Annotated in this window: 51 protein-coding genes (2 of these 51 only partly in view); 16 read left to right on the forward strand and 35 right to left on the reverse strand. The window is 71.6% G+C overall.

Annotation, left to right across the window (positions count from 1 at the left end):
* Both JOD54_RS29235 and JOD54_RS29240 read right to left on the reverse strand, forming a co-directional pair.
* A protein-coding gene (locus tag JOD54_RS29235) for an alcohol dehydrogenase catalytic domain-containing protein (protein WP_204455176.1) crosses the window boundary here: on the reverse strand, positions 1-725 show its 5' portion. The gene continues 355 nt to the left of window position 1, outside the view; only the first 725 of its 1,080 coding nucleotides appear in the window; its start codon is at positions 723-725; its stop codon lies off the left edge, out of view.
* A gap of 46 nt (positions 726-771) precedes the next feature.
* A complete protein-coding gene (locus JOD54_RS29240) occupies positions 772-1,923 on the reverse strand; it encodes an acyl-CoA dehydrogenase family protein (RefSeq protein ID WP_204455177.1) in 1,152 nt (383 codons plus the stop codon).
* 84 nt (positions 1,924-2,007) lie between these two features.
* Here JOD54_RS29240 and JOD54_RS29245 point away from each other — a divergent pair, with 84 nt between their 5' ends.
* A complete protein-coding gene (locus JOD54_RS29245; protein ID WP_204455178.1) occupies positions 2,008-2,643 on the forward strand; it encodes a TetR/AcrR family transcriptional regulator in 636 nt (211 codons plus the stop codon).
* Here JOD54_RS29245 and JOD54_RS29250 read toward each other — a convergent pair.
* A complete protein-coding gene (locus JOD54_RS29250) occupies positions 2,591-3,493 on the reverse strand; it encodes a LysR family transcriptional regulator ArgP (RefSeq protein WP_204456784.1) in 903 nt (300 codons plus the stop codon). The genes JOD54_RS29245 and JOD54_RS29250 overlap by 53 nt on opposite strands.
* Positions 3,494-3,562: 69 nt before the next feature.
* Here JOD54_RS29250 and JOD54_RS29255 point away from each other — a divergent pair, with 69 nt between their 5' ends.
* A complete protein-coding gene (locus tag JOD54_RS29255; protein WP_204455179.1) occupies positions 3,563-4,165 on the forward strand; it encodes a LysE/ArgO family amino acid transporter in 603 nt (200 codons plus the stop codon).
* 18 nt (positions 4,166-4,183) lie between these two features.
* On the opposite strand, the gene JOD54_RS29260 is transcribed toward JOD54_RS29255, so the two are convergent.
* The 4 genes from JOD54_RS29260 to JOD54_RS29275 all read right to left on the reverse strand — a co-directional run bounded on the left by JOD54_RS29260 (position 4,184) and on the right by JOD54_RS29275 (position 9,243).
* Positions 4,184-4,789 carry a GTP-binding protein gene (locus JOD54_RS29260; protein WP_204455180.1) on the reverse strand — a complete coding sequence of 202 codons (606 nt, stop codon included), beginning with the start codon at positions 4,787-4,789 and terminating at the stop codon, positions 4,184-4,186.
* Complete coding sequence (locus JOD54_RS29265; protein ID WP_204455181.1) at positions 4,770-5,354, reverse strand: DUF742 domain-containing protein; 585 nt, start codon at positions 5,352-5,354, stop codon at positions 4,770-4,772. The genes JOD54_RS29260 and JOD54_RS29265 overlap by 20 nt, the downstream gene beginning before the upstream one ends.
* A gap of 7 nt (positions 5,355-5,361) precedes the next feature.
* Positions 5,362-5,802 carry a roadblock/LC7 domain-containing protein gene (locus JOD54_RS29270; RefSeq protein ID WP_204455182.1) on the reverse strand — a complete coding sequence of 147 codons (441 nt, stop codon included), beginning with the start codon at positions 5,800-5,802 and terminating at the stop codon, positions 5,362-5,364.
* Between the two features lie 63 nt (positions 5,803-5,865).
* A complete protein-coding gene (locus tag JOD54_RS29275) occupies positions 5,866-9,243 on the reverse strand; it encodes a nitrate- and nitrite sensing domain-containing protein (protein WP_204455183.1) in 3,378 nt (1,125 codons plus the stop codon).
* Positions 9,244-10,031: 788 nt separating this feature from the next.
* Here JOD54_RS29275 and JOD54_RS29280 point away from each other — a divergent pair.
* The gene (locus JOD54_RS29280; protein WP_204455184.1) at positions 10,032-10,469 is read left to right on the forward strand and encodes a DUF485 domain-containing protein; all 438 of its coding nucleotides are present in this window, start codon (positions 10,032-10,034) and stop codon (positions 10,467-10,469) included.
* A complete protein-coding gene (locus JOD54_RS29285) occupies positions 10,466-12,052 on the forward strand; it encodes a monocarboxylic acid transporter (RefSeq protein ID WP_204455185.1) in 1,587 nt (528 codons plus the stop codon). The genes JOD54_RS29280 and JOD54_RS29285 overlap by 4 nt, the downstream gene beginning before the upstream one ends.
* Positions 12,053-12,941: 889 nt before the next feature.
* Here the strand turns inward: JOD54_RS29285 and JOD54_RS29290 are convergent.
* Complete coding sequence (locus tag JOD54_RS29290) at positions 12,942-14,204, reverse strand: MFS transporter (protein ID WP_204455186.1); 1,263 nt, start codon at positions 14,202-14,204, stop codon at positions 12,942-12,944.
* Positions 14,205-14,307: 103 nt separating this feature from the next.
* Here JOD54_RS29290 and JOD54_RS29295 point away from each other — a divergent pair, with 103 nt between their 5' ends.
* Genes JOD54_RS29295 through JOD54_RS29305 form a run of 3 tightly spaced genes read left to right on the forward strand, consistent with a single transcriptional unit; the run spans position 14,308 to position 16,735 of the window.
* Positions 14,308-15,474 carry a type III PLP-dependent enzyme gene (locus tag JOD54_RS29295; RefSeq protein ID WP_307860378.1) on the forward strand — a complete coding sequence of 389 codons (1,167 nt, stop codon included), beginning with the start codon at positions 14,308-14,310 and terminating at the stop codon, positions 15,472-15,474.
* 23 nt (positions 15,475-15,497) lie between these two features.
* A complete protein-coding gene (speD, locus tag JOD54_RS29300) occupies positions 15,498-15,899 on the forward strand; it encodes an adenosylmethionine decarboxylase (RefSeq protein ID WP_204455188.1) in 402 nt (133 codons plus the stop codon).
* Positions 15,896-16,735, forward strand: a complete 840-nt coding sequence (locus tag JOD54_RS29305; RefSeq protein WP_204455189.1) for a spermidine synthase — start codon at positions 15,896-15,898, stop codon at positions 16,733-16,735. The genes speD and JOD54_RS29305 overlap by 4 nt, the downstream gene beginning before the upstream one ends.
* 37 nt (positions 16,736-16,772) lie before the next feature.
* Here the strand turns inward: JOD54_RS29305 and JOD54_RS29310 are convergent, their stop codons facing one another.
* From JOD54_RS29310 to JOD54_RS29340, 7 genes are all read right to left on the reverse strand, one after another.
* Entirely contained in the window at positions 16,773-17,126 is a 354-nt protein-coding gene (locus JOD54_RS29310) for a DUF3817 domain-containing protein (protein WP_204455190.1), read from the reverse strand.
* Positions 17,123-17,476, reverse strand: a complete 354-nt coding sequence (locus tag JOD54_RS29315; protein WP_204455191.1) for a hypothetical protein — start codon at positions 17,474-17,476, stop codon at positions 17,123-17,125. The genes JOD54_RS29310 and JOD54_RS29315 overlap by 4 nt, the downstream gene beginning before the upstream one ends.
* A 47-nt stretch (positions 17,477-17,523) precedes the next feature.
* Positions 17,524-18,423, reverse strand: a complete 900-nt coding sequence (locus tag JOD54_RS29320; protein WP_372440356.1) for a lytic transglycosylase domain-containing protein — start codon at positions 18,421-18,423, stop codon at positions 17,524-17,526.
* 70 nt (positions 18,424-18,493) lie between these two features.
* Positions 18,494-18,985, reverse strand: coding sequence for a helix-turn-helix transcriptional regulator (locus JOD54_RS29325; protein ID WP_204455193.1), 492 nt, complete (start codon positions 18,983-18,985; stop codon positions 18,494-18,496).
* A 232-nt stretch (positions 18,986-19,217) separates the two neighbouring features.
* Positions 19,218-19,451, reverse strand: coding sequence for a hypothetical protein (locus JOD54_RS29330; protein WP_204457035.1), 234 nt, complete (start codon positions 19,449-19,451; stop codon positions 19,218-19,220).
* A 1,194-nt stretch (positions 19,452-20,645) separates the two neighbouring features.
* Entirely contained in the window at positions 20,646-21,776 is a 1,131-nt protein-coding gene (locus JOD54_RS29335; protein WP_204455194.1) for a CaiB/BaiF CoA transferase family protein, read from the reverse strand.
* A gap of 23 nt (positions 21,777-21,799) precedes the next feature.
* On the reverse strand, positions 21,800-22,921 hold the full coding sequence (locus JOD54_RS29340) for an acyl-CoA dehydrogenase family protein (protein ID WP_204456786.1): 1,122 nt from the start codon (positions 22,919-22,921) through the stop codon (positions 21,800-21,802).
* 142 nt (positions 22,922-23,063) lie between these two features.
* Between JOD54_RS29340 and JOD54_RS29345 the strand changes: the two genes are divergently transcribed.
* From JOD54_RS29345 to JOD54_RS35365, 6 genes are all read left to right on the forward strand, one after another.
* Positions 23,064-23,678 (forward strand): TetR/AcrR family transcriptional regulator, encoded by a 615-nt coding sequence (locus JOD54_RS29345; RefSeq protein WP_307860379.1) that lies wholly within the window; start codon positions 23,064-23,066, stop codon positions 23,676-23,678.
* Positions 23,679-23,897: 219 nt separating this feature from the next.
* Positions 23,898-24,482: a hypothetical protein gene (locus JOD54_RS29350; RefSeq protein WP_204455196.1), complete on the forward strand. Its 585-nt coding sequence runs from the start codon at positions 23,898-23,900 to the stop codon at positions 24,480-24,482.
* A gap of 23 nt (positions 24,483-24,505) precedes the next feature.
* Positions 24,506-25,180: a hypothetical protein gene (locus JOD54_RS29355; RefSeq protein WP_204455197.1), complete on the forward strand. Its 675-nt coding sequence runs from the start codon at positions 24,506-24,508 to the stop codon at positions 25,178-25,180.
* A 51-nt stretch (positions 25,181-25,231) separates the two neighbouring features.
* Positions 25,232-26,275, forward strand: coding sequence for a GNAT family N-acetyltransferase (locus tag JOD54_RS29360; RefSeq protein WP_204455198.1), 1,044 nt, complete (start codon positions 25,232-25,234; stop codon positions 26,273-26,275).
* A 33-nt stretch (positions 26,276-26,308) separates the two neighbouring features.
* Positions 26,309-27,874, forward strand: a complete 1,566-nt coding sequence (locus JOD54_RS29365) for a succinic semialdehyde dehydrogenase (RefSeq protein WP_204455199.1) — start codon at positions 26,309-26,311, stop codon at positions 27,872-27,874.
* A 125-nt stretch (positions 27,875-27,999) separates the two neighbouring features.
* Positions 28,000-30,483 carry a S8 family serine peptidase gene (locus tag JOD54_RS35365; RefSeq protein ID WP_204455200.1) on the forward strand — a complete coding sequence of 828 codons (2,484 nt, stop codon included), beginning with the start codon at positions 28,000-28,002 and terminating at the stop codon, positions 30,481-30,483.
* Between the two features lie 298 nt (positions 30,484-30,781).
* Here JOD54_RS35365 and JOD54_RS29375 read toward each other — a convergent pair whose 3' ends face one another.
* The 4 genes from JOD54_RS29375 to JOD54_RS29390 all read right to left on the reverse strand — a co-directional run bounded on the left by JOD54_RS29375 (position 30,782) and on the right by JOD54_RS29390 (position 35,324).
* The gene (locus JOD54_RS29375) at positions 30,782-33,757 is read right to left on the reverse strand and encodes a helix-turn-helix transcriptional regulator (protein WP_204455201.1); all 2,976 of its coding nucleotides are present in this window, start codon (positions 33,755-33,757) and stop codon (positions 30,782-30,784) included.
* A gap of 30 nt (positions 33,758-33,787) precedes the next feature.
* Positions 33,788-33,940, reverse strand: coding sequence for a hypothetical protein (locus JOD54_RS29380; protein ID WP_204455202.1), 153 nt, complete (start codon positions 33,938-33,940; stop codon positions 33,788-33,790).
* Positions 33,941-34,241: 301 nt separating this feature from the next.
* Positions 34,242-34,445 (reverse strand): DUF397 domain-containing protein, encoded by a 204-nt coding sequence (locus JOD54_RS34785; protein WP_204455203.1) that lies wholly within the window; start codon positions 34,443-34,445, stop codon positions 34,242-34,244.
* Between the two features lie 21 nt (positions 34,446-34,466).
* Positions 34,467-35,324: a helix-turn-helix domain-containing protein gene (locus tag JOD54_RS29390; RefSeq protein WP_204455204.1), complete on the reverse strand. Its 858-nt coding sequence runs from the start codon at positions 35,322-35,324 to the stop codon at positions 34,467-34,469.
* 499 nt (positions 35,325-35,823) lie between these two features.
* Here JOD54_RS29390 and JOD54_RS29395 point away from each other — a divergent pair, with 499 nt between their 5' ends.
* On the forward strand, positions 35,824-36,165 hold the full coding sequence (locus JOD54_RS29395; RefSeq protein WP_204455205.1) for a hypothetical protein: 342 nt from the start codon (positions 35,824-35,826) through the stop codon (positions 36,163-36,165).
* Between the two features lie 103 nt (positions 36,166-36,268).
* Here JOD54_RS29395 and tesB read toward each other — a convergent pair whose 3' ends face one another.
* The 13 genes from tesB to JOD54_RS29460 all read right to left on the reverse strand — a co-directional run bounded on the left by tesB (position 36,269) and on the right by JOD54_RS29460 (position 54,563).
* Positions 36,269-37,159, reverse strand: coding sequence for an acyl-CoA thioesterase II (gene tesB, locus JOD54_RS29400; protein WP_204455206.1), 891 nt, complete (start codon positions 37,157-37,159; stop codon positions 36,269-36,271).
* A gap of 644 nt (positions 37,160-37,803) precedes the next feature.
* Entirely contained in the window at positions 37,804-39,228 is a 1,425-nt protein-coding gene (pyk, locus tag JOD54_RS29405) for a pyruvate kinase (RefSeq protein ID WP_204455207.1), read from the reverse strand.
* 96 nt (positions 39,229-39,324) lie between these two features.
* Positions 39,325-39,987, reverse strand: a complete 663-nt coding sequence (locus tag JOD54_RS29410; protein WP_204455208.1) for a DUF2461 domain-containing protein — start codon at positions 39,985-39,987, stop codon at positions 39,325-39,327.
* Positions 39,984-40,757 (reverse strand): aminotransferase class IV, encoded by a 774-nt coding sequence (locus JOD54_RS29415; RefSeq protein WP_204455209.1) that lies wholly within the window; start codon positions 40,755-40,757, stop codon positions 39,984-39,986. The genes JOD54_RS29410 and JOD54_RS29415 overlap by 4 nt, the downstream gene beginning before the upstream one ends.
* 132 nt (positions 40,758-40,889) lie before the next feature.
* A complete protein-coding gene (locus tag JOD54_RS29420; RefSeq protein ID WP_204455210.1) occupies positions 40,890-42,014 on the reverse strand; it encodes a S8 family peptidase in 1,125 nt (374 codons plus the stop codon).
* Between the two features lie 130 nt (positions 42,015-42,144).
* Positions 42,145-43,650: a glutamate synthase subunit beta gene (locus JOD54_RS29425; protein ID WP_204455211.1), complete on the reverse strand. Its 1,506-nt coding sequence runs from the start codon at positions 43,648-43,650 to the stop codon at positions 42,145-42,147.
* Positions 43,643-48,208, reverse strand: a complete 4,566-nt coding sequence (gltB, locus tag JOD54_RS29430; RefSeq protein WP_204455212.1) for a glutamate synthase large subunit — start codon at positions 48,206-48,208, stop codon at positions 43,643-43,645. The genes JOD54_RS29425 and gltB overlap by 8 nt, the downstream gene beginning before the upstream one ends.
* A gap of 147 nt (positions 48,209-48,355) precedes the next feature.
* The gene (lgt, locus tag JOD54_RS29435; protein WP_204455213.1) at positions 48,356-49,441 is read right to left on the reverse strand and encodes a prolipoprotein diacylglyceryl transferase; all 1,086 of its coding nucleotides are present in this window, start codon (positions 49,439-49,441) and stop codon (positions 48,356-48,358) included.
* Between the two features lie 83 nt (positions 49,442-49,524).
* Positions 49,525-50,316 (reverse strand): tryptophan synthase subunit alpha, encoded by a 792-nt coding sequence (gene trpA / locus JOD54_RS29440; RefSeq protein ID WP_204455214.1) that lies wholly within the window; start codon positions 50,314-50,316, stop codon positions 49,525-49,527.
* On the reverse strand, positions 50,317-51,552 hold the full coding sequence (trpB, locus tag JOD54_RS29445) for a tryptophan synthase subunit beta (protein WP_204455215.1): 1,236 nt from the start codon (positions 51,550-51,552) through the stop codon (positions 50,317-50,319).
* Positions 51,549-52,358, reverse strand: a complete 810-nt coding sequence (trpC, locus tag JOD54_RS29450) for an indole-3-glycerol phosphate synthase TrpC (protein ID WP_204455216.1) — start codon at positions 52,356-52,358, stop codon at positions 51,549-51,551. Before trpC ends, trpB begins: the two co-directional genes overlap by 4 nt.
* Positions 52,359-52,471: 113 nt before the next feature.
* Complete coding sequence (locus JOD54_RS29455) at positions 52,472-53,011, reverse strand: Trp biosynthesis-associated membrane protein (protein ID WP_204455217.1); 540 nt, start codon at positions 53,009-53,011, stop codon at positions 52,472-52,474.
* Positions 53,004-54,563, reverse strand: coding sequence for an anthranilate synthase component I (locus tag JOD54_RS29460; RefSeq protein ID WP_204455218.1), 1,560 nt, complete (start codon positions 54,561-54,563; stop codon positions 53,004-53,006). The genes JOD54_RS29455 and JOD54_RS29460 overlap by 8 nt, the downstream gene beginning before the upstream one ends.
* 94 nt (positions 54,564-54,657) lie before the next feature.
* Between JOD54_RS29460 and JOD54_RS29465 the strand changes: the two genes are divergently transcribed.
* A complete protein-coding gene (locus JOD54_RS29465; protein ID WP_307860381.1) occupies positions 54,658-55,263 on the forward strand; it encodes a TetR/AcrR family transcriptional regulator in 606 nt (201 codons plus the stop codon).
* Here the strand turns inward: JOD54_RS29465 and hisI are convergent.
* Genes hisI through hisF form a run of 3 tightly spaced genes read right to left on the reverse strand, consistent with a single transcriptional unit; the run spans position 55,244 to position 56,716 of the window.
* Complete coding sequence (gene hisI, locus JOD54_RS29470) at positions 55,244-55,603, reverse strand: phosphoribosyl-AMP cyclohydrolase (RefSeq protein ID WP_204455220.1); 360 nt, start codon at positions 55,601-55,603, stop codon at positions 55,244-55,246. The two genes, JOD54_RS29465 and hisI, sit on opposite strands and share 20 nt — an antisense overlap.
* Entirely contained in the window at positions 55,590-55,946 is a 357-nt protein-coding gene (locus tag JOD54_RS29475) for a hypothetical protein (RefSeq protein WP_204455221.1), read from the reverse strand. Before JOD54_RS29475 ends, hisI begins: the two co-directional genes overlap by 14 nt.
* Positions 55,943-56,716, reverse strand: a complete 774-nt coding sequence (hisF, locus tag JOD54_RS29480) for an imidazole glycerol phosphate synthase subunit HisF (protein WP_204455222.1) — start codon at positions 56,714-56,716, stop codon at positions 55,943-55,945. The genes JOD54_RS29475 and hisF overlap by 4 nt, the downstream gene beginning before the upstream one ends.
* Before the next feature lie 58 nt (positions 56,717-56,774).
* On the opposite strand from hisF, the gene JOD54_RS29485 reads away from it, so the two are divergent.
* On the forward strand, positions 56,775-57,274 hold the 5' portion of the coding sequence (locus tag JOD54_RS29485) for a TetR/AcrR family transcriptional regulator (protein WP_204455223.1). Its footprint extends 73 nt past the window's final position; only the first 500 of its 573 coding nucleotides appear in the window; it begins with the start codon at positions 56,775-56,777; its stop codon lies beyond the right edge, outside the window.

Raw genomic sequence — 57,274 nt, forward strand, 5'->3', positions numbered from 1 at the left:
GTCAACTTCCGGACCGTCTTGGCGGTGGTGTCGTCTGCGAGGACGAAGTCGGTAGCGCCGTGTGCGCGCGCCAGAACTTCCTTCTCCGGCTGCACATCAACGGCGACGATAGGCCCGGCACCCGCGATCCGCGCCGCCTGCAACACCGAAAGCCCTACGCCACCGAGCCCCACTACGACAACCGACTGCCCGGCCTTCACTTGCGCGGTGTTGAACACGGCGCCCGCACCGGTAAGGACCGCGCAACCCAGAACCGCCGCCTGCTCGAAGGGAACGTCGGTCGGGATCTTCACAACCGCGCGCTCGCCGACAATCGTCTCCTCGGCGAAAGCCCCCGTGCCGAGCCCCGGGTACAGAGGCGTCCCATCGGGCAACGCGGCATGCGGAACCCCCGCAGCGTCAGCCGCCCGCTCACACAAGTACGGCTCCCCCTCAAGGCAAAACCAACACTCCCGACACGGCGGCGCCCAGTTGAGGACCACGTGATCCCCCGGCCCCACCCGCGTCACACCCGCCCCGACCGAAACGACTACGCCAGCCCCCTCGTGGCCTAGCACCGCGGGGACAGGTTGCCTAAGAGTCCCGTTCGCCAGCGAGAGATCCGAGTGGCACACACCCGCCGCCACCACCCGCACCCGAACCTGCCCCGGCCCAGGCTCCGGCAGCTGGATGTCCCCAACCACCAACAGCTCGCCCTGCCCCCGCAGCACCGCGGCCCTGACCATGCGTCTCCCTCAGCCGAGCATTCGTCCCCGGGGGAGACTACGTCGATCAGACGAAGGCGTTGATGCCGGTCAGGGCGCGGCCGATGAGGAGCTTCTGGACCTGGCTCGTGCCCTCGTAGAGCGTCATGACGCGGGAGTCGCGGAGGGTTTTGGCGGCGGGGTACTCCTCCAGGTAGCCGTAGCCGCCGAAGACCTGGATGGCGAGGTTGGCGGCGTTGACGGCGTTCTCGCTGGCGAAGAGCTTGGCCATGGAGGCCGCCGTGCCGAAGGGTTGGCCGCGGTCGACGAGGTCGGCCACCCGCCAGACCAGCAGGCGGGCGGCGTCGGTGTTGACGGCCATGTCGGAGAGCATTTCCTGGACGAGTTGGTAGCTCGCGATGGGTTTGCCGAACTGCAGCCGTTCCTTGGCGTACTTCACGCTCGCCTGCAGGGCGCTGTTGGCCAGGCCGACGCACCCGGCCGCGACCGACATGCGGCCCTTGTCCAATGCGGACATCGCCACCTTGAACCCGGCGCCCTCGTCACCCAGCCGCGCGGACGACGGGACGCGGACGCCGTCGAGCACCAGTTCCCCGGTCGACTGGCCGCGCAGGCCCAGTTTGCCCTTGATCTCCCGGTGCTGGAACCCGGGTGTGGCCGTGGGGACCAGGAACGCGCTGATGCCCTTGGGGCCGGGGCCACCGGTGCGGGCGAACACGAGCGCGAGGTCGGCCCAGGTGCCGTTGGTGATGAACATCTTCGAGCCGGTGATGACGTAGTCGTCGCCGTCGCGCGCGGCGCGGGTGGCGAGGTTGGCCGCGTCGGAGCCGGTGTCGGGTTCGGTGAGGCCGAAGCAGGCCAGGGACTCCCCGGAGGCGATGCGCGGCAGCCAGTGCGACTTCTGCTCGTGCGTGCCGTACGCCGCGATCGACTTGCCGACCAGGCCGAGGGAGACCGAGACGATGCCGCGGATGGCCGAGTCGCCGCGGCCGAGTTCCTCCATCATCAGGCAGTACGACAGGTGGTCGCCGCCGGAACCGCCGTACTCCTCGGGCAGGGTCAGGCCGAGGAAGCCGACGTCGCCGAGCTTGCCGACGATCGCGCGGTCGACCTGCTCGCGCCGGTCCCACTCGGCGGCGTTGGGCACCACCTCGCGGTCGATGAACGCCCTGGCCAGGTCCCACAGGGCCTGCTGCTCATCGCTGAGGGCCAGATCCACGCCGGTCTCCCGTCCATAAACCAAACGGTGTTAGGTTCGCTCAGGATAGGATCGGCACCCCGTCCCAGGCAACCAGGTGGACCCATGCCCCGCCCGCGCACCCCGCTGCTGGACCGGCCGCGCATCCGCGCCGCCGCGCTGGCCGCGGTCGACCGCGACGGCCTCGCCGGGCTGTCCATGCGCAGGCTGGCCACCGACCTCGGCGTGCAGGCGCCGTCGCTGTACTCGCACTACCGCACCAAGGACGACCTGCTGCAGGACGTCGCCGAGGACATCATGTCCACTGTGGACACCTCAGGGTTCGCCGACGGCTGGGTCGCTGGCGTGCGCGGCTGGGCCCGGTCCTACCGCGCCGCGCTGGCCGCGCACCCGAACCTGGTCCCGGTGCTGGCCGCGGGCCCCGCGCGCAGGCCGACCGCGCTGCTGCGGGCCGACGCGGTGCACGGCGGATTGGTCGGCGCGGGCTGGCCGCCCCGGCACGCGACCATGATCGGCGCGTCCACCAAGTACCTGGTCCTCGGCGCGGCGATGAGCTCGTTCTCCCGCGGGTTCGAGGACGACGTGCAGGTCTACGTCGACCGGTACCCGCACCTGGACCAGGCGCACCGGCTGCGCGAGCACGCCGACGAGATCGACGCCGACAGCTTCGAACTGGCGCTGGACGCCTTCATCCACGGTCTGACCGCGCTGCACGCCCGGGTGGCACGAGACCGTCCTTAGCCGCCTCGAACACCGCCAGCGCGGTCGCCGACAGCGCAGGTGACTCCAGCGCCCACTGCTGCCAGAACAGCGGCACGTCGACCCACTGCTTGCCCAGCAGCACCAACTCCCCCGCCGCCAACCGGGCCCGTGCCTGGCTCGTCGGCGCCAACCCCCACCCCATGCCCGCCGCGATCGCCTCCAGGTACGCCTCCGAGGAGGGCACGTGGTGGCGCTGCGTACCGGCTGGCGCCTTGGTCACCGCGCGGGCGAAGCGGTCCTGCAGCTCGTCGCGCCGGTCGAACACCACCACCGGCGCCGCGCCGATCCGCTGCCGCCACTGCCCGTCCAGCCACTTCGCGACGAACCCGGGCGCGGCCACCGGCAGGTACCGCATCAGCCCGAGCGGCCGCACCGAGCACCCCGGCACCGGCTCCGGCGATGAGGTGACCGCCGCCATCACCAGGCCCTCCCGCAGCAGCGCCGCGGTGTGCGACTCGTCCTCCCGGTGCAGGTCGAAGCACACGTCCGGCACCCGGGTCAGCGCGGGCAGGAACCAGGTGGCCAGCGAGTCGGCGTTCACCGCGATCGGCAACCGGACCGACTCCCCCGGCTCGCCGAGCCCGGCCCGCAGGTCCAGGTCGAGCTGCGCGAGCTGGCGGGCGAAGCGCACCACCTGGGTACCGGACTCGGTGGGGCGCACCGGTTTCGTGCGCAGCAGCAGCACCCGGCCGGTGCGCTGCTCCAACGCCTTCACCCGTTGGCTCACCGCCGACGGCGTCACGTTGAGCGCGGCCGCGGCGGCGTCGAAGGTCCCGTGCTCGACGACGGCGAGCAGCGTGCGGACCTGGTCGAGCGGGAGGTCACCCATCACGATCGCTAAAGATACGTAAGAACCTTTAGCTGGTGTCAACCCCGACCCCGGTCATACGGTCCGCGCATGGGAATCGCGGTTCTCGCCGGTTTCGGCACTGGCCTGTCGTTGATCGTCGCCATCGGCGCGCAGAACGCCTTCGTCCTGCGCCAGGGCATCCTGCGGCAGTCGGTGCTCCCGGTCGTCGCCATCTGCGCCCTGTCCGACCTGGTGCTGATCGGCCTGGGCGTCGGCGGGATGGGCGCGCTGGTGGCCCAGTACCCGACGACGCTCACCGTGGTGGCCGTGGTCGGCGGGCTCTTCCTCCTCGCCTACGGCCTCCTGGCCGCCAAGCGCGCGGTGCACCCGTCGACCCTCTCGGCAGTCGGCGGCGGCACGGGGTCGACCCGCGCGGCGGTGCTGACCTGCCTCGGCCTCACCTGGCTCAACCCGCACGTCTACCTCGACACCGTGGTGCTGCTGGGCACCATCGCCGCCGCGCACGGCAGCGCGCGCTGGGAGTTCGCGGTCGGCGCCGCGGTGGCCAGCGTGTGCTGGTTCGCGGGCCTGGGTTTCGGGGCGCGGCTGCTCACCCCGGTGTTCGCGAAGGCGGCGTCGTGGCGGGTGCTGGACGCGGTGATCGCGGCCACGATGACCGCGCTCGGGGTGTCGCTGCTGGTGGGGGCGTGAGGTCCACGCCCCCACCGGCTAGCCGACGCCCGCGCCGTGCAGGGCCACCCACCGGCGCATCGCGTACTCGACCATGGTGATCAGCGTGCTCTTCACCGACTGCCGGTCCCGCGCGTCGCACGGGACGATCGGCACCTCCTGCCCGATCGCCAACGCGTCCCTGACCTGGTCGATGCTGTGCCCGAGCACCCCGTCGAAGCAGTTCAGGCCGATCACGTAGGGCAGGTTGCGCTCCTCGAAGAAGTCGATCGGGGAGAACGAGTCGGCCAGCCTGCGGGTGTCGGCGAGCACCACCGCGCCGATCGCGCCGCGCACCAGGTCGTCCCACATGAACCAGAACCGCTGCTGACCGGGGGTGCCGAACAGGTACAGCACCAGGTCCGAGTCCAGCGAGACGCGGCCGAAGTCCATGGCGACGGTGGTGGTGGCCTTGTTCGGCGTGGCGGCGGTGTCGTCGATGCCCGCGCTGGCGCTGGTCATCACCGCCTCGGTGGTCAGCGGCATGATCTCCGAGACCGAGCCGACGAAGGTCGTCTTGCCCGCGCCGAACCCGCCTGCCACCACGATCTTGACCGAGGTCAGCCCGCCGCCCGGTGCAGGGGCGTCATAGCCTGCGGAGTCCACTCAACACCCTTTCCATCAGCACCAGGTGCGCCTTGTTGGCGCCGCCGGTCGCGGTCTTGTGCACGGCGACCAGACCCAGTTGGGCCATGTCGCCCAGCAGGACCTTGGCGACCCCGAGCGGCACCCCGAGCAGGGTGGCCACCTCGGCGACCGACCGCGGGTCGTGGCAGAGCGCGCCGATCGCGCGGTGCTCGGACTCGGCGAAGGCCGAGGCGTCCCCGGCCCGTTCGCTGGTGGACACCATGGTCTCCACGCGCAGTTCGAAGTTGGACTTGGTGCGGCCCCTGGTCCAGGCGTAGGGCCGGACGATGGCGGCGTCCTCGTCGGCGGCGAACACCTCCACCGACCCCACCTGCTCGACCGCGGCGGGTGCCTGGTCGACCTGCTCGGCCGCTTCACCGGCCGGCCAGTCCGGTTCCGCGGACCGCTCCGGCGGCGCCGGTTCGTCCACTTCGGACTTGCGGCGCCTGCGCGCCCGGCCGCCGCCGAGGGTCAGGTTCGCCATCACGTCGGCGAAGGTCTGCTCGGGTTCCGGGGCGCCGCCCCGGTTGACGCTCGCGCTCATGCTGTGCTCATGCGGGCTGCCCCACCATCCTCCCGGCGGTCCCCTGCAGGGCCGCGCGCAGTTCCGGGGTCAGAATCTGGCCCACCCGGTCCACCAGCAGCGTCATCTCGTACGCCACTTGTCCGATGTCGCAGGTCGGGGCCGCGAGGATCGCTAAACACGACCCGTCGCTGATGGCCATCAGCAGCATGATGCCGCGCTCCATCTCGACCACGGTCTCCTTGACCGCGCCTGCCTCGAAGCAGCGCGCCGCGCCCTGGGTGAGGCTGACCAGTCCGGAGGCGACCGCCGCGAGCTGGTCGGCCCGGTCGGTTGGCAGGCGCGCGGAGGAGGTGAGCAGCAGCCCGTCTGCGGACACCACCACGGCGTGCGCCACGCCGGACACCCGCTCGGCGAAGTCGTTGACCAACCACCCGAACTGGTTTGGTTTGGACTGCGTGGACGTCATCGTGCTCCATTTCCCGTCGGTGACGGCGGCTGCATCGGTTCGGTTGACTGCGTGCGAGCTGGCTCAGGCATCCCCGCCTTCTTTCTCGGTGTCCCCGTCGTGGTCCGGGTTGTGCTCCGGGTGCTGCGGGTGCCGCTGCGCGATGCTGCTGCGGCCGCGGCCGATCCCGCGCTGCAGGCTGCCCAGCCGCGAGCGCAGCGCCTCCGCGTCGCGCTCGACCGGGACGGGGGCCGCCGCGGGCGAGTCGGCGCCGAGGCTGCCGGGCAACAGCCGTTCGCGCGGGGTGCGCTTGGGCAACCCGCCCTCGGGTTGGGGTTCGTTGCCCGCCTGGGTGAGCGCCTCCGCCGCTTCCCAGCCCGCGTCCTGCGCGAAGCGCCACCGGGCGCCGCGCAGGTCGAGTCCCTGCGGTGCCTCGGCTTCCGGTGAGGCGTGCGCGGGGGCGTGGTGTGCGCCCCTGGCGCGGTGGATGCCGCGCTGGTAGTTCGACAGCCGCTCGCGCATGTCCTCGGGGTCGCGGCTGTGGCCGGGTCCGCGCCGGGTGGCGCGGCGGCCGGGCTGGTCGACGCCGCCGGGCACCAGGTTCCGGCGCGGGGTGCGCCGGGGCAGGCCGGAGTTGGTGAAGTCCTCCGGCTCGGCGGCGGTGACCGCGCGAGCGGTGTGGAAGCCCCGGTCGGCGGCGAAGTCCCAGTCCGGCACCTGGGTGGCGTCGGCGGCGGTGGAGTTCGGGTCGTCGGTGACCGCGCGGAACCACGCGGAGACCATCTCGTCGAAGATCGGCGTGGTCTCGTGCAGCGCGGCGGCGGGTGGCGGCTCCGCCGCGGGCGGGCTCTGGTGCACCAGCGTGGTGTCCCACCAGGTGCTGTCGCCGGGCTCCGGGTCCGGTTCGACCGGCGCGGCCGGGTCGGTGCCGGGGGTGAACTGCTCGGGCAACGCCGTCGGGCTGAACAGCGCCTGGGTCTGCTCGACCTCGGGGACCTCCGGCGGGACCGCGCCCCTCGGCGAGCGGCGCGGCAGCGGGACCCCGTCGCCGTTGGGGGTCGGCGGGGGGATCGGCGGCGCCTCGGGCAGTTCGGCCCCGTCGCCGCCGGGCACCCGGGTGGGGTCCCACTTGGGCTTGCCGTTGGCGAGCCTGCGGGCCAGACCCGCGGTGAACCCGCTGGGCTGCCCGTTCGACCCGTTGGCCCCGTTCGACCCGTTCGACCCGTTGGACCCGTTGGACCCGTTCGACCCGTTGGACCCGTTCGCGCCGTTGGCGTGGCCGTTGCTGTGCCCGTTGGCACCGTTGGACCCGCCGGTGACCGGCGTGCGCCGCGCGGCGGGACCGCGGGGCGCCTCCTGGCCGATGTCACCCGCGACGAGGTCGGCGGGCACGGAGATCACCGCCCGGATCCCGGTGGGTGTCCCCGGCCGCAGCCGCACCTCGACGCTGAGCCGGGCGGCGAGCCTGCCGACCACGAACAGCCCCATCCGGCGGGAGGTGGAGGCGTCCACGGTGCGGCTGTCGGCGAGGCGGGTGTTGGCGTCGGCCAGTTCCTGCTCGCTCAGGCCGATACCGCGGTCGACGACCTCGATGCGCACGGCGCCGGTGTCGGTGACGTGGCTGGTGATCGTGACCTGGGTGGCGGGCGCGGAGAACGCGGTCGCGTTGTCGAGCAGTTCCGCGGTGAGCCGGACGAGGTCGCCGACCGCGTAGCCGACCACGAGCACCGCGGCGGGCGGGGCGATCACCACCCGCTGGTACTGCTCGATCTCCGAGACCGAGGCGCGCAGCAGGTCGCTGAGCTGGGTGGGCTGCTGCGCCCGCCTGGCCAGGTCGCTGCCGGAGAGCACCATGAGGTTCTCGTTGTTGCGGCGCATCCGGGTGGCGAGGTGGTCGAGCTGGAACAGCGTGGCCAGCTGGTCGGCGTCCTCCTCGTCGCGCTCGAGCCGCTCCAGCAGCTGCAGCTGGCGCTGGACCAGCCCCTGGCTGCGGCGGGAGAGGTTGACGAAGACGTTGCTGTAGTTGGCCCGCAGCCCGGCCTGTTCGGTGGCCAGCCGCAGCGCCTGCTGGTGCACCGCGTCGAACGCCCTGGCCACCTGGCCGACCTCGTCGTCTGGCAGCACGGCGACCGGTTCGACCACCGGTTCCACCACGTCGTTGCCGTCGCGGATGCGGGCGACCGCGGCGGGCAGCCGGTTGGTCGCGACCTCCAGCGCGCCCCGGCGCAGCAGTGCGAGCGAGCCGAGCAGCTGCCTGCCGATCACGATCATCACGGCCGCCGCGGCGACCAGGGCGAGGATCAGCACGACCGCGGCCAGTCCCGCCGCGTCGCTGGCCTCGTCCTGCAGCGCCGAGGACCGCTCCTTGATCTCGGTGCCGAGCAGGGCGCTCACGGCGGTGATCCGCTCGGAGACCTGCTCGGACGCGGCGTTCCAGTCCACCGAGGTGATCGGCAGCGGCACGTTGACCGAGGCGCTGCCGTCGGTGCCGTCACCGACGGCCAGGCGCAGCAACTCCGTCCTGGTGCGCACTTCCGGCGCGTCGTGCAGGGCGTCGTAGCCCGCCTGCTGGCGCAGGGTCGCGATGGAGCGGAAGTCGGCGGTGCGCTCGGCGAGCCGGGATTGGGACGCGCGCAGGCTGTCCAGGTCGGCGGCGTTGAGGCCGCCCCTGGCGATGCCGATCGCGACCAGTCCCTGCTGGTAGTAGACCTCTTCCTTCGCCGCTTCCAAGTCGTGCAACGCGGAAGCGGTGTTGGCCAGCCCGGGGTCGGCGACCTCGCCCGTAGTGGCGCGGTCGAAGTCCAACAGCGCGCGGATCACCTGGGTGTAGCCGCCGAGCGCGGTACCGCTGTCGACCGCACCCGCGCCTACTGGGCGCCGCAACGCCGTGAGCGTGTCGAACGCAGAGCGCACATCGCGCAACCGCGCACGGGTGACCTCGGTGTCGAAGGTCGCCTTGCCGATCGCGCGGTACATCTCTTCGCGCGCGTAGTCGGCGCTTTGCCGCTCTCCCGCCAGTTCCGCGGCGATGTCGCGGGAGCCGGTGGTGAGCAGCACCGCGGCCTTGGTGCGCTCGCGCTGCAACCAGGTGAGCGCCTTGCGCAGGCTGTCGTTGACCGCGACGAGCTTGTCCACGCGCTGGTAGGACTCCGCGCGCTCGACCTGGCCGCTGATGCGCAGCACGCCGAGCACGACCGCGAACAGCACCGGGACCAGGATGACGGCGGCGAGCTTGACCGGGATGTTCCAGTCCCGCCACTGGGTCAGGGTGGCCATCGCGGACCGGCCGGCTTCCCCACCGGCGGTCGCTGGCCCGCTGCGCCTGGCGGTGTCGCGGTCGGCGCCGGTGTCGAGGTCGACGTGCGCCGCGCGCTCCGCCTCGCGCACGCCGAAGGCGCCCGCTGGACCGGCCTTGACGGCGGTGCTGCCGGAGGTGCCGTCGGACGACACGACGCGGCTCACTCGCGGGCCTCCGTGCCTGCCCGTTGCCGGTCTAGGAGTAACACCCTCACCGCGTCGATCTCCCTTCGACGACGAATTCCCATGACACCGCCCGCGGCGCGCGACGACCCGACAGCGATGGCCCGACAGCGGAGCGCCGATTCCCCGCACCGCTCGATGACCCTTCCGACATCGGCGCGAGTTCGGCGAGAACTTGAGTGCCGATGCTACCCCGATCCGGCGATCTTCCCCGGCGCCGATCTGACCTGCGGGAATTGCCGATCGCACCGGTGATCTCCCGGTCGCGACCGGGAGGATAAAAGATCAACAGCGGGTTTCGGTCACGCTTAGCAGCGAATTCTTCGCCTTGATACCTCGATCGGGTATTTCCCCGGATGAATCCGATATCCGCCCGGCCATGACCGCGTTGACCTGGTACTACGCAGGTGGCGGCGCTGTCGATCACGTTCGGCCGAGTGAGTGAGCCGTGGTCCGACCAGGTGGGGGCACCACGCAGAGAGGCATCAATTCACTATTACGTGTGATCCGATTGGCCCGGCCGATCCGAGGTGAAACCGGTATCGTTCGGTGACCCGAGGCTGACCGCGGCAGCGGCCCCCGACCGGTTCCCGGCCCCTGTGGACAACCATTGGCACCCCGGTTCCGGTCCCGGCTAGCATGGCGCCGCCAAGCCGGTGCGCGGTTGTTCGCGCATTCGGTGAAATCACCCCGGCGCCGCCCGAGGAACGCCACCCACCGCGATTCCACGTCCCGGATCGACGCCGCCCCCACCATTTCGGAGGAAAAGCATGACCGAGGTCGCCGGACGCCGGGCGGCGTCCACCCCGACGGCCCCGCCGGTACCACCGGCACCGGGCCAAGCCGGGCCGTCGGCCACCTTCGGCGGTATCGACCACCCGGTCGGCACCGCGGGCGCCGACGGTCCGGACTTCGACGCGATCCACCGCAGCCCGGAGTTCACCGCGCTGCGCTCGCGGTTCCGCCGGTTCGTCTTCGCGCTCACCGGGCTGTTCCTGGTCTGGTACCTGTCGTACGTGCTGCTGGCCGCCTACGCGCACGAGTTCATGTCCACCCGGGTGGTCGGCTCGGTCAGCGTGGGCCTGCTGCTGGGCTTCGGGCAGTTCGCCACCACGATCCTGATCACCGCCGTCTACGCGCGGTGGGCGCGCCGCCGCATCGATCCCGACGTGGCGGAGTTGCACGAGCTGGTGGGGGGTCGGCGATGAGCGTCCTCGCGCAGGGCCAGGTCGGCGACCCGGTCCTCAACTCGGTGGTGTTCGGCGCGTTCGTGGTGATCACGCTCTACCTGGTCTACCGGGTGGGGTCGCGCGGGAGCTCCACCTCCGACTACTACGCGGCGGGCGGCGGGCTCACCGGCGTGCAGAACGGCGTCGCGCTCTCCGGCGACTTCCTGTCCGCGGCGTCGTTCCTCGGCGTGGCGGGCGCGATCGCGATCCACGGCTACGACGGGTTCATGTACTCGATCGGCTACCTGGTGGCGTGGCTGGTCAACCTGCTGCTCATCGCCGAGCTCGTCCGCAACACCGGCCGCTTCACCATGGGCGACGTGCTGGCGTTCCGGATGCGCCAGCGCCCGGTGCGCGCCGCGGCGGCCACCTCGACGCTGGTGATCTCGCTGTTCTACATGCTGGCCCAGATGGCGGGCGCTGGCGCGGTGGTGGCCCTGCTGCTCGACGTGCACACCAAGGGCGGCCAGGCGCTGGTGATCAGCGTCGTCGGCCTGATCATGATCTTCTACGTGCTGGTGGGCGGGATGAAGGGCACCACGCTGGTGCAGATCATCAAGGCCGTGGTGCTGCTGCTGTGCGTGGTGCTGATGACGGTGTTCCTGCTCGGCAAGTTCGGCTTCAGCCTCACCGCGCTGCTGGAGCAGGCCGCGGCCAACAACACCAAGGGCGAGAAGATCATCGACCCCGGCGTGCAGTACGGCCGCACCCCGATCACCACCCTGGACTTCATCTCCCTGTCGGTGGCCCTGATCCTCGGCGCGGCGGGCCTGCCGCACGTGCTGATGCGGTTCTACACCGTCCCCGACGCCCGCCAGGCCCGCGTCTCCGTGGTGTGGACCGTGGGCATCATGACGGTGTTCTACGGCGCCACCCTGATCATCGGCTACGGCGCCTCGGCCCTCGTCGGCTCCGAACGCATCCTCAGCGCCACCGGCCGGGAGAACGCCGCGGCCCCCCTGCTGGCCTTCGAGATCGGCGGCACCGTCCTCATGGGGGTCGTCGCCGCGGTCGCCTTTGCCACCATCCTCGCGGTCGTCGCGGGCCTCACCATCACCGCATCGGCCTCCTTCGCCCACGACGTCTACGCCAACATCCTCCGCAAGGGCAAAGCCGACCCGGTCTCAGAGGTCCGAGTGGCCCGCCTCACCGCCATCGTGATCGGCGTCCTGGCCATCGCGGGCGGCATCTTCGCCAACGGCCAAAACGTCGCCTTCCTGGTGGCCCTGGCCTTCGCCTTCGCCGCCTCGGCGAACCTGTCGACCCTGCTGTACTCGCTGTTCTGGAAGCGCTTCAACACCAACGGAACCCTGTGGGCCATGTACAGCGGCCTCGGCTCCTGCCTCCTCCTGGTCTTCTTCTCCCCCGTCATGTCCGGCGCCCCCACGTCGATCGTGTCCGGAGTGGACTTCCACCTGTTCCCGCTGTCCAACCCGGGCATCGTGTCGATCCCGATCTCGTTCGTGTGCGGGTACCTGGGAACGGTGCTGAGCCGCGAGAAGGCAGACCCGGCCAAGGCGCGCGAGATGGAAGTCCGCGCCCTGACCGGGATCGGCCGATAAAGACCACCCTCCGGTTGCCCGGCCCTCGGCGGGAGCTTGGGCCGGGCAACCACCCTTCGCGGGTCGCTTGTCCACAACGTGCTTGCCTGTCCACAGGCTCGTTCGCTGCGCCTGGTTCTGTCGGTGCGCCTCGGTAGGCTGTGTATTCGGGGGATCTTGGGGTAGATGATCTTCGGCTCGTCGCTTCGCGCCTTGCATCGGGTCCTCGCCTCGGCTGCGCCATCGGGGCCGGTCGCGAGTTAACTGCAGGCTCGATGTGGTGGACCTGTTTTGCGTGGGGCCCCTACGACAGCCGTGGCAGGACCGCAAAGCAGGGGCCGAAAAGCATGGCCCTGTCCGCGCAGCAACGCTACGACTGCCGCTCCCCCACACAAAACAGGTCCACCCCATCGAGCAGATGGCACCAGCGACTTCCGGGAGCGGTGGTTGGGCTGGGTGGGTCGGCTCGGTGGGTTGGGCTGGCGGGGCTGACCCGGGGGGCTGGGTTGGGTGGGCCGGCTCGGGGGGCTGGGTTGGGTGGGCCGGCTCGGGGGGCTGGGCGCGGCGGCTCGATGGGGCGGACTTGTTTTGCGTGGGGTGGCGGCAGTCGTAGCGTTGTGCGCGGACAGGGCCATGCTTTTCGGCCCCAGCTTTGCGGTCCTGCCACGGCTGGCGCAGGGGCCCCGCGCAAAACAAGTCCGCCCCATCGAGCAGTTGGGGGCGGCGGCTTCCGGGAGCGATGGCTGGGCTGGCGGGGCTGATCCGGGGGGCTGGGTTGGGTGGGCTGGCTCGGCGGGCTTGGGCTGGCACCAGCGGTCTCCGGGAACGGTGGTCGGGCTCCCACCGACGGTCCGCTCAAGCCGCCCGTGATTCCGGAGGCTCTGGAGCCGTTAGCGCCCGGCCCGCACCGCTAGCGGGGATCGTCCTTTGAGGACATGAACGGCAAGGCCGCCAAAGCGAGGACCGCTGGGACCACGGTAAAGCCGAGGGTGATGGCCAGGTGGGCCGAGGCAGGCTGGTCGACAACCCCGCCTGGGGTGTAGTCGCCCAGGGCCAGGAGGAGGCCGAACAGGCCGGGACCAAGTGCCAGGCCGAGGGTCTCGCCCGCTGTCCAGATTCCTGACAGGAGACCGGCTTGGGTTGTGTTGGTGCGGTGTTCTTCGGCGGTGATGATGTCGGGGAGCATGGCCATGGGGAAGACCTGCAGGCCCGCATACCCGATCCCTGTCAGGGCCACGAGGGCCACCAGCACGGCCATGGGCGGCACGAAGGCGACCGCGGCGATCGAGGCGGCGAACAGCACCGTCGCGAGTTGGTAGCCGCGGCGTTTGCCCCAGTGGTGGGCTACTCGCTGCCAGAGGGGCATCACCAGGAGGGCTGGGGCCACGAAGGCAGCGAAGAGGGGGGTTTGGGCGCCGGGGTCGTTGAGGACGACTCGGGAGAGGTAGTCCACTCCGGCCAGGAGGGTGCCGATCCCGACGGCTTGGATGGTGAACGCTGTGAGGAGGCGGCGGAAGGGGCGGGACGAGCGGACCGCGGTCAGGAGGTCGCGCAGGCGGGCTCCCGCGGGTGTGACGCGCGCAACAGGCGCTTTGGCGGTGCCGATGTAGACGCCGAGGGTGCCTAGGGCTATCAGGGCGGCTACGGCCAGGGCCATGACGCGGTAGCCGCCGAGGGAGTCTCGGATGAGGGGGGCTCCGGCGCCGCACAGGAGGATGGCGATGGCGAGGGTGGCGACCCGCCAGGAGATGAGGCGGGTGCGCTCGTGGTAGTCGTCGGTGAGTTCGGCGGCCATGGCGACGTAGGGGACCTGGAAGAACGCGTAGGCGGTCGCGCAGGCCAGGAAGGACACCGCGACCCAGGCGCCGTCGCCGAGCGGGGTGCCGAAGACCGGGGGCAGGAACATCACCGCGAACAGCACGGCAAGGCCGAGGCCGCCGCGCAGCAGGAACGGGCGGCGATCCGTTGCCCGGTCACTGATTCGGCCCGCGACCGGGTTGAACGCCACATCCCACGCCTTGGGCACCAACACGAGCACGCCCGCCACCGCCGCCGGGACGGCCAGCCGGTCGGTCAGCAGCGGGAGCAGGAGCAGACCGGGGACGGTCCCGAACGCCCCTGTGGTAAGCGATCCGAGCGCGTAGCCCACCCGGATCCCTGGCGTCACGGCCATGTCGCCTCCCACCCGTCGGGGGTCCCCCGGGCGCGATAGTACGACCAGTGTGATCGAGTCGGTCATTGCCGGCCCATCCGGATCCGGGCAGGTCGGTATTACAGTGCTCGCCGTGCTCGACTCAGAGGGGTCACCGGGACTGTCCACCCGGCTGCGCGCGTTCCTCGACGACCGCGCGCCCCAGACCCCGTGCCTGGTGCTGGACCTGGACGTGGTCCGGACCAACTACCGCGCGATGCGCGCGGCGCTGCCGGAGGCATCGATCTTCTACGCCGTCAAGGCGAACCCCGCGCCGGAGGTGGTGCGGGTGCTGGTCGAGGAGGGCTCGTCGTTCGACGTGGCCAGCACCGGCGAGATCGACCTGTGCCTGGCGCAGGGCGCCGACCCGGCCGCGGTCTCCTACGGCAACCCCATCAAGAAGGCCAGGGACATCGCCTACGCCCACGGCAAGGGGGTGCGCCGGTTCACCTTCGACTCGGAGGGCGACCTGGCGAACCTGGCCGAGCACGCGCCCGGCGCGCGGGTGTGGTGCCGGTTCCTGGTCGACGCCCCCGCCTCGGGCACCCCGTTCGGCGCGAAGTTCGGCTGTGCCCCGGAGATGGCGTTGCGCCTGCTGGGCAAGGCGGCGGACCTGGGTCTCGCGGTCGACGGCGCGTGCTTCCACGTGGGCTCCCAGCACACCGACCCGGCGGCGTGGACGGCCGGGATCGCCCAGGCGGGCTGGATCGCCGACGGCCTCGCCGAAGCCGGTGTGCCGACCCGCTCGCTCAACCTCGGCGGCGGTTTCCCCGCCTCCTACCGCGACCCGGCGCCGCCGCTGACCGAGCACGCCGCGGCCATCAGGGCCGCGGTGGCCCGGCACTTCCGCTCCCCGGTGGAGCTGGTGGTGGAGCCGGGTCGGGCGATCGTGGCCACCGCCGGGGTGATCCGCAGCGAGGTGGTGCTGGTGTCGCGCAAGTCCGACGCCGACGCCCACCGGTGGGTCTACCTCGACATCGGCCGGTACTCGGGGTTGGCCGAGACCGAGAACGAGTACATCGCCTACCGGCTGCGCACCGCCCACCCGGCCGAGCCGAGCGGTCCGGTCATCATCGCGGGACCCACCTGCGACGGCGATGATGTGATCTACCAGAACACCCCGTATCGTCTTCCGACGGCGCTGCGGGCAGGCGACCACGTCGACATCCTCGACGCGGGCGCGTACACCGCGAGCTACTCCTCGGTGTCGTTCAACGGTTTTCCGCCCCTTCCGACGGTGTTCGTCGGCTGATTTCCTCGCAGGAGGTAAGACAGATGTCGTATGACCGTGCGCCTGAACCGGGCGTGGGTTTCTTCGCGGGCCGACACGTGCTGGCCGAGTTCGACGGGGTTGATCCGTTGTTGCTCAATGATCTGGGCTTCCTGCGGGAGGCCCTGGAATCCTCCCTGCGGGACGCGGGCGCCACCGTCTGCGACGTGGTCGCCAAGCAGTTCGAGCCGCAGGGGGTGACGGTGCTGGCGCTGCTGTCGGAATCGCACGCCTCCATCCACACCTACCCCGAGATCGGGTCGATGTTCGTCGACATCTTCACCTGCGGCGAGACCGCCGACCCGGAACTGGCCGCCGCGCTGCTGCGCGACCGCCTCGGCGCGCTCGAGTCCAGGATCAACACCGTCCACAGGGGACACCCCGTGCCTTCGGAGACCGCCCGATGATCGTTGAACCGCTCGGCCCCGGCCTCACCCGGACGTGGGACATGCCCGAGGTCCTGGTGGACACCAAGACCGACTTCCAGCACCTGGTGATCGGTCGGACCGCCCAGGGCGTCAGCCTGTTCTGCGACGACGACCGGCAGAGCACCGAGTTCAGCCAGCTCACCTACCACGAGGCGCTGCTGGTGCCCGCGCTGCTGCTTGCCAAGACCCTGGACCGGGTGCTGGTCGTCGGGTCGAGCGAGGGCGTGGTGTCGCAGATCTCGGTGGCCGCCGGGGCGAGCGTGGTCGACCACGTCGACATCGACCAGAAGGCCGTGGAGCTGTGCGCCGAGCACCTGCCCTACGGCTACACCGGCGAGGAGTTGGCCAGGGCCGTCGCGCACGACGGCCCGGTGCGGGTGCACTACGCCGACGGCTGGCAGTTCCTGGCCGAGACCCAGGACCGCTACGACGTGGTGCTGGTGGACCTGCCCGACGAGCGGCCGGAGTTCGCCCAGCACAACCGCCTCTACGAGGAGGAGTTCCTCACCCGCTGCCGCTCGGTGCTCACCGAGGGTGGCGTGGTGGTGTGCCAGGCGGGTTGCCAGACCATGTGGCGCAACGAGACGCTGCTGCGTTCGTGGCGCCGGTTCAACGACGTGTTCGGCTCCACGGTCTACTACGGCTCCGACGAGCACGAGTGGGCGTTCCTGTTCGGACTCGCCGAGTCCACCCCGGACACCACCGCGCGGATGCTGCAGCGGCTCCAGACGTTGCCCTACCGGCCGGAGACGATCGACGCGGACGCGCTGCGCGGCAACACCATCGCGCCATACACCGTACGCAAGTCGCTGTAGTCGCGACGCGACCAGACCCGGGCGGGCCAGGAGTTCCTCAGAGCTTCTGGCCCGCTCGCGTGCGGTGGGTGACCCGGCGCTCCACCACGAAGGAGACGAACGGGATCATGCCCGCGACCAGCACCAGCAGCGTGCCCTTGACCGACCAGCGGGCCTTGAGCGCCAGGTCGAAGGCGGCCAGCAGGTACACCGCGTAGAGGAACCCGTGCGCCGGGCCGACGATGGCCACCGGGGTGGTGTTGTCGAAGGCGTACTTGGCGACCATGGCCGCCACCAGGGCGAGCAGGCCGACGCCGACGACGTAGGCCAGCACCCGGTAGCGGGCCAGCGCCCCCCGCACGCCCTTGGCGCCGACCGCCTGGGCCGGGTTCTCCTCGTCGGTCATGCTCATCGGGACTCCTGGTTCGAGCGGGTGTTGAGGTCGGCGAGGTAGCGGTTGTAGGCCGCGAGCTCGTCGTCCTCGTCGTCGTGGGCCACCGCGGGTCGTGGCGGTGGCGCAGGTGCCGGTGCGGGCGCGGGCTGGGCCGCCTCGCGCTGCTTGAGCTTGCGGAACCGCCAGAACATGTAGGCGGGCGCCAGTCCGAACAGCGGCCACTGCAGCACGTACCCGAGGTTCTGGAAGGTGCCGTTGGTGGAGGAGAAGCGCTCCCACTGCCACCAGGCGAGCCCGCAGCAGACGACCAGCGCCAACGCGGACACCCCGACCACGAGGAGTTTGCGTGCCACGCCCGGTTCCCGCACCCGCCGATGCTAACCCGCGGTCGTCGGCGGCTTGCTGAGAGCCGCTCTCAGCCTGCCGCGGCGCGGGCGTAGTGGTCGGCGAGGCCGTAGACCTTCTGGCCGTAGGCGACGGAGTTGTTGTACGAGAACACGCCCTGCCACCAGCCCTTCGCGCTGGTCATGTCCCGGCCGTCGGCGCACAGGTAGCGGGCGGCGGCGAAGGCGGCGTCGTCGATCTGCTGGGGGTCGCCGACCCCGTCGCCGTTGCCGTCGGAGGTCCAGGTGCGCCAGGTCGAGGGGATGAACTGCATGGGCCCGACGGCCCGGTCGACCGTCGCGTCGCCGTCGTAGCGGCCACCGTCGGTGTCGCCGATGGCGCGCACGCCCTCGGAGCCGTCCAGCGGCACGCCGATGATCGGGACCGACGGTCGGCCGTCGGCGCCGAGGGTGGCGTCGCCGAAACGGCCGTGGTCGGACTCGACGCGGCCGATGGCGGCCAGGGTGGCCCAGGACAGGCCGCAACGGGGGCTGTCGGTGCGCACGGCGAGTTCGGCGTTGCCGTAGGCCATCAAGGCCCTGGCGGGGATGCCGGTGGTGCGGCCGAGGCGCTCGGCCCAGGGGCGCAGCGCCTCCGGACCGTTCTGGACGCCCTGGTGCCCCTGCCCCGCGGGCGGCACGGCACCGGCGGCCTCGACGGGCGCGGCGGAATCCGGGTCGACCGCGGCGGGCTGGACCGAGTCGGCTGGGGCGTCCGCGGCGGATGCGGGCACGGTCGCGATGCGGACAACCCAGATGACCGCGGCCGTGACCAGCAACAACAGCGTGACGAGGGCCAACCGCAGCAGCAGTTCGGGACCGCGTCGGGACCTTCGGTGGGGCTTGCCCGCGGGGTTCGTTGTCGCCACCGTGCTCCGGCCTGCCTCGCTGCCCTGCCGGGGCGCGGTGCGCGCGCCGGTCATCAACAGCATCGACGAGGGAGCACAGTGGCGTTACGCGGGGGTAGGGGTGACCGGCACCGCCTCAGCGGCGGTGACCGGGTTAAGCGGCGCCGTCGCGGCGCTGGCGCTGCAGGCGGGCCACGCACCAGGCGGGGGCGCTGCCGCGGCGCAGGTGCTCCAGGACGGTGAGCGGACCGAGCCGCCTGGCCAGGTCGGACGGGGCGAGACCGGCCGCCCGGTAGTCGAGGGCGCGCTGGTCGAGCGGGCTCATGCCCGCGTCCCACCACTCCTCGGCCTCGGCGACGCCGCCGACCATCTGCCACCAGCCCGCGGCGGCGGCGAGCAGGTCGTGCGGCACGTCGGGCAGCCGCTTGCGCATGGCGGAGATGTAGCGCGGGTCAGCCGCCTCGACCGCCGCCCAGCGCGAGGCCCCGGCACGGGCCCGCTGACCGGGGATACCCGGTGCGGCGATGATGGGGGCATCGGCGAGCCATTCGGACGCGATGCGGTGGGCTTCGTCGGCGTCCGCGTCCTGCGCGCGCTCGGCGGTCCACTGTCGGACCAGGGCATCGACCCCGGGATCGTCGAGCATTCTGCCTCCTGGAGGTCTCATGATCACTCGATGGCTGAAACCGTAGGGGCAGGGACCGACAGATCGCCAGAGGCAAAACGGACCAGTTCGCCGAATGGACCCCCAAAGCAGGCAGATCCACCCGGACGGTCCAATATGGATCTTCGGTCCACTGAAGATCATCACCGATCGTGACGGCGCGGCGGCGCCGCCGGTGCCCGGGGCGGGCACCCGGCGGGCGCGGCGGGGCCACTCAGGCGAACAGGTTCTTCAGGAACGTGATGATGGCCTCGGCGCCGTCGCGCAGCCAGGAGAACAGCCCCTGGACCGCCTGCGCGGCCTGGGTGGGCTGGCTGATCACGTAGAACAGCACCAGCGCGACCACGACCAGCATCACGACTTTTTTGGCGTTCATCAGGTCCACTCCGTCCTCGTGCCCGCGCCCGGCCACGTCCCCGACCCCGGCGCCGCGTCCATGATCCCCCATCGGCGACACCGACGGCGGCACTTCGCCGGTCCCGGTCGCCGAGGGTGACCCCGGAGACCCACCACGGACCGCGGTCCGCCACCCCCAGCACCGGGGGCGTCACTCTACGGGCCGAAGACCCCGATCACCCACCGGACACACCGCGCGGGCCTGCCGTCCCAGAATCCTTGTCACCTTTGAGCCGAAGGCCGGGTTGGGACAACGCGCGGGCCGGGTGCGCGGTAGAAAGAACACGTGCCGCCGGGGTCACCACCCGGCGCGCGGGCCCGGAAGGCCAGCGGCCCCTGCCCAGCAGGCAGGCGCCGGGCGCGGGCCGCCATGGTGCGGCCACACCGGAGGCTGTGAGGACGCCACAAGCACCCTCACAGCCATTTTCCGTTTGTGCGCTTGTCCACAACGTGCTTGCTTGTCCACAGGCCCGTTCGCGGCGCCCGGTTCTGTCGGTGGCCGTCGATAGGCTGTATATCGGGGGCTCTTGGATCAGATGATCTTCGTTGGACGCCTCGCCTGCGGCATCGGGTCCGATCCGCGATTTAACTGCCAGCTCGATGTGGTGGACCTGTTTTGCGTGGGGCCCCTACGACGCCCGTGGCAGGACCGCAAAGCCGGGGCCGAAAAGCGTGGCCCTGTCCGCGCTGAAACGCTACGGACGCCGCTCCCCCACACAAAACAGGTCCACCACATCGAGCAGTTGGCACCAGCGACTTCCGAGTGTCCAGTGGTTGCTTCTTGGCCTCGGGGTCGGGTGGTTGAGCTGGCACCTGAGCTCCGAGTGTCCAGTGGCCGGCAATGCCGTCGGAGTCGGGTGGTTGTTCTGGCACCAGCGGCTTCCGAGTGTCCAGTGGTTGCTTCTGGCGTCGGGGTCGGGCGGCTGGGGTGGCACCAGCGACTCCGAGTGCCCAGTAGCCGGGTTCGGTGGTCGGGGTCGGGTGACTGGGCTGGCACCTGGGCTCCGAGTGTCCAGTGGTCGGCAATGCCGTCGGAGTCGGGTGGTTGCTTTGGGTGGGCTGGCTCGGTGGGGTGGTTTGGCACGCTGGCTTCCGAGGAGCGGTGGTCGACCAGGTGGGCTGGCTCGGTGGGCTGGGCTGGCACGCCTGCTTCTGGGAGCGGCGGGCGGGCGGGGTCGGCCCGGTGGGCGGCCTGGGTGGGTTGGCTCGGTGGGTTGGGCTGGCAGCCACACCCTCAACAGAATCTCTAGGCGATGATCGCTGCTTCTCGGAGGCGGGTGATCTCGCTCTCCGGGACGCCAAGGTCGGTGAGGATTTGGGTGGTGTCGGCGCGGGGGGTGCTGGGGGGTGTGGGGGTGTCGGTGGCGGTGCGGCTGAAGCGGGGGGCTGGGGCGGGTTGGGGCTTGCCGCCGACGTTGAGGAAGGTGGCTCGGGCGGCGTTGTGGGGGTGGTGCGGGGCTTCGCCGGGGGTGAGGACGGGGGTTAGGCAGGCGTCGGTGCCTTCGGCGAGTTTGGTCCACTCGTCGCGGGTGCGGGACTTGATGGCGGTGGCTATCTGGGTCCGGAGGGCGGGCCAGGTTGAGGGGTCCAGGTGGTTCGGGGGGTCCTCTAGGCCAAGCACCTCAACCAGTGCCGCGAAGAAGCGGGCCTCTATAGCGCCAACGGCGACGTACTTGGCGTCGGCGGTTTCGTAGGTGTCGTAGAAGGGGGCGCCGCCGTCTAGGAGGTTGGTGCCTCGGGGGCCGGGCCAGAGGCCGAGGTTGCGCAGGCCGTGCAGGCTCGTGGTCAGCAGGGCGGCGCCGTCGACCATGGAGGCGTCTACTACCTGGCCCAGCCCGGACGTTTGGCGTTCGAAGAGGGCGGCGAGGACGCCCATGGCCAGGAGTAGGCCTCCGCCGCCGAAGTCGCCGAGGAGGTTGAGGGGGATGGTGGGTTTGCCGCCCGCGGGGCCGATGGGGTCGAGGGCGCCGGCGACCGCGATGTAGTTGATGTCGTGTCCGGCGGCGGTGGCCAAGGGGCCGTCCTGCCCCCATCCGGTGATGCGGCCGTAGACCAGCCCGGGATTGCGCGCGAGCAACGCGTCGGGCCCCAGTCCCATGCGCTCGGCGACGCCGGGGCGGAAGCCCTCGATGAGGACGTCCGCGCGGTCGACCAGGCGCAGAACGAGGTCGAGGCCCTCGGGGGACTTCACGTCGACGCCGATCCAGTGGCGGGAGCGGGTGAGGGGGTCGTCGGGGTAGCCGAGGACGTCGGCGCCGGGGGTGGCGCGGTCGACCCGGATGACCTCGGCGCCGAGGTCGGCCAGGACGGTGCAAGCGAAGGGGGCGGGGGCCAAGCCTGCGAGCTCGACCACGCGCAGACCGGTCAGTGGTCCCACGGTGTTTCTCCTGGAAGGGGCGGTCACAGGGAGCGGGAGATGATCTCCTTCATGATCTCGTTGGTCCCGCCGAAGATGGGCTGCACGCGCTGGTCGAGGTAGATCCTGGCGATCGGGTACTCGGTCATGTAGCCGTAGCCGCCGTGCAGCTGCAGGCACTCGTCGATCGCCTTCATGGCCCGGTCGCTGGTCCACCACTTGAGCATCGCCACGGTCGGGATGTCGAGCTCGCCGCGCAGGTGCTTGGCGAGGCAGTCGTCGAGGAACACCCGGGCGACGCGGGTCTCGGTGGCGATCTCGGCGAGGGTGAACTTGGTGTTCTGGAAGTGGTACACCGGGCGCCCGAACGCCTGCCGCTCCTTGGTGTAGCGCAGGGTCAGCTCCAGCGCGACCTCCATCGCCACCACGGACGAGATGCCGATGATCAGCCGTTCCTGCGGGAGCTGCTGCATGAGCTGGACGAAGCCCTGGCCCTCGACGCCGCCGAGCAGGTTGCCGACCGGGATCCGCACCTCGTCGAAGAACAGCTCGGCGGTGTCCTGCGCCTTGAGGCCGATCTTGTCGAGCACCCGGCCGCGGCGGAAGCCCGCGCGCTCGGTCTCGACGACGACCAGCGAGGTGCCCTCGGCGCCCTTGGTCGAGTCGGTCTTGACCACGACGATGACGAAATCGCACTGGCCGCCGTTGGTGATGAACGTCTTGGCGCCGGAGACGACGTACTCGTCGCCGTCGCGCACCGCCTTGGCCTTGATGTTCTGCAGGTCGGACCCGGCGCCCGGCTCGGTCATCGCGATCGCGCCGACCCACTCGCCGGTGGCCATCTTGGGCAGCCAGGCGCGCTTCTGCTCCTCGGTCCCGTAGGCGAGCACGTAGTGGGCGACGATGCCGTTGTGCAGCGACACGCCCCAGCCGCTGTCGCCGGAGCGGGCCTGCTCCTCCAGCAGCACGGTCTCGTGCGCGAAGGTGCCGCCCCCGCCGCCGTACTCCTCGGGGATGGACAGGCAGAGCAGGCCGACCTCGCCCGCCTTGGTCCACAGCTCCCGGTCGACCTGCTTGTTCTCGATCCAGCGCTCGGTGTTGGGCGTCAGCTCCTTGGCGCAGAACGTGCGCGCCAGGTCGCGGAAGGCGTCCAGGTCGTCGTCCATCCAGGGGGATCGCTGGGTCACCGGAAGGCCTCCTCGCGGCACAAACAATCCGATCTGCATGTAAGTTCCCCTGTGAAGGTACATGCCGACCGAACTGACCGTAAAGTGCCAGCACACCCGCCAGGCGCGAGGAGGTCCGGAGGTGGCCGTGCGCACGCACCGCACGCAGCAGGAGCGCAGTGAACAGACTCGCGAAGCGCTGCTCGACGCGACCATCGGTTGTCTGGTGGAACTGGGGTACGCGCGCACGACCGTGCAGGAGATCTGCCTGCGGGCAGGGGTGTCCAGGGGTGCCCAGCAGCACCACTTCACCACCAAGGCCGAGCTGATGACCGCCGCGCTGGAGCACCTGTTCGCCCGGTTGACCCGCCAGCTGCGCGAGGCCGCCGCGGATCTGCCGCCGGGCCTGGCCAGGGTCACCAAGGGCATCGACCTGCTCTGGGAGGCCTACTCGGGGACGCTGTCGACCGCGGCCGTGGAGCTGTGGGTCGCGGCGCGGACGGACCCGGAACTGCGCGAGACCCTGCGCCCCGTCGACCGGGCGCTCGGCCACGCGACGCTGGAGCTCTACCGGGAGGCCGCGGGCGTGGAACTGCCGGAGGCGGAGCTGGAGACGGTGCTGCTGCTCAGCGTCAACCTGGTCCGCGGCCTGGCCCTGGACGCGATGATCGGCGGTGACGCCGGGCGGCGCAGCAGGCTGCTGGAGGAGTGGAAGGCGACCGCGCTGGCCCGCTACACCGCGGCGCTGCGCGGCTGAACCCGCCGGTGGCACCCACGGCCGCGCCCGCCCGGTGCAGGCGGACGGGCACGGCCGCGGCTGTGCCTGACTTGCTGGTTTGCGGTGGCCGACCCGGCCCTCGCTCGGGTCGGCCACCGCTACCCATAGATGAGGGCCGCGGGACGCCAACGGGACGTTCGCTTCCGCAAACAATATGGCGGACGTCATCCGGCGCCCCCGACCTGCCAAAATCACGACGTGTCCACCCCACCCGACGCCGAGCCGGACCTGCCAGCACCCCAGCCGACCGGGCGGACGCTGTGGTGGCCGGGGGTGGTCACCGCAGCGGGCATGCTGGTGGCGGCCGCGCTCACCGCGCTCGCCTCGACGCTCCCGCTGGTCGCCCCGCCCGAGATCCCGCCGATCCAGTTCACCGCGAGGGTCGATGAGCCTGGTCTGGCCACCGGCGAAATCACCGGGTCGGGCTTCGGCGGGGCGAGCGGCGAGTTCTACCTCGGGTTGGGGCCGTCCGAGAGCCTCCTGTGGTTGAACCTGGGGACCCTGCTCGCCCTGGCCGCCGGGCTGGTCGCGGTGTTCGCCGTCCTCCGCACCAGCCGCGCGGCGATCATCGCGACGAGGGTCGCGACGGCACTGGGCTTCGGCGTTCTGGCGCCCGCGTCGCTCGGGGTCGCGCAACCCGTGCACGGACTGGACGACCCACTCTTCAGCACCTCCCCCGGTTTGGGCGCGGTGCTGCTCATAGTGGCGAGCGTGGTCGCCTTTGTGGCCATGGTGCTGTCGTGGTTCCCGCACCGAATGCCCAAAAAGGACGACCAGCGGTAGCCCCACCTGCGAAGATCACCGCCGTGTCCATCGCACCCACCGGTCCAGAACCGATCACCGAGCCGTCCGGGCCCGCACCGACGACCACCCCGCCCGCGTGGCGCGCCGGGCTTGCCGCCGCCATCGCGTTGGCACTGGGAGCGGCGTTGGCCGTGGTCGGATCGGTACTCCCGCTGTTCTCCGGTCCGTTCGCCGAGATCGGCCTTGGGCCCACCAAGGCGGACGGCTCCCCCAGCACCGACCCGGAAGACGCCGGGCTCAGCGACAACCCGCTGAGCCACAACCTGTGGTCGTCACTGCACCCCGAGTACAAGCGGTTCGCCCTGTTCGAGGTCCTGCCGCCGGGGATGTGGCTGCCGGTGACGGTCGCCGCGGTGTTGGCGGCGGCGGGCGCGGTGTTCGCGCTCCTGGGCTACCTGCGCGCCCGCTTCGCCGCGGTGAGCGCCGCCCGGATCACCTCGGCGGTGGCGTTGGGCCTGTTGACGACCATGGCCTACGTGGTCACCCAGTTCGCGTCCGAGGTCAAGGCGGACATCGACGACCGCAACCTGCGGATGGCCGGGACCGATGCCGTCCGGGTGTTGCCCGAGGTGGAGCCAGGCCCGGCGGGGACCGTGCTGGCGATCGCCTGCGTCGTCACGCTCATCGGGCTCGTGCTGGCCGCACTGCCCACCACCAGGCGATCCGCGCTCACATGACCGAAACACGCGAACACCGCGCCCGCAACACTGCCCACGCACGATCTCCCCATGCGCAGACCCACGACATGGCGCCTCAGGGTGCGACTGGACGACCGGCCCGGCTCGCTCGCGCGGGTGGCGACCAGGTTGGCCGCGCGTGAGTGCAACGTCCTAGGGCTGTCGGTGTTGCCAGTGCCGGGGGGTGTTGTCGACGAGATCGTGGTCAACACGCCGGAGGGGTGCACGCCAGCTGACCTGGTCTCCGACATCCGCGCCGAGGGTGGTCGCTGTGTGGCGATCACGCACGCGGACCTGCACCACCTGGTCGACCACACCACCGCGGCCCTGCGCGCGGCGGGAGCCGCCTTGCGCGACCCCGCGGCGACGGCCGAGGCGGTACGTGTGCTGCTCGGCGCGGACTCTGTCGTCCCCGGCACCGAGCAGGCCGACGAAGACGACCACCGCGCGGTGGTGCCCCTGCCCGGGGGTACAACACTGGTGGCGCGGCGGGGTTGGGCGGCGTTCACCGAGGTCGAGTTGGCCAGGGTGGGCGCGTTCGGCGAGGTCCTGCGCTCAGCCGACCACGACACCGCCACCGCGGTGATCACCCGCACCGGCGCCGGGGTCGTGCTGCGCACGGGGACGCCCGCCGATGCCGAAGCGGTGGCCGACCTGCACGCGCGCTGCTCGGCCAGGACGCTGTTCAGCCGCTACCACGCGGGCCTGCGAACGCTGCCCCGCCGCTGGCTGCACCGGCTGCTGCAGCCGCCTCGGGGGACGACCCTGGTGGCGTTGTGCGGTACGGAGGTGGTGGCGATCGCGCAGCTGATCAGGACCGCCGACCCGGCCGAGGCCGAGATCTCGGTGCTGGTCGAGGACGGGTGGCAGCGGCAGGGGCTCGGGGCGGCCATGATCGGCAGGTTGGCCGCGGTGGCGCGGGCGGCCGGGCACGACCGGATGGTGGCCTGGTGCCTGCCCGCGGAGGTCGGGTTCCTCCGGGCGGCGACGGCGTCCGGGCTGCCGGTGGCGGTGGGCCGCGACGACGACGTGCTGCGGGTGGCGCTGGCGGTGCGGGCCACCGACCGGGCGACGGCGGTCCCTACCCGGAAGTAACATGGGGGCTCCGGCCCGGCAGAAGGAGCTCCCATGACCACGATCGGCACGGTTCCCGGCGCACCCACGGTGACCAGGGCCGAGCGGTTGGTCGCCCGCGCGGTCGCCGGCGCCGCCCCGACGACGGTGACCATGAGCGCGCCGTTCACCGGCGCCCCGGTGGTCACCCTCCCCCAGATCGACGACGCGGACGTGCGGCGCGCTTTCGCCACCGCCCGGGAAGCGCAGCGCGCCTGGGCCGCGACGCCGGTCGCCGAGCGCGCGCGAGTCCTCCTGCGCCTCCACGACCTGATCCTGGACCGGCAAGCGGAAGCGCTGGACCTCATGCAGGTCGAAACCGGCAAGTCCCGGCTGGATGCCTACGACGAAGTAGCCGTAACAGCGATGACGGCGGCCTACTACGGGCGCAAAGCCCCGCAGCTACTTGCCCCCAAGAGGAAGGCGGGCGCGCTGCCGGTGTTCACCAAGACCACGGAGGTCCGGCACCCCAAGGGCGTCGTGGCCATGATCTCGCCGTGGAACTACCCGTTGGCGCTGACGGGGATGGACGCGATCCCGGCTCTGGTGGCGGGCAACGCGCTCGTGCAGAAGCCGGACAACCAAACCGCGTTGAGCGCGCTCTGGTTGCACGAGTTGGCGAGCGAGGCGGGACTGCCGGACGGCGTGTGGCAGATCGTGCTCGGTCGCGGGTCGCGCATCGGTGGCGCGCTGATCGAGGAGGCGGACTACCTCGGTTTCACCGGTTCCACGGAAACCGGAAAGGGGTTGGCGGCCAAGGCGGCGGCACTGCTGACCGGGTTCTCCATGGAGCTGGGCGGCAAGAACCCGATGATCGTCCTGCCCGACGCCGACGTCGACCGCACCGCAGCGGGTGCGGTCACCGCGTGCTTCTCCTCGGCGGGCCAGCTTTGCGTTTCCGTGGAACGGATCTACGTGCACGAGAGCATTCGCGAGGCGTTCACCCGCGCGTTCGTGGCCAGGACTTCCGCGCTGCGCCTGGGTTCCGCGCTCGACTACGGCGTGGACGTGGGGTCGCTGACCTCGGCCGAACAGCTGTCGACGATCACCGAGCACGTCGAGGACGCGGTGCGCAAGGGCGCGCGGGTGCTCGCGGGCGGCAGGGCGCGCCCGGACCTGGGCCCGTTGTTCTACGAGCCCACCATCCTGGGCGACGTGCGGGCGGGCATGACGCTGTTCGCCGAGGAGACGTTCGGGCCGGTCGTGGCGGTCTACGGGTACACCGACGTCGACGAGGCGGTGGAGTTGGCCAACAGCACGCGGTACGGGCTCAACGCCAGCGTGTGGACGCGGGACGTGCGGGCGGGCGAGGCGGTCGCGGCCCGGGTGCGCGCGGGCACGGTCAACGTCAACGACGGCTACGGGGCGGCGTTCGGCAGCGTGGACGCGCCGATGGGCGGGATGGGTGATTCCGGTGTGGGGCGGCGCAACGGTGCCGAGGGGTTGCTGAAGTACACCGAGGCGCAAACGATCGCCGCGCAACGGGTCCTGCCGTTGCGGCCGGGCAGGGCGGCCCCGGCCCGGCTGTGGACCGCCGGGTTGACCCTCGGCCTCCGGGCGTTGAAGCGCTTGCCGCGTTGAGTTCACCGACCCGTCGGCGAAGTGGATCTCCCGGTCCGCTGCGCTGACCCGGCATCCTCGCCCCACCCCGCGCCGACCCCGGCGCCGGGACCTCCTCGCGCCACCGCGAGCGAAAGGGGCGACCGTTGCGCCTGTTCCCCCGACCCCTCCACGGGCCCAGACCGATCCTGGCCCTGTTCCTGCTGCTCCCCCTGCTGTCCCCGCTGACGCCCGCGACCGCGGCCGCCGCGCCGGACGCGGTGTCCGCCAAGATCGCCGCCGACCTGGACGCCACCCTCGCGCGCGGCGGCCCGACCGACTTCTTCGTGGAGTTCACCGAAGTGGCCGACCTCAGCGCGGCCGAACGGATCACCGACTGGGGCGCGCGCGGCCGCGCCGTCGTCGACGCGCTGCGGGCGAGCGCCGACCGCAGCCAGCGGGTGGCCCGGGCCACCCTGGACGCGGCGAAGGTCCGCTACGACTCGTTCTACATCAACAACACCGTGCTCGTGCGCGGCGGCAGCCGGGCGCTGGCCCGCACGCTCGCCGGGCGCGCCGAGGTGCAGCGGGTGAGCGCGCCGACGTCGTTCGCGCTGCCGCCCGTGACCACCTCTCCCCCGGCAGCCCGATCCGCCGCCGCAGTCGAGTGGGGTGTCGGGTCGATCAAGGCCGACCAGGTGTGGTCGCGCTTCGGCCGCCGCGGTGAGGGCATCGTGATCGGCAGCATCGATACCGGCGTGCGCTACGACCACCCGGCGCTGCTGGCCGGCTACCGGGGCAACCGCGACGGTGTCGTCGACCACAACTACAACTGGTTCGACGCGTCCGGCCAGTGCCCGGGTACCGCGCCCTGCGACGCCTACGTGCACGGCACGCACACCGTCGGCACGCTCATCGGCGACGGCGGCCCCGGCAACCGCATCGGCGTCGCGCCGGGGGCCAAGTGGATCGCCGCCCGCGCCTGCGATTCGGCGGACTGCTCGCAGACCGACCTGTCGCGCGCGGGGCAGTGGATGCTGGCGCCCGCCGACAGCACCAACCGCTTCAACCGACCGGACCTGCGGCCGCACATCGTCAGCAACTCCTGGAGCGGGATACCGGGACCGTGGCCGAACCTGTGGTACCAGCGGATCGTGCGGGCGTGGCGCGCGGCGGGGATGTTCCCGTCCTTCGCCGCGGGCAACTCGGGACCCTGGTGCCAGACAACGGGATCCCCCGGCAACTACGCGGAGTCCTTCGCCAGCGGCGCCTACGGCCAGAACGGCCACATCGCCGGGTTCTCCAGCCGGGGGTCGGCCTACGGCAGCCCGGTGAAACCGAATCTCGCCGCGCCCGGTGTCGACATCCGCTCGTCGGTCGGCGCCAACGGCTACCAGCTGATCAGCGGGACGTCCATGGCGACACCGCACACCTCGGGCGCGGTGGCGCTGCTGTGGTCGGTCGACCCCTCGCTCATCGGCAACCTCACCGAGACGACGCGCCTGCTGAACCAGTCCGCTGTGGACGTTTCGGACCTCGGCTGCGGTGGCACACCGGCCCGCAACAACGTGTGGGGCGAGGGCAGGCTCGACGCGCTGGCGGCGGTGGAACTGGCGACGGCGGGTACGCACGGCACCGTGTTCTCCGGGACCAGCGTGGTCGCAGGTGCGAAGATCGTGTTCTGGGGCGAGGACGGCGTGGAGTACACCGTCCACAGTGGAGCCGATGGCGGCTACTCGATCGACCTGCCAGAAGCCGACCACACCGCGCAGGTCACCGCGTACGGCTACCAGGACCTCAACACCATGATCCTCGGCCCCGGCCAGTGGGACTTCGCGCTCGAAGCGGCCCCCCGGCACGCCATGACCGGCTTCGTCCGCGGCGGCGCGGCCTCGGTCGAGGTGCTCGACACCCCGCTGCCCCCGGTCACCACCGCGGTCGACGGCTCGTTCGCGATCCCGGACGTCCCCGAAGGCAGCTACCGGCTGCGGATCACCCCGGCGAACCGGTGCCTGGCACCCCAGACCGTGGTGGTGTTCGTGCCGATGACCCCGGAGATCGTGCTCACCCAGCGCAAGGACGCCTTCGGCTACACCTGCGCGCTCGTCGACCGGCCCTACCAGGAGGGCACCACCCCGGTCGCGCTCACCGGCACCGTCGGCAGCGCGAAGGTGACCCTGCCGTTCGACTTCCCGTTCTACGGCACCACCTACCGGGACATGTGGATCTCGATCAACGGCCTGGTCTCGTTCCACCCGGTCACCGCCGACGACACCAACGGCTTCCGCGTCCCCCTCGCCGAGAACCCGGGCACCGCCCTCTACCCGTTCTGGGACGACCTGACCGCCGACAACCAGACCACGATCACCACCCGCGCGATCACCACCACCACCTACATCGTCGAGTGGCGCAACGCCCTCATCACGGGAGCTTCGAACGCCCACGTCGACTTCGAAGCCGTCCTCTCGGCCAACGGCGACATCACCTTCGCCTACCGCGACCTGTCCCCCACCAACCCCGCCGAACTCGGCGCCGCCGCCACCATCGGCATCGAAGCCCCCTCCCCCCAAGAAGACGGCCTCGCCTACTCCGCCAACTCCCCCGCCCTCACCGGCAAAGCGATCCTCTTCCAACCCCCTCGACGCCCCTGACCCCCGGGTGCCGCCCCCACCCCGGGGGCGGCACCCCCACATGTCCACCGGGCCCCGCTCGACGACCCGGTTCTGTCGGTCCCCCTCGATAGGCTGTGTATTCGGGGGCTCTTCTCCCCGATGATCTTGCGGAGAACGGCAGGCACTCGAGCGGCGACGGATCGCGGGCGACGATCAGCGGAACTGTCGACGCCCGACAACGGATCCCGAACCGGCAAGCGGCAAAGGATCCAGCGGTCCGGCGAACCACCGGCGACACAGCTGCCCGGTCCCGCGAGCCTCAGGGCGAATCGCGCGGTCAGGTGGACAGCAGGCCCCGGTCGTAGGCGACGGCGACGGCTTCGGCTCGGCGGCTGGCGCCGAGTTTGGCCATGATGCGGCTCAGGTGGACGCTGACCGTCTTCTCGCTGATGAACAGCTCCTCCCCCACCTGCCGGTTCGTCCGCCCGGCCGCCACCAGGCCCAGCACCGCGCGCTCCCGCGGGGTGAACGGGTCCACCTCGTCGCGGATCTCGACCGAGTCCAGCAGGGAGATGCGGGCTCGGCGGGCGATCTTGCGGAGGGCGTCGGCCAGGGGTTTGGCGGACAGGCGGGTGGCCACCTCGTCGGCGAGGCGGAGGGCTTCGGTGGCGCCTTCGCGGTCGTCGGCGGCGAGGAGGGCTTCGGCGAGGCGGCGGCGGCACACCGCTTGTTCGTAGGTGGCGCCGTAGTCGAAGGCGTCGGCGGCGAGGCGCCAGGCGGTGGGGTCGTCGGTGCCCACCAGGCGGGTGTACTCGGCTTCGGCGCGCGCCAGCCACGCCAGGCCCTCAGGGCCTAGGGAGCCGGTGCGCGGGCTGCCGCACTCGGCGGTCTTGCGGACCATCGCGATCAGCTTCTCGCCCTCCGCGAGCGACTCGGCGACCTCGTGCCCGGCGCGCCGGGCGGCCACCGCCTGGTCGGCGTGCGCGGAGATGCCAACCGCGCCGATGCGGATGCCCGCGAGAACCCACTGCTCCCCGGCCCGCGCGACCCAGTCCAGCGCGTCCCGGACGGCCTCCACCGCCTTGTCCGGTCGACCCCGCCAGGCAGCCAGTTCCGCGCCGACGGCGCCGGTGGCCAGGGGGATCTGCAGGTCGCGGTGCCAGTCCGCGCGTAGTTCGGCCAGCAGCCGTTCCGCCTCGGCGAAGCGGCCCCTGCCTACCGCCACGTACGCGCCGACCGCGGCCAAGCGCGCCGACACCGTGCTGGACACCTTGTGCCCCGGGGGTTCGGCGGCGGCTTCGCTGCCGTCCCAGTCGCCGCGGGCATAACGGATCACGACCTGCACTACGCGCAACTCGAGGCCGTAGGTGCTCCAGGTGAGGCCCGTCGCCCCGGCTCGCTGAACGCCCGCGTCGGCGACCTCAGCGGCTTCGGCCAACCGGCCCGATTCGTAGAGGTTGACGCACAACGAGTACCGCGCGCGCAGCTCGACGGTGATCGCATCCACGTCCTCGGCGCGGGCCATGGCGGCCAGCAGCCGTTCCCGCGACTCTTCGGCGTGCCCGTCGGCCTCCGCCAGGATCGCCAGCGTCGTCAACGCGTCCGCTTCCGGCCCGCCCGCGCCGACCTCCCTGGCGACGGCCACCGCGTGCTCGGCGCGCTCCCGGGACTCGGTGTTGCGGCGCAGCCCGCGCAGGATCGTGGCGTACGCGGCCAACACCCACGCCTTGTCCGGGCTCGGCGGGCGGTCGGCGACGAGTTCCCACGCCTGCTCGATGCTGTCGAGCGCGTCACCTTCCCGGCCGTCGACCGCGTAGAACGACTGCGCCAGCCGCCTGCGCAGCTTCGCGGCCCGTTCCGGGGAGACCGGGGTGTCGGCGGCGCGCACGGCGGACTTGGCGAACGCGATGGCCCGCTCCGGGTCGCCGGACATCCCCGCCACCCACGAGGCGTGCTGCAGCAGGTTCTTCTCGTCGACGTCGCCGGGGCGCTGTTCGGGCGGCACGGCGTCCCACAGCTTCAGCGCGCGCTCGATGTGCTCCAAAGACTCCGCGGGCGCTCCGAGCCGCTCGGTCTCCCACGCGGCTGCCACCGACGCGGCGAGCGCGGCGGGCAGCGCGTGGCTCTCCATGCTGTGGTGGGCAAGCTCAGCTGCGGTGCCGCGCGTACCCGTGTCTGCGAGCTGTCGGGCGTAAGAGGCGTGCAGGCGGACCCGCTCGCCCGGCAGGAGATCGCCATAGACGGCCTCGCGCATCAACGCGTGCCGGAACATGTAGACGTCGCCGTCGGCCGGGACGAGCACGTGGTGGGCGACCGCTTCGCGCAAGGCGGCATCCAGCTCGGCCTCATCGAGCTCGGCCACACCGCGCAGCCGGGCATCAGGCACCCGCCGACCGGCCACCGAAGCGACCCGGACAACGGTCTGCGCCGTGGGGCTCAACCGCTCGACGCGGGCGAGCAGGACATCGACCAAGGTGGCCGGGATACCTGTGTCGTCCGAGGCCGAGTACGCCGCCAGCAACTCCTCGGCGAAGAACGCGTTGCCCTCGGACCGACCGGCCACCTCGCGCAGCACGCGCTCGGAGAGCCGGTCCTCGGCCAGGGCGGTGACGAAGGTCCGCGCGTCCGCGGTGCCGAACGGGGCCAGTTCGATCCGCTCCACCTGCGGCAACCGCACCAGCTCGGCCAGCAGCGGGCGCAGCGGGTGCCGCCGGTGCAGGTCGTCGCCGCGGTAGGTCCCCAGGACCAGCAGCCGCTGCGACCGCAACCGCGACAGCAGGAACGACAGCATGCTGCGGGTGGACGCGTCGGCCCAGTGCAGGTCTTCCAGGACCAGCAGGACCGGCGTCTGGTCGGTGAGGTCGGTCAGCAGCCCGTGCACGGCGTCGAACAGCTGCAACTGGCCGATGTCCTGCTCGTAGCGGGGCCCGACCACCGGGATCGCCATCCCCGAGTCGACCCGGCCGGGGTCCGGGCGCGCCGGGAGCGCGACCTCCGGGAACAACCGCCCCAACGCCGGGCGGGCCGCGGCGCGCTCGCGCACCGCGGCCAGTGCCTCGGCGATCGGCAGGTACGGCAGGCCGGTCTCACCGGCGTCCAGGCAGCGCCCGGTCAGCGCCAACGCCCCCAGGTCGCTGGCGATGGCCCCGACCTCTTCGGTCATCCTGGTCTTGCCGACACCGGCGTCCCCGGCCAGCAGCACCGCCGACGCCCGCCCCGCCACGGCGGCCTCGACCGCCGAGCGGAGCCTGCGCAGTTCACGACCGCGCGCGACCAGGGGTATTCCGGAACCAAGACGCGGCATGTCCAGCATGCTCGCACACCCCACCGACACCGTCGGTGCTCACGCGGCGCGATCACCCTGCCTCGGGTCCGGGCGCTGCCCGGAGAGCCTGCGCCACCACGGCGCGCGCCGCACCTCGCGCAGGTGCAGCCTGCTGGTCCGGTCCAGGGTGCCGTGCCTGCGGTAGTTGACCTCGGCCTGGACCGCTTCCATCGTCCACTCCACGTGGATCACTCCCTCTGCCGTTCGCCGGGCGCTTCCCGGCTGAGTACGACTGTGCCGCTGAGGTGGCGGGCGGGAGATCGGACGATCACGCAGTCCCCGGCCCGGCACCCCTTACCCCGGGCGGCCGGACCGGGCCGGTGGACGGGGTAAGGGGTCAGGCCGGGTGGGCCGGGTAAGGGGTGGGAGTGAGGGGGAACGGGGCCACGGCCGTGCCGTGGCCCCGCCACCGAGTGGGTCCCGGACCGGGATGCTGTCGATCATCCCGGGCGCGGGCGCCGCGCGGCCTGGATCACCTGGCAGCGAGAAGGTTTCCCTTCACGGCACCGACGAAGGCGGTCCACTCGATGTCCGCGAACGACAGGTGCCCGAACTCCGTGTTCTTGGAGTCGCGCACCGTCGCGCCGCTTCCGCCTATCACGAGCTCGACGCAGTCATTGCCCGAACTGCGGCTACTCCTGCGCCATTCGGCGCTCGCGAGGTCAGAAACAGTCACGCCCCACTCCTCTCGTGTTATTCAGGAATCACGGATCAACTCCTCCGTGACCCGTTGGACCAGGGCGACGGAGTCGTCCGGTCGCAACGCCGCCGCACGCAAGTGGTCGAACAACAACGAGTACTTGTGGACATCGGCAGGGGATTCGAGGTAGACGCCGTTGGCGGTGCTCTCCACGTAGACGACGTCGGGGTCGACCTGGTCGGGGAATCCGAGGATCAGGAACGGCGCCTCCATGCCCGCGTGCGCGCCCGCGGAGAACGGCACGACCTGGAGGGTGACGTTGGGCAGCCTGGCCACCTCGACGAGCTTGAGCAGCTGTTCGCGCATGACCTCGGGCCCGCCGGTGAGCCTGCGCAGCACCGCCTCGTCGACGACCGCCCAGTACTCCGGGGGGTGCGGGTCGGTGAGCAGCCGCTGGCGGGTGAGCCTGGCCTCGACCCGCATGTCGATCTCGGCCTGCTGGGCGTCCGGGCGGATGGCGTGCAGCACCGCCCGGGTGTAGGCGGGGGTCTGCAGCAGGCCGGGGACGATGAGGGCCTGGTAGGCGCGCAGCGAGGACGAATCGGCCTCCAGGCCGACGAAGGCACCGGTGAACACCTCGTTGTAGGCGTGCCACCAGCCCTTCTGCCGCGCCTCCCTGGCCACCTGCACCAGCGCGTCGCGCTGTTCGTCGACGATGCCGTAGAGCTCGGCGAGGTCGCGCACGTCGCGCGGGGTGACGCTGACGTGGCCGGTCTCGATTCGGCTGATCTTGGAGGCGGAGCATTCGAGTTTCTCGGCGACCTCGTCGATGGTCAGTTCCGCCGCTTCCCGGAAACGCCGCAGTTCGGCGGCGAGCCTGCGGCGGCGAACCGTCGGACTCGGTCCACGGGTCACGTCTCCACCTCGTTTCCGACCGCGCCAACTCCAGCGGTCACAGGGTCTTGGTCGTCCAGGATGTCCGGACCTGCGCGGCGCGGGTCGACCGCGCGCCGTGGGCAAGTGTCGGTGCTGATCATGTCGAACACAAGCAGTGCGGCGGTGCGAGATCCCGCTCAGTCCGATCGCGTCCGGAGATCGGTCGCCGTCACCCGATCGTGTGGTGCAACTTGCACAATGTCGCTGCCACACTGCATTCTGCCTATGAAATCGCGGTCGCGGCCGAATCGGACGCGACGGACAGCGGAAATGGCCCCGCAGCGGGACGTGGCGCGCACCAGAGGGGTCATCGGCCGATTCGGCCGTCCGCTTGAGAGCGTCGCGGGGTCGTTGACCGATCACGGACCCGGCCGGTGGGCCGGTGGCGATTCCCCAGCGCCACGGCGGTTTTCCCTGGCGGGCGGCCACGGGTGCTTGGCTTGGACGGCGCAGGTCACGGATGGCGGGAGGCCACAGGGTGAGCGGGTCGATCTTCGGGCACATGGAGTCCTCGTTGCGGGGCTACCTGAGCGACCTCAGCGACGACGCGCGCGGCGGGGGTGACGCCGCCGCGGCCCGGTTGGCCCGCGCGGAACTGCCCAGGGTCGTGGCGGCGTTGAGCGCATTGCTCGACGAACACCGCCCCGACTCGGACGGCCGCTGCCCCACCTGCCGCACCCGGCTCTTCACCCGCGCGCCATCACCGTGCCGCGCTTACCTCACCGCGCACCTGTGCCTGCTGGTCCACGAAGACGGTGGAACGCCTGCCGACAGCACAGTGGACTACGTGGACAGCTACCGCGAATACCTCGCCGGCTAAGAGAACCCGGGGCGCCGCGATACCCACCCCTCGTCGCCGCGCCCCGACAGTGGGGCCCGAGCCTCTCCCCCGACGGTTCGGGCCCCACCCCTCTTAGCGCCTCTTAGCCGAGCAACCGCAGTAAGCCCTCTTGCACCACCGTTGCCACAAGCCTGCCGTCGCGCGTGAAGAACCGGCCAGTAGCAAGCCCTCGGCCGCCGGACGCGCTAGGCGACGCGCAGTCGTAGAGGATCCAGTCATCGGCCCGGAACGGCCGGTGGAACCACATGGCGTGGTCGAGGCTGGCCCCCATGACCTTGTCGGTTCCCCAGTAGACGCCGTGGCGGGCGAGCACGGCGTCGAGCAACGTCATGTCGGAGGCGTAGGCGAGCACGCACACGTGCAGCAACGGGTCGTCCGCGAGCTTGCCGTCCGCCCGCATCCACACCTGGTTGCGCGCGTCCCTCGGCCCCGTCTCCCGCGACAACCACGGCGGTTCACTGACGTAGCGCACGTCGATGGGCCGCGGCCGGTCCGCCCACGCGCCGAACTTCGCCCGCAACTGCGGGGTCATCCGCTCGCCCTGGGTGGGCAACGACTCCGGGTCCGGCACCTCCGGCATGTCCTCGGCGTGGTCGATCCCCTTCTCCACGGCCTGGAACGACGCCGACAGCGCGAAGATCGCCTTGCCGTGCTGCACGGCGACGACCCGGCGCGTGGTGAACGAGCGGCCGTCGCGGATGCGGTCCACCTCGTAGACGATCGGCACGCTCGGGTCGCCGCCGCGGATGAAGTACGCGTGCAGCGAGTGCACCCCGCGCTCCGGCGGGACCGTCCGCCCCGCCGCCACCAGCGCCTGACCGGCGACCTGGCCGCCGAACACCCGGACCGAGGAGTGCTCCGGGCTCACCCCGCGGTAGCTGTCGTCGTCGACGCGCTCGAGGTCGAGCAGGTCGACCAGCCGCTCGAGCACCGCCTGGCCCCGCGGCACCCCGTCTTCCGCCAACTCGGTCATGCCACCCAGGCTAGTGCGCCAGGCCGCGCCGAGCCGGTGGGCACCGGGGAGTCCACTGTAGAATCGCCCGATCACGCCGCCCGATCACGCCGCCCGATCACGCCGCCCGATCACGCCGCCCGATCACGCCGCCCGATCACGCCGCCCGATCACGCCGCCCGATCACGCCGCCCGATCACGCCGCCCGATCACGCCGCCCGATCACGCCGCCCGATCACGCCGCCCGATCACGCCGCCCGATCACGCCGCCCGATCACGCCGCCCGATCACGCCGCCCGATCACGCCGCCCGATCACGCCGCCCGATCACGCCGCCCGATCACGCCGCCCGATCACGCCGCCCGATCACGCCGCCCGATCACGCCGCCCGATCACGCCGCCCGATCACGCCGCCCGATCACGCCGCCCGATCACGCCGCCCGATCACGCCGCCCGATCACGCCGCCCGATCACGCCGCCCGATCACGCCGCCCGATCACGCCGCCCGATCACGCCGCCCGATCACGCCGCCCGATCACGCCGCCCGATCACGCCGCCCGATCACGCCGCCCGATCACGCCGCCCGATCACGCCCTGCGGGTCACGGGCCGCACCGGCGACATCGCGGTCCCGCGGGCGGGGTGCCCGCGGGACGCACCGCGCCGGTCAGGCGTGGTCTTCCTCGCCGAGGCGGTGCACGCGGATCAGGTTGGTGGAGCCCACGGTGCCGGGGGGCGAGCCCGCGACGATCACCACGAGGTCGCCGGGCTGGTAGCGGCCGATGGACAGCATCGACTGGTCGACCTGGCGGACCATGCGGTCGGTCGAGTCCACCTCGGGCACCAGGAACGTCTCGGTGCCCCAGGTCAGGGCCAGCTGGCTGCGCACACCGGGCTCCGGGGTGAACGCCAGCAGCGGCAGCCGGGTGTGCAGCCGGGCGAGGCGCTTGACCGTGTCGCCGGACTGGGTGAAGGCGACCAGGGCCTTGGCGTTGAGCCGCTCGCCGATGTCGCGGGCGGCGTAGGAGATCACGCCGCGCTTGGTGCGGGGCACGTGCGTCAGCGGCGGCACGGCGGGGGTCTCGGCCTCGACGGCCTCCACGATGCGGCTCATCGTCTTGACCGACTCGATGGCGTAGCGGCCGACGCTGGTCTCGCCGGAGAGCATCAGCGCGTCGGCGCCGTCGAGCACCGCGTTGGCCACGTCGGAGGCCTCGGCGCGGGTCGGCCGGGAGTTGCTGATCATCGAGTCCAGCATCTGGGTGGCCACGATGACCGGCTTGGCGTTCTCCCGCGCGATCTGGATGGCCCGCTTCTGCACCAGCGGCACCTGCTCCAGCGGCAGTTCCACGCCCAGGTCGCCGCGGGCGACCATAACCCCGTCGAAGGCCAGCACGATGGCCTCCAGGTTGTCCACCGCCTCCGGCTTCTCCAGTTTGGCGATCACCGGCAGCCTGCCCCGGCCGACCCGGTCCATCACCTGGTGCACCAGGTCGATGTCGGCGGGCGAGCGCACGAAGCTCAGCGCGATGAAGTCGACGCCGAGGTGCAGCGCGAACTCGAGGTCCTCGATGTCCTTCTCGGACAGGGCGGGCACGGAGACGTCCATGCCGGGCAGCGAGAGGCCCTTGTTGTTGCTGACCGGGCCGCCCTCGGTGACCTCGCAGACCACGTCCTGGCCCTCGACGGCGCTGACCACGAGGCCGACCTTGCCGTCGTCGACCAGCAGCCGGTCGCCGGGCTTGGCGTCGTTGGCCAGGCCCTTGTAGGTGGTCGACACCCGGTCGTGGGTGCCTGCGACGTCCTCCACGGTGATCCGCACGACGTCACCGGTGCGCCACTCGACCGGCCCGTTGGCGAAGGTGCCCAGGCGGATCTTGGGGCCCTGCAGGTCGGCGAGGACGCCGACCGCGCGGCCAGCCTCGTCGCCCGCGGCGCGGACCAGGTCGTACACCTGCTTGTGGTCACCGTGGCTGCCGTGGCTGAAGTTCATCCTGGCCACGTCCATGCCCGCGGCCACCAGGTCGCGCACCCGCTCCGGGGTGGCGGTGGCCGGGCCCATGGTGCACACGATCTTCGCTCGTCGGTTCACACCTGAACAGCTTAGCCGGGGTCGCTGTACCGATCAGGACGAACTCGCCGATTGGCCGACTCGATTCAGAGTGTTCTACCTCTGGTTACGTGTCAGCTACCGACCGCGATCGGACAACCCCACGTGGTCACTGGCCCATTCGTTGAACGCCCGCAGCTGCCGCCAGGCGGTGCGCACCCGGGTCAGGCAGCCCGGCTCGTGCAGCGTGTCATCCGGCGGCCAGACCCGTACCGCGTACACCGAGCGGTACTGCAGCAGGTCCAGCCGCGGGTGGTCCTTGGCGTACCCGCGGGGGGTGGTGCGCAGGCGGTCGCCGTTGATCGTCCAGCCCGCGCGTTCGAGCTTGGCCAGGATGGCGCGCAGCGGGTCGCCGTGGATCTCCTCGGCGACCGCGGCGCGGTAGCGGGCCAGTTGGTCGGACTCCATGTGGAAGCAGCCGCCGCCGACCCGCAGCCCGTCCGGGCCGACCTCGACGTAGTAGGCGCCCGCGCCGCGGCCGGATTCGATCACGCCGCCGCAGTGGTCCTTGTAGGGCCGCTTGTCCTTGGCGAAGCGGACGTCGCGGTGCGGCCGGAACACCTTCGGGCTGCCGAACTCGCCGCCGAACTCCTTCTCCAGCTCGCCGAGCAGCTCGGTCATCGGGATCTTGACGTCGTTGTCGTAGGTCGCCTTGTTGGCGTCCCAGTAGGTCTTCGAGTTGTCGACCACCAGGCCGTCGTAGAAGTCGACCGCGTACTCGCCGAAGCCCTGGAAGCTCACGCCCGCTCCCCCGCGGTGAGGTCGTGCGCCTTCAGCAGCCGGGCGGTCGCCACGTCGTCCACCTCGTACTCGACGTCGTCGATGTGGCTGATCGCCCGCACCGGCTGCAGGGCGTTGGTGGCGAACGCGGCGCGGAAGCCCGCCAGGTCGGTCGAGGACACCGGCCGGGTCTCGACCTTGGCGCCCAGCCGGGCCAGGCCGCCCTGGATCAGGCCGAGCGCGATCCCGGGCAGGGCGGGGGCAGTCGGCACGACGAAGGTGCCGTCGCCGTCGAGGAAGCAGACGTTCCAGGTGGACCCCTCGCTGACGGTCCCGTCCGGCCCGGTGAACAGCACGTCGTCGAACCCGGCCCGGCGGGCGAGCCTGCGCTGGTAGAACAGCCCGAACGTGCCGACGTGCTTGACCTGCGGGAGGTCCCGCTGGTACCCGGCGGTGCGCACCTTCAGCGGCCCGCTCGCGGCGGGCGCGGGACTCGTGGTCACGAGGACCTCGGGCTCGACGTCGACCTCGGGGTTGCGCGGGTCGAACCCGGGCGCGTGCACGGTCACGCGCACCGCCACCGTCCCCTCGACACCCGCGGCGGCCGCCCTGATCGCCTGCCGCACGACCGTCTCGTCGAGCCCCCGCCCGAACACCACCCAGGCGTCGCGGTCGAGCCGCTCGAGGTGGCGCGAGAGCCCTCTGGCTCTGCCCCCGGTGAGCAGCATGGAGGTGAAGTGCCCGTAGTTGACCAGGGCCAGGGACGCGGGGATGTCAGGCTGCGCACTCATCGCCCGCAGTCTCGCATGCCCCCCTGTGCCCCCTCCCGCCGTCTCTGCCTCCCCGCACAACCGCGGGTGGGCGACGCGACCGGCTTCCACCGCCCTCCGCCACCCACCCGAAACCCATTATCTATATACCGGCTAGTGCAACTTGGGAGAGATATAAAGCAACCGATTCGGTGAACCAACGCCAATAGATGTCAGAGCCCCGGTAGTCGCCTCGGCGACCAACGCGTCCCGAACCTGCTGCGGCGAAGACGAGGGCGAGGCGTTGAGCACCAACGCGGCCGCGCCCGCCACGTGCGGCGAGGCGTACGAGGTCCCGCTCCCGCCGGTGCGGGCGTCGTCGGCGGTGTGCCAGTCGGACACGATGGCGCTACCGGGCGCGAAGAGGTCCAAGCAAGGCCCAACATTGGAGAACCCGGATCGCTTGTCCGTCCTGTCAGTCGCCCCGACGCTGATCGCCGCGGGGGTGCTTGCCGGAGATCGAGTGCACGCGTCAGCACCGTTGTCGTTGCCCGCGGCGACCACCATGACGATCCCGTCGGCGACGGCGGCGGCCACCGCGTCGTTGGCGGACTGGACCTTCCCGCTGGACAGGCTCATGTTGGCCACGGCTGGCTGCCCCGGTCGGTGGTCGGCGATCATCCAGTCGATCGCGGCGATCACGGTGACCCACCGACCGGACCCGTAGCAGTTGAGCACCCGGACCCCGACCAGCTTGGCCTGCTTGGCCACCCCGTGGGTGGTCCCGCCGACGACCCCGGACACGAAGGTGCCGTGTCCGTTGCAATCGCTTGCGTCGCTGTCGTTGTCCACTTTGTCCACGCCGGACACAGCCCGGCCGCCGAAGTCCTGGTGGGACAATCGGATGCCGGTGTCGATGATGTACGCCGTGACCCCCGCGCCGGTGTTGGGGTAGGTGTAGGTCTTGTCCCCGGCGACACCGCGCTGGTCGACCCGGTCCAGCCCCCAGGACGGCGTGGGTGTCTGGACACCGGCGACCCGCACCTCGTGGTCCGGCTCGACGTATCGGACCGCCGGATCTGCGGCCATCCGCCGTGCCGCAGCAGCGGAGCCGCGCCATTCGAAACCCGTGAGCGCGTGCTGGTAGGTCCGCACAACGGATCCGCCGTACTGCGTGGTCAACGCCGTGGCGGATCGGCTGTCCTTGACGGCGACGATGTAGGAGCCTGCCGGGGCACTACCGATCGCCGGTATGCCCGCCAAAGGCAAGGCGGCGACCAGCAAGGAAAGGAACTTCATGGGACTTCTCCTGTTCGAGTGCAGGGCGAACGACTCGAAAGTAGCCACGCACACGAACAGGAGACCCATCTCATAGCAGCATAAAGTCCGTACATTCCGCGGCTGTTAAACCGCGAAAACGCCTGTGAAATCAGAGAACGGACAGCGGCAACGCGTTAGGTCGGACCGGCGCGGGCAGGTCTGACGCCCCGGTCAGGTAGGCGTCAACGGCGTTCGCCACCGACCGCCCCTCGGCGATGGCCCACACCACCAGCGACGCCCCGCGGTGGGCGTCGCCGCACACGAACACCCCCGGCGCTGAAGTCTGCCAATCGTGTCCACACGAGACAGTCCCGCGCGGGCTCAGGGTCAACCCGAGCCCGTCGAGCAGCGGCATGTGTTCGACGCCCTCGAAGCCGATCGCCAGCAGCACCAGGTCCGCGGGCAGTTCCTGCACCTGGTCCCCCACCGGTACAACGGAACGCGCGCCGGTCGCCGGGTCCTTGCGCACCTGCACCTCGCGCAAGCGGATGGAGCTGATCGCCCCGTCCCCCTCGAACGACTCCACCGCGACCGCGAACCGCCGTTCCCCGCCTTCTTCGTGCGCGGCGTAGGTGCGCAGGATCCACGGCCACACCGGCCACGGCGAGCGCGAATCGTCGCGCTGGCGGGGTGGCATCGGGTACTGGTCGAGTTGGGTGACCGACAGGGCCCCTTGGCGCACCGCCGTCCCGTAGCAGTCGGCGCCCGTGTCGCCGCCGCCGATGATCACGACGTGCTTGCCGCGGGCGTCGATCGACGTGGGCCCGTCACCCTCGCAGGCGCGGTTGGCGGGCACGAGGTGGTCCATGGCCAGGTGCACGCCGCGCAGCGATCGGCCGGGCAGTTCCGGGGTGTCGCGACCGCGCAGGGCGCCCACGGCGAGCACGACGGCGTCGTACTCGGCCCGCAGCCGGGAGACCGGGAAGGCGGACCCGCCGACCTCGCAGCCGGTCACGAACTTGGTTCCCTCGGCCCGCAACTGCGCCAGCCGCCGGTCCAGGAGCTTCTTCTCCATCTTGAACTCGGGGATGCCGTACCGCAGCAACCCGCCGAGCCGGTCGTCGCGCTCGAAGACCGTCACCTCGTGGCCCGCGCGGGTCAGCTGCTGCGCCGCCGCGAGGCCTGCCGGGCCGGAACCCACGACCGCGACCCGGCGGCCGGAGGACACCGCGGGCCGGACCGGTTCGACGTACCCGCGCTCCCAGGAGACGTCCGCGATGGTGCTCTCCACCCGCTTGATCGCGACCGCCCCGCCCGCCTCCGGCGAGATCGCCAGCACGCACGCCGCCTCGCACGGCGCGGGGCACAGGCGGCCGGTGAACTCGGGGAAGTTGTTGGTGGCGTGCAGCCGCTCCCCCGCCATCGCCCAGTCGCCGCGGCGGACCAGGTCGTTCCACTCGGGGATCAGGTTGCCCAGCGGGCAGCCCGCCGTGCCGGAGTGGCAGAACGGGATGCCGCAGTCCATGCACCGGCTCGCCTGGGTGCCGACCTGCTCGTCGCGCTGGGGCGCGGGCAGGTCCCGGTAGACCTCGCGCCAGTCGCCGAGGCGCTCGTCGACCGGGCGCTTGGCCGCGTCCTCTCGGCCGTGGCGCAGGAATCCGCTCGGGTCAGCCACGGGATGCCTCCATGATCGCCGCGTCCACGTCCCGGCCCTCGGCGCGGGCCAGCCGCACCGCGGCGAGCACCCGCTGGTAGTCGCGCGGCATGACCTTGGTGAACCCGGCCGACCGGCGAGTCCAGTCGCCCAGCAGGGAGGCGGCGACCGCGGACCCGGTGACCGCGTGGTGGGCGGTGACGACCTCGCGCAACCAGCGCAGGTCCTCTGGCGCGGGCCGCTGGAGCTCCACCATGTCCTGGTTGACCAGTGCCGGATCCAGGTCGAGCACGTAGCCGATACCGCCGGACATGCCCGCGGCGAGGTTGCGCCCGGTCGGCCCGAGGACCACCGCGCGGCCGCCGGTCATGTACTCGAAGGCGTGGTCGCCCACCCCCTCGGCGACCAGCACGGCACCCGAGTTCCGCACGCCGAAGCGCTCGCCGACCCGGCCGCGCAGGAACACCTCGCCCGCGGTCGCGCCGTAGCCGATCACGTTGCCCGCGATGACTTGCCGCTCGGCCGCGAACACCGCGTCGGTGTGCGGCCGCACGACGATCCTGCCGCCGGACAAGCCCTTGCCCACGTAGTCGTTCGCGTCGCCGAAGAGTTCGATGGTGATTCCCCTCGGCAGGAATGCGCCGAGCGACTGCCCCGCCGAGCCGGTCAACCGGACCTGGATCGTCCCGTCGGGCAGGCCGTCGCCACCGAAGCGGCGGGTCACCTCGGAGCCCAGCAGGGTGCCGACGGTCCGGTTGACGTTGCGCACCGGCAACTCCAGCCGCACCGGGTGCGCGTCTTCGAGCGCGGCTTCCGCCAACTGCACCAGGGTCCGGTCCAGCGCGTGCGCCAAACCGTGGTCCTGCGCGCGAACCCGGCGCCGGGCGGTGCCGTATGGCGTGTCGGGCACCGTGAACACCGGGGTCAGGTCGAGCCCCTGCGCCTTCCAGTGCTCGACGCTGTCGTCGGCTTCCAGCAGTTCCGCGTGGCCGATCGCGTCGTCGAGCGTGCGGAACCCCAGTGCCGCGAGGTGTTCCCGGACTTCCTCGGCCACGAAACGGAAGTAGTTCACGACGTGCTCAGCCTGACCGGTGTAGCGCTCCCGCAGCACCGGGTTCTGCGTGGCCACGCCGACCGGACAGGTGTCGAGGTGGCACACCCGCATCATGACGCAGCCCGCCACCACCAGCGGCGCCGTCGCGAAGCCGTACTCCTCGGCACCGAGCAGCGCGGCGACGACGACATCGCGTCCGTTCTTCAAGGCGCCGTCGACCTGCACCGTGATCCGGTCGCGCAACCCGTTGAGCACCAACGTCTGCTGCGTCTCGGCGAGCCCGATCTCCCACGGCGTCCCGGCGTGCTTGAGCGAGTTCAGCGGCGAAGCGCCCGTCCCGCCGTCGTGCCCCGAGATCAGGACCACGTCCGCGTGCGCCTTGGACACACCCGCCGCGACAGTGCCGACCCCGACCTCGGACACCAGTTTCACATGCACGCGGGCCCGTTCGTTGGCGTTCTTCAGGTCGTGGATCAGCTGCGCGAGGTCCTCGATGGAGTAGATGTCGTGGTGCGGCGGCGGCGAGATCAGCCCTACGCCCGCCGTCGAGTGCCGGGTGCGCGCGATCCAGGGGTACACCTTGTTCGGCGGCAACTGCCCGCCCTCGCCCGGTTTCGCGCCCTGGGCCATCTTGATCTGGATGTCGTCGGCGTTCACCAGGTACTCGCTGGTCACCCCGAACCGACCGGACGCCACCTGCTTGATCGCCGAACGCCGCGCCGGGTCGTGCAGCCGCTCGGGGTCCTCGCCGCCCTCACCGGTGTTGGACCGACCGCCGATCATGTTCATCGCGATCGCCAGCGTCTCGTGCGCCTCGGCGGAGATGGAGCCGTACGACATGGCGCCCGTGTTGAACCGCGCCAGGATCGCCTCAACGGGTTCGACCTCGTCCAACGGGATCGGCTTTTCGGCCCGCCGCAACCGGAACATCCCGCGCAGCGCCCCGCCCGCGCGGTTGAGCCGGTCGATCTCGGCGCTGTACTGCCGGTAGACCTCGTCGCGGCCGGTGCGGGTGGCGTGCTGGAGCAGGAAGACGGTCTCGGGGGTGAACAGGTGCAGTTCCCCCTCGCGCCGGTAGGCGTACTCGCCGCCCACGTCCAGCCTGCGGTGGACCCGGTCGGCGGGGTTGTCCGGGTAGGCCCGCCGGTGCCGGGTGCGCGCCTCGGCGGCGATGACGTCGAGGCCGACCCCGCCGAGCTTGGACGTAGTGCCGGTGAAGTACTCGTCGAGCAGGTCGCGGGCCAGGCCGAACGATTCGAAGACCTGCGCGGCGGTGTAGGCGCCGACGGTCGAGATGCCCATCTTCGACATGATCTTCAGGACGCCCTTGACCAGCGCCTTCACGTAGTTGCGCACCGCCACCACCGGTTCGACCCCGGTGATCGCGCCGTGCGAGATCAGGTCCTCGATCGTCTCGAACGCCAGGTACGGGTTGACCGCGGCCGCGCCGTAGCCCAGCAGCAGCGCGATGTGGTGCACCTCGCGGGCGTCGCCGCTCTCCACCACCAGCGCCACCCGCAGCCGCTCTTTGGTGCGCACCAGGTGGTGGTGCACCGCCGAGACGAGCAACAGCGATGGGATCGGCGCCATCCGGTGGTCGGAGTCGCGGTCGGAGAGCACCAGGGTCCGTGCGCCCGCGGCGATCGCGGCCGACGCCTCGCGCCGCACCCGCTCCACGGCCGACCGCAGCGCCGCGCCCCCGCCCTCCACTTCGTACAGTCCGGAGAGGACGGTGCAGGCGTAGCCGGGCAGGTCGCCGTCGTCGTTGACGTGGATGAGCTTGGCCAGCTCGTCGTTGTCGATCACCGGGTAGGGCAGCTGGATGTGGCGGCAGGACGCCGGTCCCGGCTCGAGCAGGTTCTGCTCCGGCCCCATGATCCGCTGCACCGAGGTGACGATCTCCTCGCGGATGGCGTCCAGCGGCGGGTTGGTGACCTGGGCGAAGATCTGCTTGAAGTAGTCGTAGAGCAGCCGCGCCCGCTGCGAGAGCGCCGCGGGCGGGGTGTCGGTGCCCATCGACCCGATCGGCTCCGCCCCGGTGACCGCCATCGGGGTGAGCAGGACCTTGAGCTCCTCCTCGGTGTAGCCGAAGGTCAGCTGGCGGCGGCGCACCGACTCGTGCGGCTGCACCACGTGCTCGCGGTCCGGCAGGTCGGCGATCTTGAGCAGCCCGGCGTGCAGCCACTCCTCGTACGGGTGCCTGGCGGCCAGCGCGGCCTTGACCTCCTGGTCGTCGACCACCCGGCCCGCGGCGGTGTCGACCAGGAACATCCGGCCCGGCTGCAGCCGCCCCTTGGCGACCACCCGCTCCGGCGGCACGTCGAGCACCCCGGTCTCGCTGGCCAGCACCACCCGGTCGTCGGCCAGCCGCCACCACCGCGCTGGCCGCAGCCCGTTGCGGTCGAGCACCGCGCCGACCAGGGTCCCGTCGGTGAAGGTCACGCACGCGGGTCCGTCCCACGGCTCCATCAGGCTGGCGTGGAACTGGTAGAACGCCCGCAGGTCCGGGTCCATGCCGGTGTGGTTCTCCCACGCCTCCGGGATCATCATCAGCACCGCGTGCGGCAGGCTCCGACCACCCAGGTGCAGCAGCTCGAGCACCTCGTCGAACGACGCCGAGTCCGACCCGTCGGGGTGCACGACCGGGAAGACCCGGCTCAGGTCGCCGGGCAGCAGGTTCGCCGACAGCAGCGCTTCGCGGGCGCGCATCCGGTTCCGGTTGCCGCGCACCGTGTTGATCTCCCCGTTGTGCGCGACGAACCGGAACGGGTGCGCCAGCGGCCACGACGGGAAGGTGTTGGTGGAGAACCGGGAGTGCACCAGCGCGATGGCGCTGCGCAGCCGCGGGTCGCGCAGGTCGGGGAAGAACGCGGGCAGCTGCGCGGTGGTCAGCATTCCCTTGTAGACCATGGTCCGCGCCGACAGCGACGGGAAGTACACCCCACAGCCTGCGGCGGCGCTGTCGCGCTCGACCCGCTTGCGCAGGCAGTACACCAGCCGGTCCAGCTCGATCCCGGTCGGACACGCGCCCTCGGCGTCGGGGTACCCGGCCAGCAGCGGCATCGCGAAGTGCGGCATGACCGAACGCGCGGTCGGGCCGATGTCGGCGGCGTCCGGGTCGACCGGGACCGGTCGCCAGCCCAGCAGCCGCAGCCCCTCCTGCTCGGCGACGCGCCCGATGAGCGCCACCGCCTCGGCGCGGCGGTCCAGGTCCGCGGGCAGGAAGGCGAGTCCGGTGGCGTAGCCGTGCGCGCCGTGCTCATCCGGCTCGGGCAGCGTGAACCCGACCTCGGCGCGCAGCAGGTCGTCCGGCAGTTGCACCAGGATGCCCGCGCCGTCACCGCTGGTCGGCTCGGCGCCCGCGGCGCCGCGGTGTTCCAGGTTGGCCAGCGCGGTCAGCGCGTCCTCGACGATGCCGTGCGAACGGCGGCCCTGGATGTCGGCGACCATGGCCACGCCGCAGGCGTCCCGCTCGGCCGCCGGGTCGTAGAGGCCGTCCGGGCGCGGAAAGGCCGAGAACAGCATGGGAAGGCCTCCTGTCTGCGATCGCGCGCTCAGCCGGTGGCGCACGGGGCGCAGACCGGTGCTGGGCGCGGGACGGCAGCGGCCCACGACGTGTGTGATTCGAGCTTAACAGTCCGGAAACCGGGTCGACACTCGTCGGCGAGCGGCCTACGACTTGCTGGGCACGTCCTTGTCGCTGGACGTGTCGTCGGCCTTGTCGTCCGCCTCGGCCCGATCGCCCTGGGGCACAGCGGCCTCGGTGTCCTTCTCGGGCGCGTCCTCGTCGTCCGCGGTGTCCACGTCCGACTCGTCCCCGGTCTCGTCCTCGGCTTCGTCCTTGGCCGTGGCGTCCGGCTGGGACGGCGCGGTCAGCACCGACAGGTCTTCCCGGGGACCCCGGCGTCCGGCGAGCACGAAGTAGACCAGCGCGCCGAGGAACAGCAGGATCGACGTCCACACGTTGATCCGCAGGCCGAGCACCATGGTCGCCGGGTCGGTGCGCATCATCTCGATCAGGCCGCGGCCGACGGTGTAGCCGGCGACGTAGATGGCGAACGCGCGGCCGTGGCCCAGGCGCAGCTTGCGGTCGAGCAGCACCACGAGGAGGGCGATCAGCAGGTTCCAGACGAGTTCGTAGAGGAACGTCGGGTGGACCGGGCTGCCGTCGATCAGGGTGTGGTCGATGGCGACGCCGTTGAGCGGGTCCTCCTGGCCGAACTCGTTGACCCTGCGGTAGATCTCCAGGCCCCAGGGCAGGTCGGTGGGGCCGCCGTAGAGCTCTTGGTTGAAGTAGTTGCCGATGCGGCCGATGGCCTGGGCCGTGACGATCCCGGGTGCGATGGCGTCGGCGAAGGCGGGCAGCGGCACGCCCTTGCGGCGGCACCCGATCCACGCGCCCACGGCGCCCAACGCGATGGCGCCCCAGATACCGAGGCCGCCGTCCCAGATGCGGAGTGCGTTGAGCGGGTTCTTGCCCTCGCCGAAGTACCGGTAGTAGTCCGTGGCGACGTGGTAGAGCCTGCCGCCGATCAACCCGAACGGCACCGCGTAGACCGCGACGTCGAGGACCGTGCCCGGCTGGCCGCCGCGCGCGACGAAGCGCTTCTCACCCCAGTAGATGGCCACGATGATGCCCGCGATGATGCACAGCGCGTAGGCCCGCAGCGGAAGGGTGAAGACCCCCAGGTCCAGCTCCCAGACACCTCGGTCAGGGCTGGGGATGCTGGCGAGGATGTGGCTCGAAGCGCTCGTCACGGGGGCTACGGTAACGGGACCGGGTGGCCTGGCCGTGAAGTGGTGCCCGTACCGCCGTCAGCGGGAAGTGCGGGCACCGGAGTTCACCCGATCGGCGTCGGCGCGGTGCGCACGCCGTCGGCCAGTTCGGCCGCCAGCGCACGAACCCCTGGCACGCCCTCTTCGGAGCGGGTCACGAACGCGGACCCCACGATCACCGCGTCGGCGAAGGACGCCACCTCGGCGGCCTGCGCGCCGGAGCGCACCCCGAGCCCCACGCCGATCGGCAGCGACGTGTGCGCCCTGGTGCGCTCGACCAGACCCGCGGCCGCGCCGCCGACCTGGTCACGGGCACCGGTCACGCCCATCACCGCGGTCGCGTACACGAAACCGGAGGACGCCGCGACGGTGCTGGCGATGCGCTCCTCCGACGACGACGGCGCGACCAGAAAGATCCGGTCGAGGCCGTGTGCCTCGGAGGCGGCCAGCCAGTCGGCGCCCTCGTCGGGGATCAGGTCCGGCGTGATGATGCCCAGGCCACCGGCGGCGGCCAGGTCCCGGGAGAACGCGTCGACGCCGTAGCGGAAGACGGGGTTCCAGTAGGTCATCACCACGGCGTGGCCACCGGCGGCGGAAACCGCCTCGACCACGGTGAACAGGTCGCGCAGCCGGAACCCGGCCTTGAGCGCGGTCTCCGCGGCGGCCTGGATGACCGGGCCGTCCATCACCGGGTCGGAGTACGGGACGCCGACCTCGACCAGGTCGCAGCCCGCATCGATCATGCCCTTGAGCAGGTCGATCGAGCCGTCGACGGTGGGGAACCCGGCGGGCAGGTAGCCGATGAGCGCACCGCGGCCCTCGCCCCTGGTCCGCGCGAACACCGAGTCCAGGCCCATCTAGCTCTCCTCGTAGAAACCGAAGTACTTCGCCGCGGTGTCCATGTCCTTGTCACCGCGACCGGACAGGTTCACCAGGATGTGCCCCTCCGGCCCGAGTTCGCGGCCGAGCTTGAGCGCCCCGGCCAGGGCGTGCGACGACTCGATGGCCGGGATGATGCCCTCGGTGCGCGAGAGCAGCTGGAACGCTTCCATGGCTTCGGCGTCGGTCGCGGACCGGTACTCGGCGCGCTCGGTGTCCTTGAGCCAGGCGTGCTCGGGGCCGACGCCCGGGTAGTCCAGGCCCGCGGAGATCGAGTACGCCTCGATGGTCTGGCCGTCCTCGTCCTGCAGCAGGTACGACAGGGCGCCGTGCAGCATGCCGGGGCTGCCCTCGCTCAGGGTCGCGCCGTGCTCGCCGGAGTCGATGCCCTTGCCGCCGGGCTCGATGCCGACCAGCCGCACGCCGGGGTCGTCGATGAACCCGTGGAAGATGCCGATCGCGTTGGACCCGCCGCCGACGCACGCGGCGACCGCGTCGGGCAACCTGCCGGTCAGCTCCAGGTACTGGGCGCGGGCCTCGATCCCGATGACCTTGTGGAAGTTGCGCACCATCACCGGGAACGGGTGCCCGCCGGCGGCGGTGCCGAGCAGGTAGTGCGTGGTGTCCACATTGGTCACCCAGTCGCGCAGCGCCTCGTTGATGGCGTCCTTGAGGGTGCGCGAGCCGGACTTGACCGGGATGACCTCGGCGCCGAGCAGCTTCATCCTGGCGACGTTGAGCGCCTGCCGCTGGGTGTCGACCTCGCCCATGTACACGACGCAGTCCAGGCCCATCAGCGCGCACGCGGTGGCCGTGGCGACCCCGTGCTGGCCCGCGCCGGTCTCGGCGATGACCCGCTTCTTGCCCATCCGCTTGGTGAGCAGCGCCTGGCCCAGCACGTTGTTGATCTTGTGTGAGCCGGTGTGGTTGAGGTCCTCGCGCTTGAGGAACACCCGCGCCCCACCCGCGTGCTCGGCGAAGCGCGGTGCCTCGGTGAGCAGCGACGGCCGTCCGGCGTAGTCGCGCAGCAGCCGGGTGAACTCGGCGGTGAACTCCGGGTCCAGCCTGGCCTTGTCGTACTCGGCGGAGAGCTCGTCGAGGGCACCGATCAGCGCCTCGGGCATGAACCTGCCGCCGTAAGGGCCGAAGTGGCCCTTTGTGTCCGGGTCGTGCTCGCCCGGTGCGTGCACATCCACCTCGGGCTTGTCGGTCATCGGCCGGGCCTCGGGCACGCCGGGTGCGACCCAGCGGTGACCAGCTGCACCAGCGCGGCCTTCGGGTCGTCGGTGGCCACCAGGCCCTCGCCGACCAGCACGGCGTCCGCGCCCGCGCCCGCGTAGGTCATCAGGTCGCTCGGCCCGCGGACCCCGGACTCGGCGATCTTGATGGTCTCCAGCGGCAACCCGGGGGCCAGCCTGCCGAAGACGTCCCGGTCGACCTCGAGGGTGTGCAGGTTGCGCGCGTTGATGCCGATGACCCGCGCGCCCGCCTCCAGGGCGCGGTCGGCCTCCTCGGCGGTGTGCACCTCGACCAGCGCGGTCATGCCCAGCGACTCGACCCGGTCCAGCAGCGAGGCCAGCGCGTTCTGCTCCAGCGCGGCCACGATCAGCAGCACCAGGTCCGCGCCGTGCGCGCGGGCCTCGTGCACCTGGTATGGGCTCACGATGAAGTCCTTGCGCAGCAACGGGATGTCGACCTGGGCGCGGACCGCGTCGAAGTCGGCCAGCGACCCGCCGAAGCGGCGCTGCTCGGTGAGCACGCTGATGACCCGCGCGCCCGCCGCGGCGTAGTCCTTGGCCAGCGCCGCCGGGTCGGCGATGGAGGCCAGCTCGCCCTTGGACGGGCTGCGCCGCTTGACCTCGGCGATCACGCCGACGTCGGAGCCGCGCAGCGCGCTGAGCGCGTCACGCGGCGCGGCGGCCTTGGCCGCCAGTTCCTTGATGGTGTCGAACGGGATGGCCGCCTCGCGCACGGCGAGGTCTTCCCGGACACCGTCGATGATCGAGTCCAGTGTGCTCACCGCGCACCCCGAACCGATGTCTGGCTGGTGTAGTCCCTCACAACCACTGCCCCTTCCCGCCGAATTGATGCTAACTCCGGCCCGTTGCCCACCTCGGAACCGGGTCCTCGCTCTCAGTTCGGTGGTTGCCGGAGCGTAGGGTCCTGCCCCTCCGACAACGCCTCCCACAGGTCCTTCTCCCCGCGCGCGGACTCCTTCGCCGCCGCCGGGCTGCGGTAGCGACCGCCCATCCGGGGCGCCCGGTGCCCGGTGAGCACGAGCAACACGCCAGCGGCGACCATCAGGACGCCTCCCAACACCGCCAGGGCCTTCCCCGCGAACTCGGAGCCCTCCGCCAGGCCTGACCACACCGGTACCAGGCCCAGCAGGCCCACAACGGCCCCGAGCAGGCGTCGCCAGAGCCCGCTGAGCGCCAACGCCCCGGCGATCGCGGCCACGGCGAGCACGGCGAGCGGCACCAGCGCGGGGACCAGTTCCTCGCCCGGTACCGCCACGGTCGTGGTGGCACCGGTCCCCGGCCGATCGCGCACGGTGTGCTGCCACGGCAGCCGCGCGGCGCCCCAGAGCACGCCTGCCGCCACCGGCAGCAGCACCACCACGATCCACAGTGGACGCTTGCCCGCCGCCGGGGGCGCGGGCTCCGGGTCAGCCATGGGCACCGGTCGCCGGGCGCATGGTCTCGGCGGTGGCGATCGCGGCCAGCACCGCGCCCGCCTTGTTGACGCACTCCGTGTCCTCGGCCGCCGGGTTCGAGTCAGCGACGACACCGGCCCCGGCCTGCACGTACGCCACGCCGTCGCGGATCAGCGCGGTGCGGATGGCGATCGCGGTGTCGCCGTCGCCCGCGAAGTCCAGGTAGCCCACGACGCCGCCGTAGAGCCCGCGCCTGGTCGGCTCCAACTCCTCGATGAGCTCCATCGCGCGCGGCTTGGGCGCCCCGGAGAGGGTGCCCGCGGGGAAGCAGGCGGCGACCGCGTCGAAGGCGGTCTTGCCCTCGGCCAACTCGCCGGTCACGGTCGAGACGATGTGCATGACGTGGCTGTAGCGCTCGACCCGGAAGAAGTCGACGACCTGCACGGTGCCCGGTTTGCAGACCCGACCCAGGTCGTTGCGGCCCAGGTCGACCAGCATGACGTGCTCGGCGCGCTCCTTCTCGTCGGCGAGCAGGTCCTTCTCCAGGATCTGGTCCTCCTCCGGGTCCACCCCGCGCCAGCGGGTCCCGGCGATGGGGTGCGTGGTCGCCCGCCCGTCGCGCACGGTGACCAGGGCCTCCGGGCTGGAGCCGACGATGCTGAACCCGTCGAGCCGCAGCAGGTACATGTACGGGCTGGGGTTGGTGGTGCGCAGCACCCGGTAGATGTCGAGCGGGTCAGCCTCGGTGCGCACCTCGAAGCGCTGCGAGAGCACGATCTGGAACGCCTCGCCCGCCCGGATGGCCTCCTTGGCCGAGCGCACCGCCGCCTGGAACTCGCCGGGCTCGCGCCTGCGGGTGTACTCGGGCGTGGGTCGGTCGAAGGTGGCCGCAGTGGGGGCGGCGGGGGTCTGCAGGCCCAGCACCATCCGGTCGAGCCTGGCGACCGCGTCGTCGTAGGCGGCGTCCACCCGCTCCGGGGAGTCGTCCCAGTTCACCGCGTTGGCGATGAGGGTGATGGTGCCCTCGTGGTGGTCGAGCGCGGCCAGGTCGGTGGCCAGCAGCATGACCAGTTCCGGCAGGTCCAGGTCGTCCTCGGCGAGCTCGGGCAGCCGCTCCAGACGGCGCACGGCGTCGTAGCCGATGAAGCCGACCATGCCGCCGGTGAGCGGGGGCAGGCCGGGCAGCGGGTCGGTGTGCAGCAGCCGGACCGTCTCGCGCAGCGCCTCCAGCGGGTCGCCGCCCTGCGGCAGGCCGATCGGCGGGGTGCCGGTCCAGTGCGCCTCTCCGCCGGTGGCGGTCAGCGCGGCGGGGCTGTGCACGCCGACGAACGACCAGCGCGACCAGGAGCGGCCGTTCTCGGCGGACTCCAGCAGGAACGTGCCCGGGCGGTCGCCGGCGAGCTTGCGGTACACCCCGACCGGGGTCTCGGCGTCGGCGAGCACCCGCCGGACCACCGGGATGACCCGCCGGTCGGCCGCCAGGGCGTGGAACTGCTCCCTGGTGGGACTCACCTCACCCATGCCGCCCGTGGTCGACGCCGGGCGGGACGGGACACCGATCGCACTCACCATGGCGTCATTCTGCCGTGTGACCCGTGACCGTCCCGCGCGGGCCCATATTTCAACGCGTGTTGAACGACTGTCGCCGGTAGGCCATGATGGACAGGTGACGAGCTCCAACGGCGAACGCCGCCGCGGCAGGCGCCCCGGCGGCACCGACACCAGGACGGCCCTGCTGGGCGCGGCCCGCGAGGTCTTCACCGAGCAGGGCTACGACGGCGCCACCGTGCGCGCCATCGCCAAGCGGGCCGGGGTGGACGCCGCCATGGTCAACCACTGGTTCGGCGGCAAGGAGGCGCTCTTCGCCGAGGCGGTGCTGCAACTGCCGTTCAACCCGCGCGAACGCATCGCCGAGGTGCTCGGCTCCGGCGACCCGAAGACCCTGGGCGAGCGGGTCATCCGCACCTTCCTCACCGTGTGGGACGCCCAGGGCGGCGGCATCTTCGCCGCCCTCATCCGCAGCGTCGCCGCGCACGAGCACGTCGCCCTGGCGCTGCGCGAGTTCTTCCACAACAACGTCTTCAGCCAGTTCAGCGGGGTGGCCGACGACCACCCCGAGATCCGGGCGAACCTGGTCGCCTCGCAGATGATCGGCCTCGGGGTGGTCCGCTACGTGGCCCGGTTCGACCCGATCACCACCGCGGACGTGGAGGTCGTGGTGAAGGCGGTGGGGCCGACCCTGCAGCGCTACCTCACCGGTCCGCTGGACTGACGTCCAGCAGCGGCTTGGCGTCGAAGCAGGTGCGGTCGCCGGTGTGGCAGGCGCCGCCGGTCTGCTCGACCACCAGCAGCACGGTGTCGCCGTCGCAGTCGAGGCGGACGTCGTGCACGGTCTGGGTGTTGCCGGAGGTGGCGCCCTTGACCCACAGCTCACCGCGGCTGCGGGAGAAGTAGGTGGCCTGGCGGGTGGTCAGCGTCAGGTGCAGCGCCTCGTCGTTCATCCACGCCACCATCAGGACCTCACCGGTCCCCCGCTGCTGCGCCACCGCGCACACCAAGCCGTCCGCGGTGCGCTTGAGCAGCCCCGCGATCGCCGGGTCAAGACTGGTCACCGGTCACCTTCCCCATGAAGACCCGCGCCGGGCGGGTCAGCACCAACACGGCCGCGTACACGTGCGCCGCGGCCAACACCCCCGAGCCGATCCGGATCCACAGCGGCACCGGGCTCAACGCGATCGCGGCGTGCGCGACGGCCGCGAGCCCGGCGAACACCAGCACCGGGGTGGCGAACTTGCCCGCGAACACGCTCGCGCCCGCCAGCACCCCGATGACGCCGAGCAGCAGCGGGAAGGTCAGCGCACCGGAGTCACCGCGCGCCACGCCGAGACCGACGAACGCGAGCGCGGCGCCGACCAGCAGCAGGCTCGCGACCTTGACCTCGAGCGGGCGGGTCACCTGACCTCGACCCCGGCGCCGCGCAGCGCGTCCTTCACCTCGCCGATGCGCAACTGTCCGAAGTGGAACACGCTGGCGGCCAGCACCGCGTCGGCGCCCTCGGCCACCGCGGGCGGGAAGTGCGCCAGGTCCCCCGCGCCGCCGCTGGCGATCAGCGGGACGTCCACCCTGGCCCGGACCAGGCGGATCAGCTCGAGGTCGAACCCGGCCTTGGTGCCGTCGGCGTCCATCGAGTTGAGCAGGATCTCCCCGACGCCCAGCTCCTGGCCCCTCTCGGCCCACTCGACGGCGTCGATCCCGGTGCCGCGGCGCCCGCCGTGCGTGGTGACCTCGAACCCGGACGGGGTCGGCTGGGCCCCCTCCGGCACCCGGCGGGCGTCGACCGACAGCACGACGCACTGGGCGCCGTAGCGGCGGGAGGCCTCGCCGAGGAACTCGGGGCGGGCGATGGCGGCGGTGTTGATGCCGACCTTGTCCGCGCCCGCGCGCAACAGCCGGTCGATGTCCTCGACGGTGCGCACGCCGCCGCCGACGGTCAGCGGGATGAACACCTGCTCCGCGGTCCGGCGCACCACGTCCAGCGTGGTCTCCCGGTCCGAAGAGGACGCCGTGACGTCCAGGAAGGTCAGCTCATCGGCCCCTTCGGCGTCGTAGGCCGCCGCGAGCTCGACCGGGTCCCCGGCGTCGACGAGGTCGGTGAAGTTGACCCCCTTCACCACCCGCCCAGCATCGACGTCGAGGCAGGGGATCACACGGACCGCTACTGGCATGCCCCCGAGCCTACGTGCCCGCGATACTGGACCAAGAGACCGGGCGAGGGGGTGCGGAGTGACCAAGAGCGGCCGACGGCCCGGCCCCACCGAGACCCGCGCGCACATCCTCGCCGCCGCCCGTGCCCAGTTCGCCGCCCACGGCTACCAGGGCGCCACTATCCGCGCGATAGCCGCGGCGGCCGGCGTCACCCCGGCGCTGGTGCACCACTTCTTCGGCAGCAAGGACCGCGTTTTCTCGGCTGCATTGGACCTACCGATCAACCCAGACCTGATCGTCGCCACCCTGCTCGAAGGCCCCCGAGACCAGATCCCCGAACGCCTGGTCCGCCTGTTCTTGGGTCTGTGGTCGGCCCCGGAGTCGTCGAAGCCCCTGCACGCCCTGATCCGCTCGGTGTCCACCAGCGAGGCGGCGGCAATGATGTTCCGCCAGTTCCTGGAGCGGGCCATGCTCACCAAAATCACCCAAGCCCTCGGCGTCCCCCACCTCAACGCCACCGCCGCGGCCTCCCAACTGGTCGGCATGGCCCTGGTCCGCTACGTGGTGAAGGTCGAACC

The sequence above is a fragment of the Actinokineospora baliensis genome (assembly GCF_016907695.1).
GTDB classification, from domain to species: domain Bacteria; phylum Actinomycetota; class Actinomycetes; order Mycobacteriales; family Pseudonocardiaceae; genus Actinokineospora; species Actinokineospora baliensis.

What these genes read in the sequence shown, in the direction of transcription:
- JOD54_RS29245 (WP_204455178.1), top strand. Translation starts at nt 2,008, where the DNA reads ATGCCCCGCCCGCGCACCCCGCTGCTGGACCGGCCGCGCATCCGCGCC.
- JOD54_RS29250 (WP_204456784.1), bottom strand. Translation starts at nt 3,493, where the DNA reads ATGGGTGACCTCCCGCTCGACCAGGTCCGCACGCTGCTCGCCGTCGTC.
- JOD54_RS29255 (WP_204455179.1), top strand. Translation starts at nt 3,563, where the DNA reads ATGGGAATCGCGGTTCTCGCCGGTTTCGGCACTGGCCTGTCGTTGATC.
- JOD54_RS29265 (WP_204455181.1), bottom strand. Translation starts at nt 5,354, where the DNA reads ATGAGCGCGAGCGTCAACCGGGGCGGCGCCCCGGAACCCGAGCAGACC.
- JOD54_RS29270 (WP_204455182.1), bottom strand. Translation starts at nt 5,802, where the DNA reads ATGACGTCCACGCAGTCCAAACCAAACCAGTTCGGGTGGTTGGTCAAC.
- JOD54_RS29280 (WP_204455184.1), top strand. Translation starts at nt 10,032, where the DNA reads ATGACCGAGGTCGCCGGACGCCGGGCGGCGTCCACCCCGACGGCCCCG.
- JOD54_RS29285 (WP_204455185.1), top strand. Translation starts at nt 10,466, where the DNA reads ATGAGCGTCCTCGCGCAGGGCCAGGTCGGCGACCCGGTCCTCAACTCG.
- JOD54_RS29290 (WP_204455186.1), bottom strand. Translation starts at nt 14,204, where the DNA reads ATGGCCGTGACGCCAGGGATCCGGGTGGGCTACGCGCTCGGATCGCTT.
- speD (WP_204455188.1), top strand. Translation starts at nt 15,498, where the DNA reads ATGTCGTATGACCGTGCGCCTGAACCGGGCGTGGGTTTCTTCGCGGGC.
- JOD54_RS29305 (WP_204455189.1), top strand. Translation starts at nt 15,896, where the DNA reads ATGATCGTTGAACCGCTCGGCCCCGGCCTCACCCGGACGTGGGACATG.
- JOD54_RS29310 (WP_204455190.1), bottom strand. Translation starts at nt 17,126, where the DNA reads ATGAGCATGACCGACGAGGAGAACCCGGCCCAGGCGGTCGGCGCCAAG.
- JOD54_RS29320 (WP_372440356.1), bottom strand. Translation starts at nt 18,423, where the DNA reads ATGCTGTTGATGACCGGCGCGCGCACCGCGCCCCGGCAGGGCAGCGAG.
- JOD54_RS29325 (WP_204455193.1), bottom strand. Translation starts at nt 18,985, where the DNA reads ATGCTCGACGATCCCGGGGTCGATGCCCTGGTCCGACAGTGGACCGCC.
- JOD54_RS29330 (WP_204457035.1), bottom strand. Translation starts at nt 19,451, where the DNA reads ATGGGGGATCATGGACGCGGCGCCGGGGTCGGGGACGTGGCCGGGCGC.
- JOD54_RS29340 (WP_204456786.1), bottom strand. Translation starts at nt 22,921, where the DNA reads ATGGACGACGACCTGGACGCCTTCCGCGACCTGGCGCGCACGTTCTGC.
- JOD54_RS29360 (WP_204455198.1), top strand. Translation starts at nt 25,232, where the DNA reads ATGCGCAGACCCACGACATGGCGCCTCAGGGTGCGACTGGACGACCGG.
- JOD54_RS29365 (WP_204455199.1), top strand. Translation starts at nt 26,309, where the DNA reads ATGACCACGATCGGCACGGTTCCCGGCGCACCCACGGTGACCAGGGCC.
- JOD54_RS29375 (WP_204455201.1), bottom strand. Translation starts at nt 33,757, where the DNA reads ATGCTGGACATGCCGCGTCTTGGTTCCGGAATACCCCTGGTCGCGCGC.
- JOD54_RS29380 (WP_204455202.1), bottom strand. Translation starts at nt 33,940, where the DNA reads ATGGAAGCGGTCCAGGCCGAGGTCAACTACCGCAGGCACGGCACCCTG.
- tesB (WP_204455206.1), bottom strand. Translation starts at nt 37,159, where the DNA reads ATGACCGAGTTGGCGGAAGACGGGGTGCCGCGGGGCCAGGCGGTGCTC.
- JOD54_RS29415 (WP_204455209.1), bottom strand. Translation starts at nt 40,757, where the DNA reads ATGAGTGCGCAGCCTGACATCCCCGCGTCCCTGGCCCTGGTCAACTAC.
- JOD54_RS29420 (WP_204455210.1), bottom strand. Translation starts at nt 42,014, where the DNA reads ATGAAGTTCCTTTCCTTGCTGGTCGCCGCCTTGCCTTTGGCGGGCATA.
- gltB (WP_204455212.1), bottom strand. Translation starts at nt 48,208, where the DNA reads ATGCTGTTCTCGGCCTTTCCGCGCCCGGACGGCCTCTACGACCCGGCG.
- trpA (WP_204455214.1), bottom strand. Translation starts at nt 50,316, where the DNA reads ATGGGCCTGGACTCGGTGTTCGCGCGGACCAGGGGCGAGGGCCGCGGT.
- trpB (WP_204455215.1), bottom strand. Translation starts at nt 51,552, where the DNA reads ATGACCGACAAGCCCGAGGTGGATGTGCACGCACCGGGCGAGCACGAC.
- JOD54_RS29455 (WP_204455217.1), bottom strand. Translation starts at nt 53,011, where the DNA reads ATGGCTGACCCGGAGCCCGCGCCCCCGGCGGCGGGCAAGCGTCCACTG.
- JOD54_RS29460 (WP_204455218.1), bottom strand. Translation starts at nt 54,563, where the DNA reads ATGGTGAGTGCGATCGGTGTCCCGTCCCGCCCGGCGTCGACCACGGGC.
- hisF (WP_204455222.1), bottom strand. Translation starts at nt 56,716, where the DNA reads ATGCCAGTAGCGGTCCGTGTGATCCCCTGCCTCGACGTCGATGCTGGG.